We start from the raw sequence: 57,671 nt of genomic DNA, 5'->3' as shown, positions 1-57,671 counted from the left end.
CAGTCGCTACGTACGGCCCCGCGAGGTGCTGGCAGGAACACCGATTACTTGCTTTCCGACAAAACAATGGCGCTACGCCGGCTCGTCGATGGGACGACGCTCTGTAACCGTCGCAGGCTGGGGCAGCGTACTGCAGTTGCACTGCAACGGGGCTGGATGTCTCTAGACGCCAGTGGACATCACAGTACCCACGACCTGCACCGATGGACGTCGGTGGACGTTCGTGGACGGTGCGCGCCGAGCCCTCTCTGTCAGGCTTGAGTGAGACACCCTCCCGGGTGTGGGCTGGCTACGGAGGGCTTGATCGGAGATCCTGTTGTTCATGGAGTCTGAGTCGCAGGAGCGTCCGGACGGATCCCGACCGCCGTCGCGTGATCCGGCGCCGCGTCCGTCGCGGCGGGTGTTCAGCACGGCGTACAAGCTGCGGATCGTCACCGAATATGAGAACGCCCCGCACGGCGAGAAAGGCGCGGTCCTGCGGCGGGAGGGATTGTTCTCCTCGCATGTGGTGGAGTGGACCCGAGCTCGTGACGCGGGAGCCTTGGGAGGAGCAGGTGCCGCGGTCCGTGCTCCGGAGAGGAAGCCCGGGAAGTCCGCGGAGCAGGTCGAGTTGGAGAAGCTGCGCCGCGAGAACGAACGGTTGAAAGCACGGCTCGCGACGACCGAGACCGCGCTGGATATTATGGGAAAAGCGCGCGCTCTCTTGCAGCAAGTCTCCGAGAGAGCGGACTTCGACCAGCAGTAGACCGGGTGTTGAACGGGGCGTTTGATGAGCTTCGCGGGGCGGGTGTTCCGGTGAAGCGGGCGTGTGTTCATGTCGGCCGGTCCCGGGCGACGCATTATCGGCATGCCGCTCCGCGTGGGCCTGTGTATGGGCCGTGGCCGGCACGGACGCCTCCGCCGGCGACGTTGACCGACGCCGAGCGTGCGCAGGTCTTGGCGCTCCTGGCGAGCCCGGTCTACCAGGATCTTGCGATCCCGCAGGTCTGGGCCCGGGAACTGGACGCCGGCCGCTACTGGTGTTCCCTGTCGACGATGTACCGGATCGCCCGGGCGGCGGGGCAGACCCGGGAACGCCGTGCTCAGGCGACGCACCCGCCGCGGGTCCGCCCCGAGCTGTCCGCGACCGAACCGTCGCAGATCTGGTCGTGGGACATCACCGCGCTGAAAGGACCCGAGAAAGGAGTCTGGTACAAGCTTTACGTCATCCTCGATATCTACTCGAGGTATGTGACCGGCTGGCTCGTCGCCGCCGCCGAGGGCGCGGTGGTCGCGAAGGATTTCATCGCGGACGCGATCCGCCGGAACGGGTCTGTCCCCACCGCGATCCACGCGGACCGTGGCGGGGCGATGGTCTCGAAACCGGTGTCGGAACTCCTCGTCAACCTCGGTGTCCACCGGTCCCATTCACGGCCACGGACATCGAACGAGGTGAGTCAGCGGCGGGAATCTCACCCGCCGCTGCTCTCAGAACCCGGCGTGACAGTCTCCCGTCACCGGGCTCCCACCGTCGAACCAGCAGGCATCGCGCCGTGCTTCCAGTGAGCAAACATCGCCGGGGACACTGACGCTATCTCGGCCAGCTTCCGACGAGCCCGTCCTTTCGCTCGACGCAGTCGCTTGTACTTCCGCATTTCCCACTTCACCAGGAAGGGGTTTATACGCTGTCTCAGGAAGCTCATCAGCCTGGACTTGTAGAAACGCCCGTAGTAGCCGATCCAACCTGCCACAATGGGATTAACCATCGCGGCGAGGTCCCGAAGGCTCGCACTGGTCCACCGACCCAGCTTCCATTGCCGGATGACCCGCGCCATCGACTTCAGTGCCGACTTGCCGACCAGCGGGACGAACCCGCACATCAGCACACCGTCACGTCGCCGGATGGGCGCGCGGCGAAAATCGAAGCCCAGGAACGTGAAGCTCGTTACCGGGTATTCTTCGTCGCGCCCGTCCTGCTTACAATAGACGATCCGGGTCTTATCCGGGTTACAGCGTAACCCGAACTCCAGCAGCCGCTTCTCAACGACACTGCGAAGGTAACTCGCCTGCCGTTGACTGTAGCAGTGCAGGATGATGTCGTCGCAGTACCTCTCGAACCGCACCACCGGGAAGTTCCTGGCGAGCCAGGCGTCCACCGCGTAGTGCAGGAAGAGATTCGACAACAGCGGTGAGATCGCCGACCCCTGTGGAGTTCCCTTAGCCGGAGTGACACGGCTGCCGTCAGGGTGCTGAACCGGCGCTACAAGCCACCGTTTCACGTACAGGACAACCCAGGACAGGTTCGTGTGTTTCTCCACCGCGGCGACGATCTGTGCGTGCGGAACGTTGTCGAAGAATCCTTGGATGTCCAGATCGACAACCCAGGGACGTCGCCAGCACCGCTGCTTGCACACCTCCACCGCGTCCAGCGCGGACTTCCCCGGTCGATAACCGTAGGAATCGGGGTGGAACACTGGGTCCACTTCCGGTTCCAGGATCATGGCCACGGTTGTCTGCGCTATTCGGTCGGCGATGGTGGGCACTCCGAGGATCCGGGTGCCACCATCTGGCTTCGGGATGGAGACGGCTTTCACCGGCTCCGGGAAGTAGCTTCCCGACGACATTCTGTTCCAGAGTTTGAACAGGTTGTTCCGAAGATCCTGTTCGAAATCTGCCAGAGTTTGCCCGTCGATCCCGGCCGCACCTTTGTTGCCGCTGACCTTCAGGTATGCTTCCCATATCAGCGTCTTCGGGATGCCGAACGACTTGCCTGCTGGTTTTGTCTCGCCCATCAATTCCTCCCATTTCTGGTTGATCGCTGGACGACACTCGACGGCACGTCCCCTTCGCTCCGCACCCATTACAGGCACTTCGTCACTACTACGGGACGTTCCGCCCTCCTGGCTCGCACCCGGTACTCCGCGACTCGCGGATTGGCCGCTTGCCGCTCTCCCGGTCGGCCCTTGCTCCAATATGCGGGGCCGATGTCGTGCCGAGGAGTTCTCCTGTTCCGTTACGGAGCCCAAGCCAAGCTCGCGCCATCTTCATGCCGGACACCGCCAGAGCAGTAGACAGGTTTCTCTCTGACTTATCCCAGGATAGGATTAAGACCCCGGTTCTGATGTCACCTGGAATAACGACACGTCGTCGATGGTTCACTCTCGTTCGCCTTCTTGGCTCATACCTGCCGCCTCTGACGGCGGCTTTTCCACGGACGTTCACCACCATGGCTAGTGGAGTCCACGGACGTGGTGTACGGATTGTGATCGTCTGACGACTCGCCGGAGTGGCGATCCGTGACGTGAAGCGACCACCGCGTGATCCTCATTCGAGAACGACCAAGAACCCGATGAGGAGAAACGCGATGGCCGTGCGTCCGACTGTGACCGATGCTGAGGGGTTCGGCAAGGAGCTGGTGGGGGCGAGTCCGGATCTGTTGGGCTCGATGGTGAAGGCGTTCGCGGAGGCGTTGATGAGCGCCGAGGCGGACGGGGTCTGTGGCGCGGAGTACGGGGAGATATCACCGGATCGGACGAATCGTCGGAATGGCTACCGGATGCGGGAGTGGGACACCCGGGCGGGAACGATCGATCTGGCGATTCCGAAGCTGCGGTCCGGGTCGTATTTCCCGGAATGGTTGTTGACGCGGCGCCGGCGGGCGGAACAGGCGTTGATCTCGGTGGTGGCCACCTCGTATCTTCTTGGTGTTTCCACCCGGCGGGTCGACAAGCTCGTGGAGCAGCTCGGGGTCGCGCACATCTCGAAATCGCAGGTGTCGGAGTTGGCGAAGCATCTTGACGGCCAGGTCGAGGCGTTCCGCTCGAGGCCGCTGGACGCCGGCCCGTACCGGTTCGTGCAGGCCGATGCGCTGACGATGAAGGTCCGTGAGGACGGCCGGGTTGTCAACGTCCACTGCCTGCTCGCCGTGGGCGTGAACGGCGACGGTCACCGGGAGATCCTCGGCCTTGACGTCGTGTCGTCCGAGGACGGGGCCGGCTGGCTGGCGTTCTTCCGCGGCCTGGTCGCCCGTGGCCTGTCCGGGGTCCGCTTGGTGACCTCGGATGCCCACCGGGGCCTGGTGGCGGCGATCGGGTCGACGCTGCCGGGCGCGTCGTGGCAGCGGTGTCGAACCCATTATCTGCGGGATTTGTTGACGTTCACACCGAAGTCGTCGCAGCCGTGGGTGGCAACATTGGTGCGGACTATCTTCGAGCAGGCGGACGCGACGGAGGTGGCCGTGCAGTTCGACCGGGTCGTCGACGCCCTGGCCGAGAAACTGCCCCGCGCCGGGGAACACCTGTCCGACGCGAAAGCGGATCTGCTCGGGTTCACCGCGTATCCGCGGGAGGTCTGGCGGCAGATCTGGTCGTCGAACCCGCAGGAAAGGCTGAACAAGGAGATCCGCCGGCGGACTGACGTCGTGGGTATCTTCCCCGACCGCGGTGCCATCATACGTCTCGTCGGCGCAGTACTCGCCGAGCAACACGACGAGTGGATCGAAACCCACCGCTATTTCGGCCTGGAAATCCTCGCGAAAGTCGACGCGGCGAACCAGTCGTTCGACACACCCGAGATCGGCGTGACACCCGAAGCACTGACAGCATAATCTAACCCAGGATCACGCGGAGTCACCCTCCGTACACCACGCCGCTGGACGTGACCCACCGCCGCCGCCTGACCGGCAGTCGCCCTGGCCGCTGGCATGCCCAGCATCCCCGTAACGCAACAGCGCCCGGCAACATCATCTAAACCGGATAACACAATGCAATCTAATGACTACAGAGAGTGTCCGAGGGGGGGCTCGAACCATTACCCCACCACCGGTCACCCTGTCCGGTGAACTCATTCTCGCAGGCCACGCGGGAATTGACCAGTGAACGGCGCGTCTACCACTCCACCTGCGAGCCAGGAGGCGCGGCCGTTCGCGCTTGGCGCGGTCACCACGCTGATCGCCAGCGTCGTCGCGCTGAGCTTTCTGTTCGGGCTCGGCAATGTGTGGGCGCTGGGCATCCGGCTTGGCGTTCCCGCCTACATCGCCCCCTGGTCGCCCCCGCTGTTGATCTTTCCGTTGTCGCTCTGCTCATCGCCACCCGCCAGTTACAGTAGGAGGACGTGGCACTGCCAAGCCGTGTGCATGGGCGGTGCTGACCGCAGCGTTGGACGCGGCTCGGGTCACGCGCCAGAGCGCGGGGACGCAAGGTAACGAACCATAAGCTCATCGCGAAGAACAGGCTCCGCACACGTGAGACCTTGACCGCGGTTTCAAACTTGACGTAGATTCTGGGCCACGTTAGGCAATCTGTAAGCCACAAATCCCGGGGCGCCGAGCGCCTCGTCGCCTGGAGTTGACATGACGGATGAGGTCTTCGATTACGTGGTGGTGGGCGGTGGCTCGTCCGGCTCCGTGATCGCCAGTCGGCTGGCCGAGGCCAATGCCAAGGTTCTCCTCCTCGAAGCGGGTGGCAGCGACAGACGTCTCGAGATCCTCATCCCGGCCGGAGTCGCGGTGGCCTACAAGAAGGCCAACTGGAAGTACCCCGCCGAACCCGACCCCTCACGCCGCAACCGCCCCGAGGCCTGGATGGCGGGCAGGGTGATGGGCGGCGGGGGATCGATCAACTCCTGCGTCTACATTCGCGGCAACCGCGCCGACTACGACGGCTGGGCCCAGCTCGGGTGCAAGGGCTGGGATTACGATTCCGTCCTCCCCGCATTCAAGAAGATCGAGACCTGGGAGGGCGGCGAGAACACGTTCCGCGGGGGCAGCGGGCCCGTGTCCGTGTGCGTCCAGGAGAACCGGGGCGAGGCCAACCAGACCTACATCAAGGCGGCCAGGCAGGCCGGCTACACCGAGACCGCGGACTACAACGGCGAGCAGCAGGAGGGCATCGCGCTCGCCCAGGTCAACCATCGCCGGGGCACCCGCTCGCAGTCGTCGCGCGAGTACATCAAACGGGTCGCCTCGAAGAAGCTCCTCACCGTGCGGACCAACGCCTTCGCCCACAGGGTCCTGCTCGAAGGCACGGCAGCCGTCGGCGTGGAGTACCGCCACCGAGGAGAGTTGCGCCAGGCTCGGGCCCGCCAAGAGGTCATCCTGAGCGCCGGAACCCTGGCATCCCCCAAACTGCTCCTGCAGTCGGGCATCGGCCCTCGCGCGCATCTGGAGGACCACAACATTCCCGTGGTACTCGACCTACCCGGCGTCGGGGAGAACCTGCACGAGCACGCCTACCTGATGCAGCGATACCGCACGACGATGCACACCATCAACAAGCCGAGGCTCAGCGACGGCACGAAGGCGGTCACGGACTTCGCGCTGCACGGCGGCGGCATCCTGGCCATGACGATCGTTCAGGTCCAGGTCATGGCAAGGTCCGACGCGAGCCTCGCCTCGCCGGACATCCAGCTACAGTTCACGCCCTTCGCGATCACCCGCAACGTGGACGACCGCGGAATGTTCGACGTCCAGCCGGCCAGGGAGCTGGGCTTCACCGCGTCCTCAACCTTCACGCACACGCGCAACCGCGGGCGCATCAGCCTGCATGGTTCGGACCCGACCCTCGGGCCCCGAATCGAGATGCAGCTCCTCGGCCATCCCGACGACCTGCGCGACACTGTGCGCGGCGCCAAGATGGTGCACGAGATCATGGCCCAGCCGGCCATGGCCGAGATCACCAGGGGACAGTTCCAGCCGGAGGCCGACTGCGCGACCGAGGCCGACTGGATCAACTACGTCCGCGACTACGCGGTGCCGTCCTACCACCCCGTCGGAAGCTGCAAGATGGGCGTGGACGACGCCGCGGTCCTCGACCCGGAACTGCGTGTGCGTGGCATCGCCAACCTACGGGTCGTGGACGCGTCGATCATGCCGAACGTGACGACCGGAAACACCAACGCGCCCTCCATGATGATCGGCGAACGCGGCGCGGAACTGGTCCTGGGCCGGTCCTGACCGCGTCGAAGTTCTCGCGTTCATGCCGCCTGTTCCGCTGCCGCCACCGGTACTGCCAGGAGGATCGATGCGCTGATCGACGCGCTCAGTGCTTCGGCTCACGGCCGAGTCGCCGCCGCCAGTCCCGGGCGCCGGTCAGACGGAGCAGCCGCGACTGCAGCCGACTGCCCTTCGGCGTGTAGGGGTACCAGTGCAGCTCTGTCCTGAGCCTGATCCGCTCGGAAACGATGGACTGCTGCCGGCAGTACTTCAGTACTCCGTTCGCGCCCCCGGAACGGCTACCCAGGCCCGAGGTCTTCCAGCCGCTCATCGGGAGGGGGAGCTGAAAGGTGCTGATCATAACATTGTTGATGTTGACGGCACCGGCCTCGATGCGCCGTGCCACCCGGTCCGCCCGCTTCCGGTCCCGGGTCCACACACTCGCGGAGAGGCCGTAGGGCGAATCGTTCGTCAGTCGGATCGCTTCTTCCTCATCCGCCACCTTCATGATGGGAAGCGTCGGACCGAAGGTCTCCTCCCGCATGCACGTCATCGAGTGGTCGACGTCGAGCAGAACGGTCGGCTCGAAGAAAAGGCCCTCTTCGCGCCGCCTGCCGCCGGTAAGAACCCTGGCGCCCTGGCGGACCGCCTCGTCGACATGACGTTCGACCGTCTGGAGTTGGTTGGCGTTGGCCATCGCGCCGATGTCGGAGCTGTAACTGCCGTCGGGATCCATGCCCTGGCGCAGGCTGCCGGCTATGTCGACGACCTTCGCGACGAACTCGTCGTAGATGGGCGCCTCGACGTAGCATCGTTCGACGGAGATACAGATCTGGCCGGAGTTCCACATCGATCCCCACACCGCCGCGCGGGCCGAGCGCTCCAGATCCGCGTCGGACAGCACAACCATTGCGTCCTTGCCGCCGAGCTCGAGACTGCACGGCACGAGGCGCTCCGCCGCCCGCGCCGCGATCTTCCGACCGGTCCGGGTGGAACCGGTGAACATGATCATGTCCACTTCCTCGACGACCGCGGCGCCGGTCTCCGGCCCGCCCGTCATGGTGGCCAGGACAGGTGGCGCGCCGATGTCCTCAAGCCACCCGCGAGTTGCCTCGGCCCAGGTCATCGGCGTGAACTCGGACGGCTTGAACATGACCGCCGCGCCGGCCATGAGGGCGGGCACTCCGTCGAGCATGGGACCGCCGAGCGGGCCGTTCCACGGGGTGAGCATGCCGACGAGCTGGTAGGGCCGCGCTAACACGCGCAGACGCTTGGTGAGGCCCGAGGCGCCCCACGACCTCACCTTCCGGTCCGCGAGGAAGTCCTTCGTGTGCTTGCCGTAGTAGTTGATCAGATCCACGGCCATGCCGATCTCGAGGCCCGCATCGCCCCAGGACTTTCCGGTTTCCTCCTGCATGATCCCGACCAGACGTTTTTCATTGTCGAGGAGCCAGTCGAGAAAACGCAGCATGTGGCGTGACCTGCCGTCGGGGCCGAGATCTTCCCAGGCCGGCTGCGCGGCACGCAGCCGGGCCGCGGCCGCCGCGACCTGCGCCGGACCCATGTCGGGCACGCTGCCCACCAGACGGCCGTCCGCGGGGCAGCGGACCTCGCGCATTCTCGGCTCCACGACGTCGATGCCCGTCGCGCCGGGGTTGATGTCAATGGTCATGACGAGTTCTCCCTACCTGGTGGGCACGGCCGCGGCAGCCTCCCCGGCTGCCCGGCCCAGCACGAGCGCGGCCCGTGCCGCCGCGCAGACCAGCGCACCGCGCTGATTGAGACCTCGGTGCTCGAAGGTCACGACGCCCTGTCCTGGCCGAGACGCGGACTCCCGGGTGCCGATGACCTCGGTTTCCGCGTAGAGGGTGTCGCCGACGAAGACCGGAGCCGGAAAGCTGATGGAAGTGAAGCCCAGATTGGCCACCGTCGTGCCCTCGGTGAGATCCGCGACCGAGAGGCCGACGACGGTCGACATGGTGAACAGGCTGTTTACCAGGCGCTGTCCGAACTCCGTCGTCGAGGCAAATGCCGCGTCGAGGTGCAGGCTCTGGGTATTGCCGGTCAGGGTCGTGAACAGGACGTTGTCGGCCTCGGTGACGGTCCTGCCCGGGCGGTGGCGGTAGACGTCGCCGACCACGAGCTCCTCGAACCAACGCCCCCGCCGCTGGTGCACGGTCATGGCGCTATTCCTTCCCGCCGTTGTCAGCCAGCGCGTCGCGGTGGTCAGGGTGTGCTATCGCGATGAGGGCCTCGGCACGCTCGACGGTGCTGAGGCCGTCGAGTCGGGCGACACCGTGTTCGGTGACGACGACGTCGACGCACATCCGTGGCAGGGTCACCGCCTCGACCCGAGCGACGATCTTCGAGTGGCGCGCGCCGGAGGTGGCCGAGGGCAGCGCGATGATCCGCAGCCCGCCGTTGGACCGGCCCGCCGCTTCGACGAAGTCGAGACTGCCGCCGACGCCGGACACCTGCTGGCTCCGGAGCATCTCGCTGTTGACGTTGCCGAGCAGGTCGACTTCGAGCGCCGAGTTGACGCTCACGAAGCGGTCCATGGCGCCGAGGCGCGCCGGGTCGTGTGCGTACGTCGACGGGCGCAGGACGACACTCGGATTGCGATCGGCGAACCGCATGAGACGCTCAGAACCCATGAGTTCGGGTGAGAGGATCGCCGGCTCGGGCCCGATCCCGGGCCCGCTCGCCGCGCCGCGCGGCGCCGCGCGTTCCAAGAGATCGACCATCTGGTCGGTGCCCATGCCGGCGAAACGCAGCGGTCCGAAGTCAGCCTCGGCCAGGACGCCGACGAGCGATTCCGGGATGGCACCGATACCGATCTGCAGCACCGGACCGGGCGGCAGCAGGTCCAGCACCACCTCGGCGATGCGCCGGCTGGTCTCGTCGGGCGGCTGCGACCGGTGGTACGCGGCCGGGGTGTCCGCCTCCACCAGAGCGTCGAAGACGGACTCGTCCACCTCGGTCTCGCCGCAGGTCCGCGGGAGATCCGGGTCGACCTCGCCGATGCGCACCGCAGCCAGTTCCAGCGCGCTGAGACCGTAGCTCACCGACGGGCCCAACGACACCCGCCCCGATCCGTCCGGCGGGGTGACCCGGACCAGTGCGGCGCCGAGTGGACGGGCGACGAGCATCGCGTGCAGCCGCGAGGAGCGCATCGGAACATAGCCGACGGTGCCCTCCGCCACTGGGCCGCGGGCGGCGGCCGAGACGTGCCACGTCCGGTAGCACAGCTCGCCGAAACGCACCGCGTCGAGGAACGGAAGGTCCCCGAGGAGCAGGCCGCTGCCGAGTGTCCATCCCCGTCCCGTCGCGGCCGCGCCGAGTTCCGCGAGTAACGTCCGGGGCGCGCCACAGCCGGGCCCGGCGACAATCCATGAACCGTCCGGAATGAGCGACAGCGCGTCCTGCGCTTTACGATAAATAGTCACCGATGCGCCTCCACGGCACCCGCGGCGAACGTCGCGTCGAAGGCGGTCTGGTCGGTTCCGCACACAGTCATTCCCCCACCGGCTCGAGCATGCGGACGGTCGCCGTACCGGTCAGCACCACCACGCCGGACTGGTTCGTCGTCGTCAGCTGAAGATCGACGCATGATCCCGGCCGGGCCTCCCGCACCGCCGTCACGACAGCCACGGCCGTGAGTTCGTCACCGGGCCACACGGAGGCCAGAAACCGGGCGCCGAAGGCGGTGAGGCGGTCGTCGCCCCACCACTCGGTGAGAAGCGAGCCCGTCACCGCCATCGTGAGCATGCCGTGGGCCATGACTGACGGGTAACCGAGTTCCATGGCGGCCGGCTCGTCCACGTGCAGCGGGCTGAGGTCGCCCGTCGCGCCGGCGAACTGCACGATCTGCGTGCGGGTCACTTCGGGACAGACCACCGCCCGGCGCTGGTCCCCGATCCGGGGGAGGATCATGGCATCCCCTCCGCGGGTGGCGTCTCCACCAGGATCATCCGGGACCGCACGCTCAGCGCACCGTTCGGGAACCGGTAATCGGTGATGACTTCACGGAACCGCAGGCGGCCGCCGTGGCGACTTTTCTTCTCCCACCGACGGCCGTCGGTTCGCTCGACCTCGAGAACGTCGCCCACGCGGATCGGCGCGTGGTATTCGAAGTGCTGCTCCGCGTGCAGGAGGGAACCGCCGTCCGGTAATGCCGCGAGCGGCCCGGTCGGCCGAAGGTTACGCAGGTGCTCCGAATCGTGCAGCGCGGACGCCGCGACGAAGGTCGGGGGCACCGGCGCAGGAGGGTCGAGCGCGGCGAGGCCGGCGAGGCCGGGTGGCGGGGCCCCGATGGCACGACCGAAGGCGAGCAGGTGACCCTGCTCGACGACGAAGCGGGACGGTGCCATGTCAGGCCCCAGGGATGGCGGCGGCCTCGGTGACCGGGCGGAAACGGGGAAGCGCCACGCCCGCGCCGGTGTCGTGGAAGACGACCTCGACGCACTGCCCGATGAACACCTCGGCCGGGTCGCACTCCACGACGTTCGTGAGCATCTTGGGACCCTCGTCGAGTTCGACGAGCGCGAGTACGTAGCTCCCCGCGTCCTTGTAGTCGAGGATCCCGCGGCTGGTCACCGTCGTGCTGTGCACCGTGCCGCGCCCGGATGCCGCCGTCCACAGCAGGTCGGTGCTGTGACAGGCCGGGCAGAGAAACCGCGGGTACCACACGCACCGATCGCACTCGGCACAGCGCTGAATCAGCAGGCGTCCCGTTGCGGTCGCCTTCCAGAAGGTCTCGGTCTCCGGCGTGATGTCCGGAACCGGCGCGGGGAGCGTCACGCGTCCTCCCTCCCGAGGATGACCGTCGCGTTGCCCATGCGGGTCGTCAACCAGCCGCCGGTCCCGTGTGCGAGGGCGATCTCGCACCCGGGTACCTGCACCGCGGGATGCGCCTCGCCACGCACCTGGCGGACCGCCTCGATAATCTTGGTCATCCCGCCACGGTTGGCGGGATGGTTGTTGCACAGCGAGCCGCCGTCGGTGTTGAACGGCAGCACGCCGTGTGGCGCGTGCAGCGCGCCGTCCAGGACGAAGCGTCCGCCCTCGCCCTTCGCGCAGAAGCCGAGATCCTCGATGGCCAGCAGCGCGGTGATGGTGAAGGAGTCGTACAGACCGACGTAGTCGACGTCGGCGGGAGTGACGCGGGCCTCCTCGAAGGCGTCCCGTCCCGACCGCACGGCGCCGGTGACGGTGATGTCCTGCCAGCCGCCGTGGCTGTGCTCGATCGCCTCGCCGTGCCCGAGGACCTTCACGCACCGCCGGTCGAGGCCGCGGGCGATGTCCTCGTTGACCAGGACCAGCGCCCCGCCGCCGTCGGTGACGACGCAGCAGTCGAGTCGGTGCAGCGGGCTGCTGACCATGGGCGAGGAGACGACCTGCTCGACGGTGACGGGCTTACGGAGCAGGGCGTTTTCGTTGTGCTGGGCGTGCAGCGATGCCGCCACCTTGATCTCCGCGAGCTGCTCACTGGTCGTGCCGTACCGATACACGTGCCGGGCCGCCGCCAGTGCGTACACCGCGCTCACGTTCAGGCCGAAGACCGGCTCGAATCCGGCTTCCGGGGGCGCGCCCATGAGCTGGCCGGGCGCTCGCAGTGACGTCGTACGGGGACGCCCCCCGAGCGTGATGAGGGCGACGTTGCACTTGCCGGCGGCGATGGCCGCCGCCGCGTGGCCGACGTGGCTGAGGTAGACCGATCCGCCCATGTCGGAGCTGTCCATGTACCGGACGCGCAGGCCGAGATAGTCGGCCATGGCGAGCCCGCCCAGGCCCGGGGCGTCGGCGGCGCAGAAGTAGGCGTCGACGTCGGCGAGGGTCAGTCCGGCGTCGGCGAGTGCGCCCAGCGCGACCTCGGCGTGGATTCGCGGGATCGAATGGTCGGGGAGCTCGCGCCCGGGATGCTCGTAGGCCCCGGCGATGAAGGCCTTGCCTCGGATGCTCATACGAAGGGGTTCACCGGGGCCGCGTCGGTGATCGGCCGGAAGGTGGCCTCGAGTTCCTTGCCGAGGGTTCCCAGGTTCCATGCCTTTCCTGGCGCTCGGACGGTGGCGATGGGCTTCGGGTCGCTGTACAGGTTGATCTCCAGCCCGCGGGCGTGAAGAACATGACCGTTGCACCATCCGGACTGTTCGGAGGCGAGCCAGGCCGCGAGGGGCGCAATGTTGTCCGGCGACAGCTCGTCCTGGCCAAGTCCGTCCACGCCCGACTTGCGCGCGGTGTCCGTCATCCGGGTCGCTGCGGCCGGTGAGACCGCGTTGGTGGTGACGCCGTACCGCTTCAACGCGACGGCGCAGGAGTACGTGAGACCGACGATCCCCATCTTGGCCGCGGAGTAGTTCGGCTGCCCGGGGGCACCGTGCAGACCGGCGCGGGAGGTGTAGTTGATGACGCGGTGCTGGGCGTTCGGGTCCCCGAGCTGCCGCCAGTACGCCGACGCGGACTGAATGGTGTTGAAGTGGCCCTTGAGATGCACCCGGATGACCGCGTCCCATTCGGTCTCGGTCATGTTGAAGATCATCCGGTCTCGCAGAATGCCGGCAACGTTGACGAGGATGTCGAGCTTGCCGAAGGTGTCGACGGCGGACGCCACCATCTCCTGGACGGCTTCGTGATCGCTGACGTCGGCCCCGTTGGCCAGCGCCCTGCCTCCCGAGGCCTGAATCTCGCGCACGAGCTCCTCACCCGGGCTGCCGTCGGACTCCAGTCCGCTCAGCGACGCGCCGACGTCATTGACGACGACCGACGCGCCTTCCAGCGCGAAGAGCTTCGCGACCGATGCCCCGATGCCACGTCCCGCGCCGGTGACGATGGCCACGCGACCGTCCAGCGATCCCATGTGTTCTCCCTCAACGACCATTCGGGAACGGCTTGCCACCGCGTCGATGCAGCGGCAAGGCAAGCTTCCTCATTTTTCTACTCTGCATTTGATTAGATTTCAAGCGATACCGCTATTGGACCGACGCAGCCGCCTCGGGCGACTTCTCCGGCAGGGCCGGGTCGGGATCGGGTGGATCGGGCGGTGGTTCCTCGCTCGTCGTGACGGTTCGCGTGGCGTCGCGACCACGGGTGACCACCCTGCCCTGCCGCCAGACGGCGAAGGCGACGGCGGTGATCACGGCGGTGCCGTTGAAGATGTCCGCGAGCCACTGGACACCGGTGACGAGCTGAAGTCCCTTGATCCCGGTGGCCAGGGCGTACATCGCGATCAGCGTCCCCCAGACGTTGAAGCGTCCCGGGGTGAGCTGCGTGGACCCGAGGAAGACCGCGGCGAACGCGGGCAGCAGAAGCGCGCCGCCGAAGGTGAGCGACGGACCGCTGAGTGAGGCGTACAGGACACCCCCGACGCCACACAAGGTGCTGGAGGTGACCAGCATGAGGAACGTCCACAGCCGCGTGCGGACTCCCGACAGCCGCGCCGCCTCCACGTTGCCACCGACCGCGTGGACGTAGCGGCCCGCGGGCGTGTGGTTCAGCGCCCACCAGGCCAGCACGGCGATGACGAGAAGGTAGAGCACGATGATCTGGAACCCGGCCACCTCACGCTGGGTGAGTTGCGTCCACGCACGGGAGGCCGGCGGGAGAGGCTGGCTCTGGCCCGACACGATCGACTGCACGGCCAGGATGATGGACGCGGAGCCGAGGGTGGCGATGAACGAGTTCACCTTCAGCCTCGTGACGATGAAGCCGTTGACGACGCCCACCGCCAGGCTCGCCGCCACCGTGACACCGATGGCGGGCCACATTCCCCACCCCTGCTCCGTCTGGAGCACCGTGACCAGGATCGTGGCCAGGTTCACGGTCGCCCCGACCGAGAGGTCGTAGGCCCCGGCGGCCATGGGCATCAGGACCGCGAGGGCGACGATCGCGCCGACGGCCTGCTGGGAGGCCACCGAATGTAGGGTGCCGGTGGTGAGAAAGAGGTCCGGGGTCCAGATACCGAAGACCACGATGAACAGCGCCCAGAGGTAGAGGCCGCTGAACCGGTCGAAACCGAGGCGGAGACCGCGCCGCGTGCTCATGCCGCGCGCGCCTGCGTCGCGGCCCCCGAACCGAGAGACTCGCGGGTGATCGTGGCGACCGAGATCTCGTCACCCACGAGCTCCGCGACCACCCGCCCGGCCCGCAGGACGAGCACCCGGTGGGACAGCGCCACGACCTCGTCGATGTCGGCGGAGCTCACGACCGCACCCGCGCCGGCCGCCACCGCGGCGAGCAGCTGCCGATGGATCTCCGCCTTCGCACCGATGTCGACGCCCTGGGTCGGCTCGTCGAGCAGCAGCGCCGTCGGCGAGCACCGTAGCCATTTCGCGACGAGCACCTTCTGCTGGTTGCCTCCGCTGAGCGAGAACAGCGGCCGCTCCGCCGCGTCGGCCGGGCGGACGTCCAGGCGCGCAAACCAGTCGCGTGCCTGGGACGACTCCGCCCGACGGCGCAGCAGGGGGGCTCGCCAGAAATCGCCGAGCCGGGGAAGCGTGAGATTCTCCCGCGCGGTCAGGCTCATCACTCCCCCGTGGAGTTTGCGGTCCGCCGGCAGGTACACCAGGCCGGCCGCGATGGAGTCCCGCGGGCCGGCGACGGGCCGGGCACCAGCGCCGACCCGCACCGTTCCCCGGGACCGGGCGACGGCTCCGAAGATCGCGGGTAGCAATGTGTCCCGACCCGACCCGGTCAGTCCGGCGATGCCGACCACCTCCCCCGCCCGGACCCGCAGGTCTATGTCGCGCAGCGGGCCGGCCGCGAGATCGGCCACGGCGAGCACGACGTCCTCGCCGACCGGAAGCGCCGTGGAGGCCGCATGGGCCTCATCGAGCCCCCGGCCGATGAGATGGTGAACGAGGGTCGTGTGATCGATGTCGCGCACCGAGGTGGTGACCACCTTCTGACCGTCCCGCAGGACGCTCACCCGGTCGGCGAGCTCGAAGACCTCGTCCAGATGGTGGGTGACATAAACGACACCGATGCCGCGGGCGGAGATGGTCCGGACGATCTCCAGCAGATGCCGGACCTCCTCCACCGGCAGGGTGGCCGTGGGCTCGTCGAGGACGAGCAGGCCGGCCGCCCTCCCGTCGTCCTCCCGCAGGGCCCGCGCCACCGCGACACCGGTCTTCATCGCCGGCGACAACGCGGAGACGGGCTGGTGGGGATCGATGTCCAGGCCGACGATCTCCAGGGCCGCCGCGACGCGCCGCCGTAGCTCACGCCCGCGCACCGTCCCCCACCGCGTGGGGAAGCCTGTCGTGAGCGACAGATTGTCGGCGACGGAGAGGCTCTCCACCAGGCCGAGGTCCTGATGGACGAAGCGACAGCCGAGGTCGTAGGAGGAATCCGGAGCGCCGAAGGGTAACGGAGATCCGCCGACGAAGACCTCTCCCCCCGGGTCGGGTGTGTGGTAGCCGGAGAGGATCTTGATGAAGGTCGACTTGCCGGAGCCGTTCTCGCCCAGCAACGCGTGCACCTCACCGGGCGCGATCGTGAGGTCGAACGCCTGTAACGCCGGTGTCGCGACGAAGGTCTTCGTCAGTCCCCGGACCTCCAGGCGGTGCGTGGTCGCCTCGGCATCGCCGGCGGGCGGCCGAGGTAACCCGGCCGTCACGAGAGCTTCCACAGCTTGGTGAACTGCGCCTGATAGTCAGTCGGACGGTCGATGGAGTCCGCCGGCGTGCCGACGGTCGCCTTGGTCAGCAGCTGGAGCGGCAGCAGCACGGCGCTGTCCCGCACCGGTGTTCCCTCGGCGTGGCGCAGCGCGATGTCGACGCCCTTCCACGCCATGATCTTGAAGGGGAGAAGGCTGAACGCGGCGGAGTCTCCGGTCAGCAGCTCCTGCTGGTTGAACTTCGCCGGGTTGATCCCGATGAGCTGGACCTTGTCCAGGCCGGCCGCCCGCACCGCGGCCTGCAGACCCTGGGTCCATTCACCCTGAGGGGTCATCACGTAGGTGATGTCCGGCTTGCGCTGCAGCGCGGAGACGACCGCGGGAACCACGCCGTTGCTCGCGACCTGCGCCAGCGTCAGGTCGACCGTGTCGGTGACGCAGTCGGTGCATCCCTTCCGCACGGTTGTCGTGAAGGCATCGATGGCGATCTTGAGTGCGCCGACGTCAGGGACGTTGACGGCCAGGGCCTTGCCCTTGCCGTTCGAGTCGGCGATGAAGTAGTTCGCGACGGCGGCGGCCTGCGCTCGGGCGTCCACCGGACCGTCGAGCCCGGCGGGTACCGCCGGCCCGGTCTTGACCTCCCCCACCGCCACCGGGATGAGCGGCACACCGGCCTTCTCGAAGGCGGGCACCTGGCCGGCCCAGACGGCCTCCGGGATGCCGGCGAAGACCACCCCGACCGGCTTCGGGTTCATCTGGAGGGCCTGCTGCATCCCGGCGATCAGCGTCGCGGGGTTGGCCAACGTGATCGGCAGGCTCTTGTACTGCAGGCCGGCGGCGTGGGCCGCATCCTTCATCCCGCTGCCGAGCACCTGGCACAGCCCGGTCTCGCAGGACAGGAACACGATGGTCTGGCCGCCGCGCGGCTTTTCCCGCAGCGGCTGGTCGATGCCGATGGACGTCGGCGGTTTGAGGAGCTTGTCGACCTCGGCCTGGGCCGCGCTCACCTGAGCGGACCCTGACCCGGATGCCCCTGACCCGGACGACGGGGCTTGTGCCTCCTGGCCGCCGTCCGAGCTTCCACAGGCAGCCAGAGCGACGGCCGCCGCGAGTAACGCCGTCGGGATCAATGCGCGGCATCGGCGCCCTGCCGAGGCCCGCGGCAACCGGATCGTCGTGTGGGACACCGTGTCTCCTCCAGTCGGATGCCGGCCCGTCTCCACGCCGCCGACCCCTCGATAAATGTGTCCATCATCACAGAATATTTGTCAAAATCTACACTGATTTTGAATCTGGTCAAGAGCTTCGCGAGGTGCGGGTGCTGGTGGGGCCGCGACCGCGACGGCCCCACCAGCGGGTGGTGTCAGCGCGCGACAGTGACGGGCAGGCTGATCGGACCGCGAGCGAAACCAGGCCGGTACTTCGGCGTGAAGTCCGGGTCGATCTCGAAACGGCTCAGCGCGCAGATGGCTCTGATGCTCGCCTTGAGCTCACGCCGGGCGAGATGGTTGCCGAGGCAGCGGTGGATGCCGGCGCCGAAGGCCACGTGGGAAGGCGCGTTCTCGCGCGCGAAGTCGAGCGTGTCCGGCTCGGGGAACTGCGCCGGGTCCCGGTTGGCGGCGGCCCAGTTGAGCAGGACACGATCGCCCGCCCTCATCGGGCACCCGCTCATTCGGGTGGCCTCGGTCACGGTGCGGCCGGCGGTCGGCACCGGGGACTCGAAGCGCAGGAACTCCTCGACGACCCGGCCGAGCAACTGGTCGTCCGCGTCGCGGAGCTCCGCGCGCACCGCCTGGTGGGTGCCGAGGTAATAGCCGATGCTCCCCAGACCGCCCATGGTCGTCTCCATACCTGCCATGATCATGAGGTTGATGGTCTCGATGCGCTGCTTCTCGTCGAGGTGCAGCCCATCGTCGCCGGTCAGGCCCATGTGGGCGATGGTGCCCGCGAGATCGTCCCGGCGGCCCTCACCGCGGCGCTGTTCGAGGAGCGCCGCACCCCAGCCCAGCAGCCTGGGCGCAACCTCCATGGCCCGTTCCGGACGGGTGAGCAGGATCTCGAGGACCTCGAGCACCCAGCCGATCTCCGACTCCTTCTGCTCGAGGAAGCCCTCGAAGAAGACCAGGGGCGGCAGGAGGTTGACGAAGCTCACGACGAAGTCGACGGAGCCGCTCTCCGAGCAGCGGTCGAGGAGCCGGTCCACCAGCCCCTGGATGTCCTCCTCCTGGCTCTTGAGCGCCTCGGGCGCGAAGAACGGATTCAGCAGGCGGCGGATCCCACGATGCAGCGGAGGATCGGTCTCCAGCGGGATCATCCGCAGCACGTCGAGGTCGAACTGGACGGGTGAGGCGCCCTGTGCGTTGCTGAAGGCCTTCCAGCTGGTCGCGGCAGCCATCACGTCCGCATAGTCGTTGACCACCCAGAAGCCGGCGTTCCGCTCGCTCCAGGGCTGGTCGCTCCACGCCACCGGGCACGACTCGCGCAGCGCGTTCATCCTCGGCCAGAAGTCGTCCGCCAGGGTCGGATCAAGCGGGCTGAAGGAAATCGTCTCGTAGGAAGCGTCGGTCGTCTCGCCCGTCGCAGCAGCAGCCTCGTCCATCATTTCTCCCGCCAGGTGTCGGTCCCCCCTGCGCCGCCCTGGTCGATGAGCGTCGCGCAAGGCGCGTCCAGGCTCTATAATCTGCGTTAGATTCAAATTAGGTCAAGACCGGTGACAGCACGGACGGCTGGGTCCAGGGCGCGCGGGCGGGCTGGTCCGGCGCACACGCCGAGGAGGAGGCGAGTCATGCCCAAAGTGACGTTCATCCGGCCCAACGGTGAGACGACCGTGGTCGACGGCGCCGACGGCACGTCGATCATGCAGACCGCCGTGAGCGCCGGCATCACGGAGGTGGTGGCCGAATGCGGCGGCACACTCGCCTGCGCGACCTGCCACGTGTATGTCCACGACGGCCCGATCGACGCGCTGCCCGAAGCGTCCGGCGACGAGGAGGAGATGCTCGACTTCACGGCCTGCCCCCGCGAGCCGACCAGCCGCCTGTCCTGCCAGCTCCCGCTGAGTCCCCAGACCGACGGGCTGGTCGTGCGCGTGCCACCGGAGCAGTACTGATGTCGAATCGGACGGTCGTCGTCGCCGGGGCCGGGCAGGCCGGAAGCCAGGCTGCGGCATCGCTGCGGGACGAGGGCTTCCAGGGCCGGATCGTGCTCGTTGGTGCGGAGCGCCACGCGCCCTACCAACGTCCGCCCCTATCGAAGGGCTACCTCACCGGCAAGGTTCCGCCCGAGCGGCTCGCGCTGCGACCACCCTCGTTCTACGACGACATCAACGTCGAACTGCGGCTGGGAACCCCGGTGACCAGCATCGATGTGGACGCCCGCAGTGTGGGGCTCGGGAACGGAGAGCGGCTGGAGTACCACGACCTCGTCCTGGCCCTCGGCGCGCGCAACCGCGGCCTGCCCATCGACGGGGCCGACCTGGACGGAGTGCTCACACTCCGCAGTCTCGCGGATGCCGAGGAGGTGCGCCGACGACTGCCGGCAGCGAGCTCCGTCGTCGTCATCGGCGGCGGCTTCATCGGTCTCGAAATCGCCGCCACGGCGGTCGGGCTGGGCATCGCCACGACGGTGTTCGAGGTCGCCGAGCAGCTCATGGCCCGCGTTCTGTCGCCCGGCACCGCCTCCTTCCTCGTCGAGGCGCACCGGCGGCGCGGGATGCGGATCGATCTCGGCACCAGCGCCGCCACCATTACCGGAACCCACGGGCAGGTACGCGCCGTGTGGACGTCGGACGGCCGCTCGGTTCCGGCGGACCTTGTCCTCGTCGGAATCGGCGCGGTCCCCAACACCGAGGTCGCCGCGGAGGCCGGGCTGCTCGTCGACAACGGCATCGTCACCGACCCGCATCTGCGCACGTCCGATCCACACGTCTGGGCCATCGGCGACTGCGCGAGCTTTCCCTGCGCCTACGCGGACGGCCGTCAGATGCGCCTGGAATCCGTCCAGAACGCGGTGGCGCAGGCACGAGCCGTCGCCGCCGCACTCGCCGGCCGCGCGGAGTACTTCCGGGCTGTGCCCTGGTTCTGGAGCGACCAGGCGGATCTCAAGATTCAGATCGCCGGCCTGCCGACCGGCCGGGACACCGTCATCATGTACGGCGAAGCCGAGCAGGAACGCTTCTCCGCGTTCTGTTTCGCCGGCGATCGGCTGCTCGGGGTGGAGTCCGTCAATCGGCCCGCTGATCATCTCGCCGCGCGCAGGCTGCTGGAACTCGGCATCCCGCTACGGCCGGTGGACCTCACACGCCCGGGCTTCGACCTTCGGGCGCTCGCCTCGGGCCGCTCTGCCGCCGTCGCCCCCGCGTCCTGACGACGCGAATGCGCCGGGCGGCCTTCTGCCGGCCCAGCGCATCCGCGTCGCCAGGGTGAGAGCGCCTTCGTCAGGCGGCGCGCCTTCGTCAGGTGGCGCGCCGATCCGACCTGGCGACGACGAACCCCAGCGCCTGGAGGTCGACGGTCGTGTCCGTGATGCCGCGCTCGCGCAGCTTGAACTTCTGGACCCGTCCATTGACATTGACCGGAAGCGCGTCGAAGTACTCGACGTACCGAGGAATCGCGTAATACGGCAGGTTGTGGCGGAAAAACTCGAACAGCTCCGCCAGGTCGACCGTCACGCCGGATCTGAGCACGATACAGGCCTTGATGTCGTCCTCGGACAGCTCCGACGGCACCGCGTGCACAGCGACCGCCGCGAAGGCGGTATGGTTCATGATCGCGGTTTCGAGCTCCATGGACGACACGTTCTCTCCGCGTCGACGAAGAGAATCCTTCTTCCGGTCGACGAACCAGAAATAACCGCGCTCGTCCATGCGGCCGCTGTCTCCGGTGTGATGCCACAGGTCACGAAAGGCCTCCACCGTCGCGGCATCGTTGTTCCAGTACCCCGAGAAGAGTCGATGGGGCGCGTCCGGACGGATGACGATCTCGCCGACCTGACCGACCGGAACCTCCCGGCCCTCCTCATCCATGAGCTTGACCTGCAGACCGGGCGTCACCGTGCCCATGCTCCCGGGACACCGCGGGCCGCGCGGGTCGCCGAGCAGAGCCGGCCAGCACTCCGACTGGCCGAAGACCTCGGCGAAGGGTTCGATACCGAACCGTTCGGCGAACGCCCTGATGAGATCCGGCGACGACGGCATGAAGGTAATGTGCCGGAGACGGTGGTTCCGCTCGTCGGCGAGGGCCGGTGTCGCGAGGATGGCCAGTCCCATCGCGCCCATGCCCATGGCCGCCGTGGCACCGGTCTCCCGGATGCGGGCCATATAGGTTCTGGCGCTGAAGGCGGGTTCCACGATGACCGAGCCCCGCACGGCGAGCGCGGCCGCCACGAGCCAGGTCTGCCCACTGAAGTGAAAGAGCGGGTTGGCCCCAAAAACGACGTCGCCGGGCTCGTACCAGCCATAGTCGACGAAGACCGTGACCAGGTTGCAGTAGTAACCATGGGTGATGGTGCAGCCCTTGGAAGCGCCGGTCGTACCCGAGGTGAAGATGATCACACAGACATCATCCGACCCGATGTCCACGGGCCGGAGATCCGCGCCGCACCTCTCCAGATCGACGTAGGGCAACGCATCGGGCAGAGCGGCCCGATCGCCGTCGTCACCGGCACTGGCACTGGCACCGACGAGGACGAGGTCCCGGATACCACTGTCGGCCAGCATCGGCGCCAGCAGGCGGAGCGCCTGGGCGTCACCGATGTACACCCGGGGCGTCGTCTGGACGAGCTGGTGGCGCAGAAACTCCCCCCGCAGATAGGTGTTCAACGGCACCTGAATCGCCCCGGTCTTGGCGATCGCGCAGATGAGGACGACGTACTCGATGCGATTGGGCAGATTCACCGCGACCCGGTCACCCTTGCCGACGCCAAGCTGCTGGAGCCCCGCGGCGACCCGGTCGGAGAGTCGGTCCAACTCACCGAGCGTCATCCACGGACTCGCGCACTGCACGAAGTGGCGGTCGGGATCAAGCCCCGCCTCCTCGCGTAACCAGTCTCCGAAGACGCGTCCGACGTGCTTGCCCGCCTCGCCGATTCGCGTTTCACCACCGTTGTTCGGCGCCAGGTTGGCAACCGTGCTCACTGTTCCTCCTCGGATGTCGTGCACTGGTGACTCACGTGGCCGGGGCCGGGCCGGGGACGCTCGAGCCGGTCGTATCAGTAGCTCTTCGGAAGACCGAGGACGTGGTGGGAGAGGTAGGCGAGGATGAGCTCCTGCGGGATCGGGGCGATCTTCATGAGCCTCGCCTCCCGCCAGTAGCGGACGACGTGGTACTCCTCCGCGTAGCCGAAGCCACCGTGCGTCTGTAGGGCCGCGTCGGCAGCGGCGAAACCGGCCTCCGCGGCGAGGTACTTCGCCGTGTTGGCCTCGGCGCCCGCGGAAAGGCCCTGGTCGATCGCCCACGCAGCCTGGCGGGTGACCAGTTCCGCGGCCCGTAGCCGAGCATGGGCGTCCGCGAGCGGGAACGCCACCCCCTGATTGGTCCCGATCGGGCGGCCGTACACCACCCGATCGTTGGCGTAGGCGACCGCGCGACGCAGGGCGGCCACGCCGATGCCGATCGCCTCCGAGGCGATGAGCACGCGCTCCGCGTTCAGACCGTCGAGGAGGTAGCGGAAGCCGTGTCCCTCCTCCCCGACCCGGTCAGAGACGTGAACCATCAGGTCGTCGTAGACCGTTTCGCACGAGGAGACCGCGTTGCGGCCCGCCTTCGCGATCGGGGTGATGGTGACCGCGGGATCGGTGAGATCGGCCATGAGCAACGTCAGCCCGTCGGTACGCCGCACGCATTCCTCCGCCGGCGTGGTGCGCACCAGAAGCAGGACGCGGTCCGCGTCCAGCGCCTTCGAGGTCCATACTTTCGCCCCCCGCACGCGGTAGTGGTCCCCCTCGCGCACCGCGGACGTCCGAATGGCGAGGGTCTCGGTTCCCGCATCGGGTTCGGTGACGCCGAAGGCGACATGCAGGCTGCCGTCCGCCACCCGCGGGAGGTAGCGCCGCTTCAGCTCGGCCGACCCGTACTTCTCTACCGGGTGCATTCCGAAGATGGAAAGGTGAACAGCGCTGCAGCCGTTCATCGCCGCGCCGGACGCCGCTATCTCCTGCAGGATGACCGAAGCTTCGACGATGCCGCGCCCGCCACCGCCGTAGTCCTCTCCGATGGCGATACCGATCCAGCCACCCTCGGCGAGCGCGGCGTAGAAGTCCCACGGGAACTCGTGTTTCGCATCGCGCTCGGCCCAGTACTCGTCGTCAAACTTCCGGCAAATGCCCCGGGCCGCGTCCCGGATGAGCTCAATGTCCGCGTTCGGCGTGAAATCCACCGGATGATCTCCTCCTCAGTCGGACGGGCCGAGCTGCAGCGACTTGAGCTCGTAGAACTCGAGCAGGCCGTGAACACCCAGCTCCCGGCCGGTGCCGGACTGGCGGTAACCACCGAACGGAGCGAGCGGGTTGAACCACGAGCCGTTGATGTCGACCTGCCCGGTCCGCAGCCGGCGCGCGACCCGCTGCGCCCGCGCCGGATCGGCCGACCACACGGCACCGGCGAGACCGTAGATGCTCGCGTTCGCGATCTCGACCGCCTCGTCCTCGTCGCCGTAGGGGATGATCGCCAGCACCGGGCCGAAGACCTCCTCCCGCGCGATTCCCATATCCGGGCGGACGTCGGTGAAGACGGTCGGCGCGACGAAGTAGCCGTCGGCGGCTCCCGGCGGCGGCTGCGTGCCACCGGCCAGCAGGCGGGCACCCTCGGCGAGGGCCCGCTCGATGTGCTCGCGAACCCGGCTCTGCTGGGCCTCGGACCCGAGCGGTCCGAAGTTGGTCGAGGGCTCGAGGGGATCGCCGGCGCGGTATCCCTGAAGCCGGGCCATCACCAGATCCTCGACCTCGCCGAGGCGGTCACGCGGGACGAGCATGCGGGTCCAGGCCGTGCAGGTCTGGCCGGAGTTGGTGAAGCAGTTGGCGACGCCGACCTTCACGGCCTGCGCGAGGTCGGCGTCGTCGAGGATGATGTTGGCCGACTTGCCGCCCAGTTCCAGGGCGACACGTTTGACGGTCTGCGCCGCCGCTGCCCCGATCCGGCGTCCCGCCGCGGTCGAGCCGGTAAAGTGGATCATGTCGACGCCAGGGTGGGCGACCAGCGGCTCCCCGACCGAGGCCGCGGTGCCGGAGAGCAGGTTGAACACCCCTGGCGGGAAGCCCGCCTCCGCCATGAGATCGGCGAACACGAACGCCGACAGCGGTGCGACCTCGGACGGCTTGACCACGACGGTGCAGCCCGTGGCCAGGGCGGCACCCACCTTTCCGACCACCTGCTGCAGGGAGTAGTTCCACGCCGTGATGGCCGCGACCACGCCGATCGGCTCACGCACCACCAGCGAGTCACCGATCCGTTCCTCGATCGGCAGCGTCGGCAGCAGTTCACGGTAGGTCGCCAGCACCCGGATCGGCAGGCCCACCTGAACCAGACGGGAGACCTTGATCGGGGTTCCCACCTCGCTGGAGATGAGCCGGGCCAGGTCCTCGACCCTCTCCGCCATCAGCGTCTCCACCCGGGCCAGGAGACCGAGCCGCTCCTCAAGTGGCGCACCCGACCAGGTGGGGAAGGCCCGACGCGCGGCGGCGACCGCCAGGTCGACGTCCGCCGCGGTGCCGTCTGGCACCCGTCCCAGGACCTTGCCCGTCGCGGCACCGTGGACGTCCAGCATCCGTCCTGCGGCCGACGCCCGCCAACCGCCGTCGATGAAAAGACTGTCACGTTCGATCATGTCCGCTCCCGTCATCACCGTCATCGCGGTGTCTTCGCGTGCAGGCGACGCATCCTCGTGAGCCAGCCGTCGTAATCCGCGGCCTTCCCGCGGAAGTACTGCTCCACTTTCGGATGCGTGAGAATAAGGAACTGCTCCGTTCGGATACCCGCCACGACGGCCGCCGCTGCATCGTCGGGGTCTATGGCTCCCGCCACGGCGAACCATTCACCCTGCGCGCCGCGCAGCATGTCGGTGCGTACCCCTTCGGCGACGATGCACGACACCTTGATGCCCTGCGCGCCATGATGAATCGACAGCCACTCCGTGAGCCCCACCACGGCGTGTTTGCTCGCCGTGTAAGGAGCATTCCCGAGCGCGGTCAACAGTCCCGCCGCCGACGCGTTCTGGACGAGGTATCCCTCACCCCGCGCGAGCATGTGGGGCAGCACCGCCCGGGCCGCGTACACCTGGGCCATCACGTTGACGTCCCACATCTCCTGCCACGCGGCGTTCGAGGCCCAGACATTGCCCCGGTCCTGCAGCGGCGTCACGCCGTCGTGCGGCTCGCCCCACAGGACACCCGCGTTGGCGACGAAGACGTCGATCCGGCCCCGCACCTCGATGACATCCCGCACGAGCGCACGGATCTGGGCCTCGTCGCGCACATCTACCACCCGACCGAGACCGCCGACCTCTGTGGCCACGCGCCGCGTGCCGGCGGCATCGATGTCGCAGACCACCATCGAGGCCCCCTCGGCGGCGAACCGCCGGCACATCGCCTCTCCCATGCCGTTCGCACCACCGGTGACGACGACGACCTTGTCCCTCAGCTCCATGACGGCCGCACCTGGCCGGTCAGCCGAGGCCGGTCAGCGCGGCGGTGTTAAACCAGAGGATCTTGCGCTCGGCGACCGGGTCGTCGAGCTCGGCCACAGTCTTCTCGTAGTCCCGGGGCTCGGCGAGTCCCTCGGGGTGGGGGTAGTCGGACCCGAAGATCACGTGGTCCACGCCCAGATGCCCGACGACCTCGATCAGATCGTCCTCCCAGAAGGGGGACACCCAGACGTGCTCCTTGAACTGCGCCACGGGGTCCGAGGCGAAGAAACCGGGCCGCTGGAAACCCGCCCGGTTGAGGCCGGCCAGCAGGAGCGGAAGGAACTCGGCACCATTCTCTACCGACGCAATCCGCAGCGTCGGGAACCGCTCGAACAGCTTGTCGCAGACCAGCGCTCCGAGGTAGGTGCCGATCGCCCGGTCGTGGCCCACGGCGACCTCCAGCGGCGGGGCGACACCGCCGATGATGTTGCCGTGGTGCTCGACGTACTTGTCCAGACCCGCCCCGCCCACCTCGCCGACGTGCGGGACACAGGTCGCGCCGGCCTCCGCGATCCGGGCCCAGATCGGATCGAAACGCTCACTGCCGGGACTCACCCAACCGTCCGCGGTGTAGACCGCCTGCGGGCGGACCACGAACAGGCGGGCCCCGTGGGCCAGGCCGTGTTCGACCTCGGCCACGGCAGCGTCTACGTCACCGAAGGCGAGGTACGGCGCGGTGAAGATGCGGTCGGCGTGGTTGTATCCCCAGTCGTCCAGCAGGTAGCGGTTGAACGCCCTGAACGCGACGGCCGCGGCGGCGACGTCGTACTGGAGGCTCTCCTCGATGCCCATGCCGAGGGAGGGCAGCAACCAGATGGCCTGGAGCTCCTGGGAGTCCATCCGGGTGATCCGGGCCTCGCGGTCGCGGTAGTGGGCCGGGATCGGCTCGCGCTGGGCGAGGTACTCCGCGAGCGGCTTTCCGGCCTTGTTGCCCCGAAAGTAGTCGGACATGACGCCCGGCTGGACGATGGGGTCGAAGGTCGGGTTCGTGACGGTTTTATCCGTCTTTCCCCCGACGATCAGGCGTACCCTCTTGTCGATGGTCGCGACCTGCACCGTGCGTTCGGCCCAGCCCTTCGGGCAGTGCCGAGTGAACGCGTCCAGGGGCTCGTAATAGTGCTGGTCGCAGTCGAAGACCGGTAAGACTGCCTCTGACATCGGGAACCTCATTCGGGAAAGGCTCGCGTTACGCACGGAATCACGCGTGAACGTCGTTTTCTAATTCTAATCTCAATTTTTTACTGGTCAAGTCGACGGGACTCGCGATGAGCAACGCATCGACGACGACGCCGCCGCGCGCCGATACCAGCGCCGGGTTGATCTCGATCTCCGCCAGCCCGTGCGCCCGCAGCACCTCGCCCAGCCCGTTGAGGGTCGTGGCGAGCCAGGCGAAGGAGACCGGTTCGCCGCCCCGGAACCCCTCAAAAAGTTCCGCCGTCCGCAGTCGGGACGCCGCCCGGCGCAGCGTGGGCTCGTCGCACGGCAGCGGCACCGACTCCACGTCGCGGAGCACTTCGACCGCGGCGCCGCCGAGGCCGAAGCTCCCGAACACTCCCAGCGGACCGGCGTCACGGACGGTGAGAACCAGTTCCACACCGCCGGAGACCATCTTCTGCACGATCCAGGGGCGGGGGCCGTCCGCCGCCCACCGGCCCCGCATCTCGCTCAGCGCCGCCGCCACCGCCGGCGCGGAGCCGAGCCCGACGGCGACCAGGCCAAGCTCCGTCCGGTGCGCCACCGCCGCGTCACCCGACTTCAGGACGACGGGGTAACCGATCTCCTCTGCGGCCTTCAGTACCGAGAAAGTGGCGTCGGCGCACACCCGCATCGGGCAGACGTCGACTCCGGCGGACGCCAGCAGCATGAGGGCATCCGCCCCGCCGACCACCCCGCCGGCGGTCCCGGCCGTGGCCGTCCCCGACAGCACCGACGGCACCGCCGTCCCCGACAGCACCAACTGCGTCGGCTCCCGCGCCGGGCCGAGCAGGGCCCGGACGACCCGGCCGAGGTCGGACGGGGTCTGCGCGACCAGGACGCCCGCGGCGCGCAGGAGGGCGATGTGGGGTCCGAGCGCCGGGCCGCCGTACCAGAGCACGACGAACGGCTTGCGGGAGCTCTCGCGCACCGCGAGGACGTCATCGACGCTGGACTGGTTCCACCCACGCGCGCCCATCGGCAGCGGGACACACACCGCTTCGACCGCCGGGTCGTCGGCCACCGCGGCGAGGTAGTGCCGGAAGTCGTTCGGCATCGACCCGGGACCGACGTCGAGCGGGTTGAGGGCCGCCGCGAAGGATGGAGCCCGCTCCTTCACCCGGGCGAACGTCGCCCCCGACAGCGCAGGGAAGGTCACCCCGGCCGCGGCGAGCTGCTCCGTGGCGAGAACGGCCATACCGCCGGAGTACGCGACCATCCCCCACCGGCGCGGGAAACGCCCGCCGGGCTCACCGGTATCGGCACCGCCGAGTACCCACAGGTCGTCCGGATCGTCGACCACGGTCGCGCCCAGCGCTCGCAGCAGGGCCAGTTCGAGCTGGCCCCGCCCGACGATCTTGCCGGTGTGGCTGGCGGCCGCGCGCTCCCCGGCGGAGGTACGGCCCCCGAGATAGACGATGAACCGTTTGCCCGCCCGGGTGAGCTCGCGTACCGCCCGCGTGAGCAGTTCGCCGTCGCGGATGGACTCCAGGTACGCCGCGACCGTGTGGACGTCCGGGGCGCCGGCGAAGTACGCGAGGAAGTCGGGGACATCCATGTCGCGCTGGTTGCCGGTGCTCACGACATGCGAGACGCCGACCCCGGCCACCTTCGCCCGCTCGACCACGGTGCTCCCGATCGCCCCGCTCTGGGCGATGATCGCGAGGCCGCCGGCGGGGATCGGTTCCCCACCGGTCAGGACCGAGGTCATGCTCAACGCCAGTCCGGTGCGCACCGTGATCAGCCCGGTGCTGTTGGGGCCGACGACGTTGATTCCCTGCTCCCGCGCATACTCCAGCAGCGAGTGCTCCAGCCGCTCGCCCTCCTCCCCCATGTCGCCGAATCCGGCGGTGAGCATCAGGACCTGGCGAGCGCCCACCGCCGCGCACTGTTCGAGCACCCCCCGCACCCGATGGGCCGGCACCGCGACGACGACCACGTCCGGCACGTCCGGCAGGAGGGTCAGGGACCGCAGAGCCGGACGGCCGTCGACCTCGACGGCCGTCGGGTGAATGACGGTGACCCGCCCGGCGTAGCCGTAGGTCCCGAGGTGGTCGAGCACCGCCCGACCACCCGCTTTGTAGGCCTCGGTGACCTCGGTGGAGACCCCGACGATCGCGACGGAGTGGGGATCCAGGAAACGGGCGACGACGTCGGGCCGTAGCCCGGCGCGGCGATCGGCGCCTTCCTGCGCGGTCATGTCCGGCCTCCTTCACCGCTGTCCGGCCCATCGTCGACGGGTGTCGCCGGCATCAGTCGTCGCGCCAGGTGCGAAACGGTAGGTTCATCAGGCTCCGCGTCTGCCCGCCGTGCGTCTCGAGGACCGCGTCGGGCGGAAGGGAGAAGCGCGGTATGCGCCGGAAGATCTCCTCGAAGGCGATGGTCAGCTCCATGCGGGCCAGGTGCATCCCGACACAGCGGTGGCTGCCTCCACCGAAGACCAGTGTCGAGGCGATCTTCCGGTCGATGAGCAGCTCGTTCGCGTCCGGGAAGGCCTCCTCGTCGCGGTGCGCGGACGCGAGCGGCAGCACCACCCGGTCGCCGGGCTGCAGCTGCGTTCCGCCCAGCACCCGCGACTCCATGACGGTCCGGCTCGCATGGACGATCGGCTCGTAGCGCAGCAGTTCCTCGACGGCCCCGGGGATGAGTGACGGGTCGGCCGCGATCCGGTCCTGCAGGTCGGGCCGTCGGGCGAGGTGCAGGAAGCTGAAGCCGAGCACCGTCGTGACCGTGTCGAGCCCGGCGAGCACCAGGACATAGGCGAAATTGAGGATCTCGTGGTAATCCATCTTCCGCTGGCCCGGCAGTTCGGCGTCGATCAGCCGCGAGAGGATGTCCTCCCCGGGAGTTTCAAGCCGCTCGTCGAGCAGGCCCCGCAGAAAAGTGTTCAGTGCCCGGCCCGCTTTCAGCCGCGCGGCCGTCTGCGCCTCCACATCGCCGTGCGTGGCCCCCTCCGTCGTCGTGTGCAGGATTGTGCCCGCCCAGTCGCAGAGCTGGTCACGCTGCTCGACGCTGAAATCGAGGCCGACGAGTCGTAGGAAGACGGCGCCCGGAAACGGCCGGCCGAACTTCTCCATGAAGTCGAACTCACGCTCGGCCGCCATGCGCGCGGCCAGCTCCGCGGCCCGGGAACGGATCTCGTCAGCCATACCCCCGATCGCCCGGGGGCGGAAGATCGGATCGATGATCATGCGATAGCGACGGTGCTCCGGCGGGTCCACCTCGAGCGGGATCAGGGCCCGCGAGTGGCCCGGAGTCGGGGGCGTGTCGGCGGGCCAGGAGGAGAACGCCTTCGCGTCGTGCAGCACCTCGTTCAGATCGCGAAACCTGGAGACGACGAAGAAGCCGCCGTAGTTGCCGGTGTAGGCCACCGGACAGGCGGCCCGCAGTTTTGCGTAGTCGGCGTGGGGATCGAGAGCGAAGGCCGGATCGTAGTGGTCGTAGTCGTGACCGAGCGCCTCGGCCGCCCGGCACGCGGCGGGTCGGTCGTTCATCGGGTGGCCGCCTCGGCCGCACCGTGCGACGGGTGGCCACCGAGCTCCCGCAGCGCCAGGGAGTCCTGGTAGTAGACGTCAACCCGGACGACCAGACCATCCCGGAGGCGGTACAGATCGAGCACCTTCATCGGCATGCTGCGTCCCGTTCTTCGTGAGGTAAAGGTTCCGAACACCCGTACGAGAACCGCATCGCCCGCCGCATCCACCGTCGGGGGCTCCAGCCGCACGTCGTAGTCCCGGCCCACCGCCTTCAACAGCGCCACGAATCCGGACTTGCCCACCCACTCCCCGCCGAAGGGCAGGCTGGCGGCCTCGGCGAAGACGATGTCCTCCGCGAGAAGGCCGAGACAGGTGCTGACGTCGCCGGCCCCCAGGGCGGTCGTAAAGGCGCGGACCACAGCGACGGCGTCCGGTGCGATTGTCATGCCGCAGTTCCTCTCGTGGATTCACCCGGGCCGGACCCGGCGCCACGGCGTCGTCCAGCCTTGCCAGGGAGGCCCCCGCTCGTCTACGTTTTCTATACCGAGTTCGAATTAGAAGTCAAGGTTGGGTCCGCGGGCCTAGCGGCCATGCGGCTAGCGGCCATGCGCCCGCCCGCGGCCCGGCCTGTCCGGACGGCCACACGAGAGGGCACACGATGATCGCGGCAATGACGGCGGAGGGCCTGGAACTTCGGACGCTGGTCGGCGGCTTCCTCGCCGAGAACGCCCCCGTGTCCGCGGCCCGACATCAGGCGGATGTCGCGGGCGGCCATGACGTCGCGGTGTGGGACCGGCTGGGCAAGGAGCTGGGTCTGACGGCCCTGCACCTGCCCGAGGAGTACGGCGGGCTGGGACTGCCGTACGAGACGCTGACGGTCGTGCTCGAGGAGATGGGTCGCGTGTTGTACGGCGGCCCCTACTTCTCCACCGTCTGCCTCGGCGCCGACGCACTCCTGCTGGCGGGCTCGCCCGACGATCGGGCGACGTTCCTGCCCCGGATCGCGGCGGCCGAGGCGACGGCGACGATTGCTTTTGCCGAAGGTGACCGTTTCGACGTGTCCGAGGTCGGCACGATCGCGGCCGCCGGTCCCGGCGGCTTTCGCCTGACCGGAAGCAAGACGCGGGTCGTCGATGGCGGGACGGCGGAGCTCCTGATCGTGTCGGCCCGCGCGGTGGGCACGATCGGCGATGACGGGCTGTCCCTGTTCCTCGTCGACGGCGACGCGGACGGTGTCGTCCGCGAGCCGATCCCGGCCTTCGACCAGACCCGGAGACTCGCCCGGATCGCGTTGCACGGGGCCCCCGCGCGGCTCCTCGGCCGGGAGGGCGGGGGCGCCGGTGCGCTGCGCTTCGTCCTGCGGCGGGCGGCCGTCGCCCTCGCCGCCGAGCAGCTCGGCGGCGCCGAGGCCTGCCTCGACCTGACGGTCGGCCATGCCCGGCTGCGCGAACAGTTCGGGCGCCCGATCGGCGGCTTCCAGGCGGTCAAGCACCGCTGTGCCGACATGCTCGTCGCCGTCGAGACCGCCCGGTCCGCCCTCTATGCCGCGGCCACCGAGGCGGAGTCGCCGGGCCCGGAGCTCGCCGTGCGGTCGAGCATGGCCCGCGCGCACTGCTCCGAGGTCTTCTCCCAGGTCGCCACCGACGCCCTGCACGTCCACGGCGGCATCGGGTTCACCTGGGAGCACGACACCCAGCTGTTCCTCAAGCGGGCCAAGGCGTCGGAGGTCCTGCTCGGCAGCCCCCGCGAGCACCGCGAGCTCGTGGCCCTCGGTCTCGGCCTCTAATCGGGCCCACCCGCTCGTGGCCCCGGGCCGGACGAGTGCCGGGACCACGAGCGGGGGTCCCATCGGCGGTCAGATGGAGTATCCGCCGTCGACGCAGAGCGTCTGCCCGGTGACGTAGGACGAGCGCGCGGAGGCGAGGAACGCGACGACCTCGGCCACCTCGTCCGCGCGGCCGAACCGCCGCAACGGCGTCGCGCGCATCGCTGCGGCCAGTGCCCGCTCGTCGTAGTCGCCGGTCGCGAGAAGGTCCTCCCACAGGCCGGCCTGGATCACCCCGACACCGACGCAGTTGGCCCGCACGCCGTGCCTGCCCTCCTCCGCGGCGATGGCGCGGGCCACCTGCTCCACGGCCGCTTTGGGCGCCGCGGAGAGCAGGTCTCGGGTCGCATAACGTCGCAGCGCGGTCGTGACGAGGCAGACCGCGGCCCCCCGGGTCTCACGCAGCGGCGGGATGGCCGGCCGCAGCAGATTGAACGCCGCGACCGCGTCCCGGGACATCTGCCGGGCGAACAGATCCGGGTCGATCTCGCCGGTGTAGCGCATCGGGATCTGCGGACCAGCGGCATAGACGACGACATCGAGGCGCGGGAGCCGACCGACGAGGTCGGCGCTGGCGGCCGCGTCCGTCAGGTCGAGCTGGCACACCCGGGCCTCCCGACCCGCATCGCTCACCGCGGCAGCCGCCCGCTTCGCCGCATCGGCATCGCGGCGGTAGGTGAGGACCACGTCCAGCCCGTCCCGGGCCAGCGCGCCGCAGATGGCCGAGCCGATACCGCCGCTGCCGCCGGCCACGAGCGCCTGACGGCGAGTTCCACCGGTCATGAGGTCGTCCCGTTCACTCGCCGTCCCGTTCACTCGCCGCGCACCCGCGCATAGCCGCTGACGACCGTCTGGTCCTCCTGGTTGGTCGTGATCAACATCAGTTCGGCGGTGGGCCGACCGTCCTGTTCGCCGACGGCCGTGACCGTCACCGTGCCCGTCAGGGTGTCTCCCGGCCACACCTGCCGGGAGAACCGCACCCCGAACGCGGTGAGCACCGCGTCGTCGAGCCACGAGGTGACCAGCCGCGCGGTGAGACCCATTGTGAGCTGCCCGTGCGCGAGCACGGACGGGAACCCGGCGATCTTGGTGGCGTACACCTCGTCGGTATGCAGCGGGTTGTAGTCACCCGACGCCCCGGCGTACATGACGATCTGAGTTCTGGTCAGCTCCTCGACGAGAAGCTGGGTGTGGGTGCCGCCGATCCCCAGCTCACGGACCATGGTCATGTCGAGCCCTCCGCCGACCGTCCGGTGATCACTCTCACCCGGCGCGCCGTCACCACAAGTTCACCGGCGGGGTCGGTGAAACGGGTGATCTCCTCCTCGAACCGCAGCCGGCCACTGCGGGCGCTGTGCTTCTCCCAGGTCGCCCCGGCGGACCGCTCGACGGTGAGCACGTCGCCGGGCCGCACCTCACGGTGGTATTCGTAGTGCTGCTCCGCGTGCAGGCTCGTCGTGCCCGCCCCCGGGGGCGGCGTACCCGGGCCTCGCCCCGATCCACACCAGGGCTGACCAGGCTGGGGCCGGTAGGGCCAGTCGGGGTCGAACTGAGCCACCGCGGCGACGAACGTGGGAGAGGCGGACAGCCCTCCCCGGCGGATCGTGCGCTCGTGCTCCGCGTCGTAGCGCACCGGGTCGTCGTCGCCGACCGCCCGGGCGAAGCACAGGACGTGCCCGGCCTCGACGGGAAACTGGAAACGTGGCACCGCGTTCTCCTTGTCGCCTTCCGAGTCGCCTTCCGAGTCGGCATCCGATCGCGTCACGATCTGATCGCCGCCGCCGGCCGTGGCTCCCGGGGGAGGCCGAGGACGCCCTCACCGATGATGTTGCGGTGCACCTCGCTGGTTCCCGCGTACACCGTGCCGGAGTGCGCGACGAGGTAGGCATCCTGCCAGTCGTCGGTCGGGTACCCGACGCCCGCGGGCCGCGCCAGGGCACCGGGGCCGGCGATGCGCAGCGCGATCTCCCCCAGCCGCAGGTGGTACTCGCTCCACATGAGCTTCCACGCGGTCTGCTGGCGTCCGGGCTCGCGGCCGGCGGCGATCTCGGCCACCGTCCGCGACCAGGTTGTGCTCAACAGCAGGACCTGGGTGGCGGCCCAGGCGAGATCCTGGCGCACCAACGGATCCCCGGTGAGCCCCTTGCGCCGCGCCAGGTCGATGAGGTCCCGCAGTTCCCGCCGCCGGGCCTGGATCAGCATCGTGCTCGCACGCCCGGCGGCGGCCCGCTCGAAGGCCAGCGTCGACTGGACGACCTGCCATCCCCGGCCGAGCCCACCGATGACGTCGGCGAGGCGGGCCCGAGTGGCGTCGAAGAACACCTCCGCGAACTCCGCGGCCCCCGTCATCTGGCGGATGGGACGCACCTCGATGCCGTTCTCCCCCGGGGTGAAGGGAACGATGACGTAGGACAGGCCCCGGTGCTTGGATTCCTGGGGGTTGGTCCGACACAGCACGAAGATCATATTTGCGGTCGCGAACCGCGAGGTCCACACCTTCTGGCCGGTGATGATCACCTCGTCGCCGTCGACGACGCCACGGGTCCGGGCCGACGCGAGGTCGGAGCCGGCCGCCGGCTCCGAAAAGCCCTGGCAGTAGCGATGGTCACCAGACCGGATGGGCGGCAGAAACCGCACCCGTTGATCGTCGGTGCCATGCAGGATGATCGACGGACCCACCATGGACTCGCCCTGGACCCGGTCAACGCGCGGAACACCGGCCCGGTAGAACTCCTCGTCGAGCACGGTCATCTCAGGGGCGTGCCAGCCTCTTCCACCATGTTCCGTCGGCCAGGCCGGACAGACGAGCCGGGCATCCAGGCAGCGCTGTTCCCATTGGCGGTAGCGCGGATCCCTGATTGCACAGGCCCTCTCCTCCTCACTTACCCGGCTGGCGACGGACCCGGGCAGATCGACGCCCGACCGCCAGTCGAGCAGGTCGGCCAGCCCCGGCGGCGCATTATCCGTGATCCAGTTCCGCAGCTCGGACCTCAGGTCAGCGAGCGTCGGATCGCGATCGAGACCGAGCTCCACGCGCATTTCTCCGTTCGTCGACGCCGTCACGGACCGTGCGAACACCCGCAGTCAGGCCGCCGCGCGGGCCAGTGCCCGCACCACGGGTGACGGACTCGGCCGACCCAGCACCCGCGCCATCCAGACGCTGGTGGCCACGAGTTCCGCCAGGTCCACCCCGGTGTGCACGCCGAGTCCCTGGAGCTGCCAGACGAGGTCCTCCGTAGCCAGGTTGCCCGTGGCGCTCTCGGCGTAGGGGCAACCACCAAGGCCGCCCGCGGAGCTGTCCACCGTGCGGACCCCGGCCTGCAGCGCCGCCAGCACGTTGGCGAGCGCCTGCCCGTAGGTGTCGTGGAAGTGCACGGCGACCTGCTCGAGCGGCACGCCGGCCCCGGACACCGCCCGCACGAGGCGGGTCACCTGTCCCGGCGTTCCCACTCCGATCGTGTCGCCGAGGCTGATCTCGGTGCATCCGAGCTCGAACAGCCGGCGGGCGACTCCGACGACCTGATCGACTCCGACGACGCCCTCCCAGGGATCACCGCAGACCATGGAGACGTACCCGCGCACCCCCGCACCCGCCTCCCGGGCCGACGCCACGATCGGGGCGAACATCTCCAGCGCCTCGGTCACGCCGCGGTTCAGGTTGCGGCGGGAGAAGGTCTCCGTCGCGCTGGCGAAGACCGCGATGTCACGGACTCCGCGGTCGAGGGCACGCCGCAGGCCTCGGGCATTCGGGACGAGCACGGGGTAGCGGACACCGGGAAGGTCCTCGAGCAGGTCGAGCAGGTCCTCGGCGTCGGCCAGCTGCGGAACCCAGTCGGGGTGGACGAAGCTCGTCGCCTCGATCACGCGCAGTCCCGCCCCGAGCAGGCGACGGATGAACTCCGCCTTCACCTCGGTCGGGATGACGCCCTTCTCGTTCTGCAGACCGTCTCGGGGCCCGGCCTCGTAGACGGTGACGCTCGCGGGCAGCCCGTCCGCCGGGACGACCTCGGGCGCGTACATGGTCACGGCTGGCGTCCGGTCACCCCGCGGGCGCGCAGTCCCGCGATGTCGTCCGGGGTCAGGCCGCACTCGCCGAGGACCTCGTCGGTGTGCTCCCCGAGCGCCGGTGCGGGGCGCGCGACGTCGAAGGGCTGCCCGGAAACCGGAGCCGGCCACCCGGTGCTCGTGTAGGGCCCCGCCACGGGATGGTCGCTCTCGTGGATGATCTCCCGGGCGCGCAGGTGCTCGTCTGTGAGAGTCTCGGCCTTGCCGTTGGCCGGAGACAGCGGGATGTCCCACTTGAGCGCGATGTCCACCCACTCCGCCGCGGTCTTCGAGCGGAAGACCGGGATCAGCTCGTCCAGGAGGTCCGCCTTCCCACCGTCGGCGAAGTCGACGGCGAAGGTCGTGTTCTTGACGTCGACCAGATCCGGGCGATCGATGGCCCGGCAGAAATTGTCCCAGAACTTGTGCTCGATGGCCGCCAGCAGGACAGTCCTGTCGTCGGCGGTCTCGTAGTACGTGTATTTCGGATGCTTCCGAGGGTCGAGCCCGACGGTCGGCGGCGGGTTGCGCCGGTCTGTGATGCGGTCGGCATTCCAGGTCATGACCGCATCGAGGCACTGATTGGCCAGGACGGCGTCGGAGCCTGCGGCGTCGATGTAGGCACCGTTTCCGGTGAGATCCCTGCGGCGCAGGGCAGCGATCGTGGTGAGTGCGCCGTAGAGCGCTGTCGACAACGGGCCGTCGATCGAGCCGGAGAAATAGAGCCCGCCGGGGTTGACGTTCTCGCGCACAACTCCGTCCGGGTCCTTGGTCAGGGCGACCTGGCCGCCGACGGCACCCATCATGTAGCCGTGTACCGGGATCTGACTGTACGGTCCCCGCCTACCGAATCCACTGGCCTGGCAGTAGATGATGTCCGGTTTGACAGCCCGCTGCGCCTCGTAGCCGATGCCCAGAAGCTCACAGGCGTTACCGGCGAATCCGTCGACGAAGATATCGGCCGTGCGCAGCAGACGGAAGAACAGATCGCGGCCCTCGTCGAGCCGCAGATCGATCTCGATGCTGCGTTTGTTTCGGTTGCACAGCAGGTGGAAAACGCTGTTCTGCGGGGTGATGCGGTCACCGAGCTCACGCAGGTAGTCACCGACGCCGGGCCGCTCCACCTTGATGACGTCGGCGCCAAGATCGCCGAGCAGGCGGCTCGTCTGGTCGCCGGTCGGGAGCATCGCACACTCGAGCACGCGGACACCCTGCAAGAGTTCGATCACGGACCACCTCCGATGTAATGCAGGCCGGCGCGCACGCGCGCGGTCGGCGGCGGACGGGTGCGGCGCATCGCGCACCGCGCCGCGGAGCGCCAGGCACGATCATGGCTCGAGACGAGCCGGTCTCGTCCGACGTCCGACCCGACTGCAGTGTCTAACCTAACATAGATTTTAGAAACGTACCTGTCCTGACTCCGGACAACGATCGCCACACACCCTTGCCCGAGGTCGAAGCGGCGGCGGAGGCCGCCCGGGCACATCCCGAATGTCGCTTAGACTTCGCTCCAGGCCCAGGAAGGTCCACGTCCAGTAGGCGGAGTACGTTGCGCAGAGGATTCCCATGACGACAGCCCGCAGCCGGTCGGGCGGCAAGGCGCTCGCGACCCGCTCGCGCATCCTGGACGCCGCCGCGCACGAGTTCCGGCGCACCGGCTACACCGGAACCCGACTGTCCGACATCGCCGCGACCGCCAACACCCAGGCGGGCAGCCTCTACTACCACTTCTCCAGCCGGGAGGAGCTGGTCGAGGCAGTCCTGCGCGTGGGTCAGGAGCGGACCGAGACCTACGTGTTCGATCGCCTCGCCGCGATCCCCCCGGACGCCCCACGGATGCTCGTCCTGCGGGAGGCGATCGCCGCGCACCTGACGTCCGTACTCAAGACCGGGGACTACACCGCGGCCACCATCCGCATCCTCTCGCAGGTGCCAGAGGAGATCCGCGAACGGCAGATCGCGGCGCAACGGCGCTACGGCGAGTTCTGGCGCGACCTGTTCGCAGCCGCCCTTGCCAGCGGGGAACTGCGCGCGGATCTTGACCTCTCCGCCACGCGCATGCTCCTGGTCGGGGCCCTGAACAGCTCGGCTGACTGGTACCCGTCGCGGTCGCGGGCCCTCCCGCTCGATCGGCTCATCGCACACTTCTACTCCGTCTTTCTGGAGGGCATCGCGACCCCCGAGGGCCGCGGCCACCGCGTGCACCGCCGCGTCACGACGCCCACCCCGCCGGCGCCGCCGGTCGCGCCGAGCAGTGCGGCCTCGGCCCGTGGGGCCGCGACGACGGCACGGATACTGGACGCCGCCGCGACAGTCTTCCGTACCCGCGGGTATGCCGGGACACGGCTGGTGGACGTCGCCACCGAGGCGGACATGCAGACGGGAAGCCTTTACTACCACTTCGGCTCCCGTGAGGACCTCGTCGCCGCGCTCCTCGCGGTCGCCTGGCAGCGCACCGACGACATCGTCCGCCGTAGCGTCGCGGAACTTCCCGCCGACGCCTACCCGATCGACCGCCTCTCGACCGTCATCGCCGCCCACCTGCTGTCGGCGCTCGCGCTCGGCGACTACACCTCGGCGCTCATCCAGATCACGGACCAGGTGCCCGACGAGGTCCGCAGCCGCAGCGCCCCCCTTCAGCGCGCCTACGCCACGTTGTGGCGGAACCTTCTCGCGGACGGTGTCGCGGCCGGGGAGATCCGCGCCGACCTCGACGTCCGCATCGTCCATCGCATGATCATCGGGGCCCTCAACTGGACCATCGAGTGGTATCACCGCGACGGCCGCCTCACCCCGGAACGGCTCGCCGAGCAGACGGTCAGTGCAGTGTTCGAAGGCATCACCTGGAGGTGACGAGCCAGGCCACAACCGCGCACGGCCGGGAAGCGTCCCGGTGACGGACGGCTTGACTATCTAAAATAATTTAGATTAGGCTGGCCTCCGACACCGGGAGGCGGCGTATGCACGGCATCGTGGCCTGTGAGGCCTACATCCCCTACCACCGCCTGGAACGGGCCGCGATCAGCACCTCGCTCGGCGGCGGCGTTGTGAGCGGCGCGCGCAGCGTCGCGTCGTACGACGAGGACGCAACGTCGATGGCGGTCGAAGCGGCACGAAGCGTGCTGCGGACGGTGCCGACGGCGGCTCGTCCCCGGCGCCTGTACCTCGCCACGACGGTCCCCCCGTACCTCGACAAGACCAACGCGACGGTGGCGCACTCGGCGCTGGCACTCGACAGCGGCGCCCTCGCCGTCGACATGTGCGGCGGCGTGAGATCGGGGGCAGGCGCGTTCCTGGCCGCAGCCGAGGCGTCCGAGCCCGCGATGGCGCTGCTCTCCGACATTCGCACCGGCCTGCCCGGCAGCGCGGACGAGCGCGAGGGGGGCGACGCGGCTGCGGCTGTGCTCTTCGGGCCGGGCGACAGTGACACTCCGGTGCTCGCCGAGGTGGTCTCGGCCGCCGCCGAGACGGAGGAGTTCCTCGACCGGTGGCGCGCTCCCGGTGATCTCGCGTCACGGGTGTGGGAAGATCGCTTCGCCGAGCACGTCTACGTCCCGCTGGCGATGGACACCCTTTCCGCCGCGCTCAAGAAGGCGGACCTCACTCCGGGCGGTGTGGATCATCTCGTCGTCTGCGGCCTGCCCAGGCGGTCGGTGCGCCGGGTGGCGGCCGGGACCGGTATACCGGCCGACCGCGTCGTGCCCGACCTCGCCGAGGTCATCGGCAACCCCGGAACCGCGCAGCTCGGCGTCCTGCTCGCCGCCGCGCTGCGGCGGGCCGGGCCCGGCGACACGATCGCCCTCCTCCTGCTCGCCGACGGGGCCACGGCGTTCATCCTGCGTACCACCGCGCAGATCGGCCGGCGCCGCCCGGCCGCACCGCTCGCCGGCGGCGGCGGCGCTGCGCTGCGCTACCCGACCTTCCTGAACTGGCGGGGAATGCTCGCACGGGAGCCACCACGGCGACCAGATCCGGAACCGCCGGCCGCACCGCCGGCGTACCGGTCGCGCGCCTACAAGCATGCGTTCACCGCGACCCGCTGCACGCGTTGCGGCCGCGTGAGCCTGCCACCCGCGCAGGTCTGCTTCCATTGCGGTGCGATCGACACGATGGTAAGTCACCCGATGGCGCGGGCCCACGGAACCGTGGCGACGTTCACCGTCGATCGACTGGCGTTCACCCCGCACCCCCCGATGATCGCCGTCGTCGTCGACTTCGACGGCGGCGGACGCTTCCGCTGCGAGCTCACCGACGCGGATGCCTCGCAGGTCGCGATCGGCGACCCGGTCGAGATGACATTTCGGCGCCTACTCACCGCCGACGGCGTGCACAACTACTTCTGGAAGGCGCGGCCGGTCCGGCGCGCCGGGGGGGAGACCTGAGTGGCTTCGAACGGCATCCGGGACCGTGTCGCCATCGTGGGCATGAGCTGTACGGCCTTCGGTGAGCGCTGGGATCGTTCAGCGGACGACCTCCTCGTCGAGGCGGTGCACGGCGCGACGGAAAGCGCCTCGACCAACCTGGACGACATCGATGCCTTCTGGCTCGGGACGTACCTGTCCGGCGTTTCCGGCATGACCCTGAGCCGGCCGTTGCGGATCCGGGATAAGCCGGTGACACGCGTCGAGAACATGTGCGTGACCGGCTCGGAATCGCTGCGCGGCGCGTGCTATGCCGTGGCGAGCGGAGCCTACGACGTGGCCATGGCCGTCGGCGTCGAAAAACTCAAGGACTCCGGATACTCCGGACTCACCCGGGCCTCGATCCCCGGGGACGGGACCGGCGGCACGCTGGGCACCACCACTGCACCCGCCAACTTCAGCCTGCTCGGCCCGGCCTACGCGGCGAAGTACGGCGTCCACCCCCGCGAACTCAAGGAGGTCTTCACCCGGATCGCCTGGAAGAATCACGCCAACGGCGCGCGCAACCCACGTGCCCAGTTCCGCACGCCGGTAGCGGCCAGTACTATCGCCCGCTCGCCTCTGGTGGCCGGCCAGCTCGGTGTCTTCGACTGTTCCGGTGTCTCGGACGGCGCGGCCGCCGCCATTGTCGTCCGCGCCGAGGACGCCCACCGCTACACCGACCGACCACTTTATGTAAAGGCACTGTCCTGTGTGTCCGGTGACGCGACGGGCAACGTCGACCCGTCGTACGACTTCACGACCTTCCCGGAGGTCGAGGCCTCCGCACGGGAGGCGTACCGTCAGGCCGGGGTTCATGATCCTCGGGCCGAGATCGCTATGGCCGAGGTCCATGACTGCTTCACGGTCACCGAACTCGTCCTCATGGAAGATCTTGGCTTTGCCGAACGCGGCACGGCGTGGAAGCAGGTCCTGGCCGGCACCTTCGACCTCACCGGCGAACTCCCCGTCAACCCGGACGGCGGGCTCAAGGCCTTCGGCCACCCCGTCGGTGCCTCCGGCCTACGCATGCTGTTCGAATGCTGGCTTCAGCTTCGAGACGACGTTCCAGCAGACCGTCGCATCGCGCAGCACGGCAGAACGCTCGGACTGACCCACAACCTCGGCGGCGGCCCTGGTGAGTGCGTGTCATTCGTCTCTCTCGTTGGGACCGAGCCGAACGACTGACCCGCTTCAAGTCATCAACGCGACTGACGATCGATGCCACCTTCTGGCACCTCGGGACCTCGTCCATGGCGCCAAACGGGTGCTGGTTCTGATGGAACGCACCTCCAGGGACAGCAGCACGAAGATCCTTTCAGTCTGCACCCTCCCGCTCATCGGACGGGTCTGCGTACAGCGGATCATCACCGACCTTGCGATGGTCGACGTGACCAGGCAGGACTGATGCTCGACGCGGCGGCAAGTCCCGCCGCCGACTGACACCCGTCCGGCGGCGGGACGCACTCTCCCGTACTGGACGTCACACGAGGCCGGAATGGAACGAGTTCGTCTTCTAATCTAAATTAGACATTAATACTTACTTGGTCACCAGATGACAGATGTGGGACGGAGCAACCATGACGGCGACGAGGCCCCGCGCCGCCTCCTTCGATCACGACCGGCTGAAGTCGGCGATCGCGAAGGCGAACATCCCAACGCTGGTCCCCGTGCTGTACCAACTCACCGGCGACGAACAGTGGCTTCAGGCGCGCTACCGTCCCACTCGGACCCGGGGAATGGAGGAGCACAGCGATGGCGGCCTGCCGTCCCATGTGCGCGACGAGATCCGCGCCGCAACGGTGAAAGCGGTTCTCGCCTGGGCGGACGGACGGCCACCCGCCGTGCCAGCACCGAACAGCGATGTTCTGGTCGAACTCATGACGCTCAGCATGGGCGAGCCGGTACCAGGCGAATACGAGCCCATGGTCGCGGAGAACATGGACATCCGCCCTGCCCCCCGGCGTCACGTCGTCGAGACCGGATTGGCCCCTTTCGTTGTCGTGATCGGCGCCGGTGTCTCCGGACTCACTGCGAGTAAATACCTTAAAGATGCGGGCATTGACCATGTCGTCCTCGAACAGAGCACACGCATCGGCGGGACCTGGCGGGAGAACCGCTATCCGGGATGCGGGGTCGACACGCCCAGCTATCTTTACTCCTTCAACTGGTTTCGCCGCAACTGGACCCGCCACTTCGGACGGCGAGAAGAAGTCGAGCAGTACCTGGAGGACCTGGCCCGGCATTACAACCTGCTGCCGTCGATCCGACTCGGAGTCAAAGTGATCAAGGCCAGCTGGCATGAAGCCGCTCGGCGCTGGGTCGTCCGGGTTCGGGAAGCCGACGGGACCGAGCAGGAGATCGCAGCGAACTGTGTGATCACCGCGGTCGGCCAGCTCAACGTTCCCAAGGTCCCAGACATTCCCGGAATGGACGAGTTCGAGGGGCCTCTGTTCCACTCGGCGGAATGGCCGGACAGCCTTGATCTGCACGGTCGCTCGCTTGCCGTCATCGGCACCGGCGCGAGCGCCATGCAGATCGTCCCGGCTGTGGTCGACGAGGTCGCATCGTTGACCGTCTATCAGCGCTCACCACACTGGATTGCTTCGAACGCGAACTATTTTCAGTCCGTATCCTCCGACGTTCACTGGCTCATGGAACACCTTCCTTATTACTACGAATGGTACCGGTTCCGGCTTTCCTGGGTTTTCAACGACCGGATTCACGCATCATTGCAAAAAGATCCAACATGGCCGCATCCAGAGTACTCGCTGAACGCCGTGAATGATTCCCACCGCGCTTACTTCACTCGTTACCTGGTCGACCAGCTCGAGGGGCGGGAGGACCTCATCGCTCAAGCGCTACCTACTTATCCGCCCTTCGGCAAGCGGATGCTGCTCGACAACGGATGGTTCAAGGCCCTCCTGCGCCCACACGTCGAGCTGGTGACCAGGCCCGTGGCGAGGCTCACGCCCCACGGAGTGCGTGATGCCGACGGTTTCGTACGTCCCGCGGACGCCGTCGTAATGGCAACCGGATTCGATGCGCACCGGCCGATTCACGTGGAGATCATCGGCCGATCGAACAAGTCGCTCAAGGAAATCTGGGGTGACGATGAGGCCGAGGCCTACCTGGGCATAACAACCCCAGGTTTTCCGAACCTGTTCTTCATGTATGGGCCGAACACGAACCTCGGACATGGTGGAAGCTTCATCTTTCTCGCCGAGCGACAGATCCGTTATATAGTCGATGCACTATGCACTATGACCGAGCAGGGCATTGAGACGATCGAGTGCCGACCCGAGGTCAATGAGCGGTATAATCGAGCACTCGATGAAGCCCACAGCCGGATGGTGTGGACGCATCAGGGCATGGACACTTGGTATCGCAACTCGAAGGGCCGGGTCGTGACGAACATGCCCTGGCGCATCCTCGATTACTGGAAGATGACCCGTACCGTCAACCTAGCCGACTTCCACGTAGAGTCGGTCGTGAAAAGAATACCATCAACGGAATCCGTGGGACGCTGACCGCTCCGCCGCGTAAGTCTCAGGCGACCTCTCCGACCGCGACGGGGCCGTTTCGCCGGTCCGCATGGCCTGCAGCAGGCTGGGGGTGAGGCCGATCCGAGGCGCGGTGCTGGGCTCACGCCCAGCCCGTTTCCTCGGGTCGCCTCCCGCACCGGACGTACGCCTTTCAACGCATCCGGCTGTGGGGCTCCGGAATACCGATTTGGGCGGTGGCCTGGGCGTTTGCCCGCCGGATCGGGTCAGTGCCAGGCAGGCTGGATGGTCGTGGTGTGGTCGCTGCTCTACGCCCTGACGCGGAACGCTCTCGGGCTGATGCTGCTGCGCGTGCGCGAGGACACGGCGAAGGAGGTGGAGCTCCTCGTCCTTCGCCATCAGGTGGCGGTGCTGCGTCGGCAGGTGAATCGTCCGACGCTGGAACCGGCGGATCGGGTGGTCCTCGCAGCCCTGTCTCGGCTCCTTCCCCGGGCTCGCTGGGGTTCGTTCTTCGTCACCCCGGCCACCGTGCTGCGCTGGCACCGTGAGCTCCTCGCACGACAACGGACCTATCCGCGTAAGACCCCCGGACGGCCGCCGGTCCGCGGGGAGGTCCGCGAGCTGGTCCTGCGTCTCGCCCGGGAGAATCCGACCTGGGGGCACCGCCGGATCCACGGCGAGCTCGTCGGACTGGGCTACCCGGTGGGGGTCGCCACCGTCCGGCGGATCCTGCACCGTGCCGGCGTCGACCCTGCGCCCCGGCGGGCAGAGGGCTCCTGGCGGACGTTCCTGTCCGCGCCGGCCTCCGGCCTGCTGGCCTGCGACTTCTTCACCGTCGACACCGTGTTCCTGCAGCGGATCCACGTGTTCTTCGTCGTCGAACACACCACCCGCCACGTCCATGTCCTCGGGGTCACGAAGCATCCGACCGCAGCCTGGGTCACCCAGCAGGCCAGGAACCTGCTGATGGACCTCGAGGAACACGGCCACCGGTTCCGGTTCCTCATCCGAGACCGAGATGCGAAATTCACGGCCTCGTTCGACGCCGCCTTCACCGCAGCCAGCATCGACGTGGTGCGCACACCGCCGCAGTCACCGAAGGCGAACGCGATCGCGGAACGCTGGATCGGCACCGCCCGCCACGAATGCACCGACAGACTGTTGATCGTCTCCGAACGGCACCTGACGACGGTCCTCACCAGCTACGCCGCACATTTCAACACCCACCGGCCCCACCGCGCCCTCGGCCAGCACCCACCCGAACCGCCACCGGCGGTCACCCCGACCCCCGGGTCCACCATCCGTCGCACACGCATCCTCGGCGGGCTGATCAACGAATACCGCAACGCCGCCTGACCACCCCCACAGACGATCATGTCAGCCGTAAAAGGCCAGCTCACAAGCCAAAACCCGAATTTTGGAGCCCCACACCACACAGCGCGGACAGGGAAACTCATACCAAAGAAAAAACAGCTACCCTCGGTAGCTGTTTGATTACCTAGAGTGTCCGAAGGGGGACTCGAACCATTAACCCACCACCGGTCACCCTCTCCGATGACCTCGTTCTCGCAGGTCAGCAGGGGTACGACCGATGAACACGCCGACCAGCGAGCACTCTAAGGATCATAGCGAAAGTCGCGCTTCCATGGACGCGCTTCGACCAGCCGCAGAGCCGGGGGGAGCGGCTCGCGCGGTGACCGTGATCATGGGCGGCGTTGTCGGTCTGAGCTTCCTATTCGCCTTCGGCAACGTATGGCTGCTGGCGCTACGGCTCGGGGTACCCGTCTATGTGGCTCCGCTGGTCGCGCCGTCGGTGGACCTGTCGGTGGTCGGCCTGCTCCTCGGGATCCGGTACCTGTCCGCGCACGGCGCCCGTTCTGAACAGCTGCGTCCAGCTCGAAGGCTGCTGGTGTTCGCCAGCATGGTCACCCTCGCGTTGAACGTCTCCGAACCGATCATTGCCGGTGAGTACGGCAAGGCCGCGTTCAACAGCGTCGGATGCTGGCTCCTCATCGGCTGGGCCCACGTCGGACCAGGCCTCCTCCAGGTCATGCACGAACTCGGATGGGCTGAGCCGGGCACGATGCCAAAGCCGTTTGGTGCGGCGGCGGACACGATGCCACTCGAGGAAGCCGCCGGCCTGGCCAACGGGAAAATCCAGGAGCCGGCTATGGCGCCCGGACCGGCGAGAGCGCCCTCGAAGCCGGCAGTCGTAGAAGTGGAACAGCCACACTGGGACGGCGAAGGTGCCGCTGAGGAGCTGCCATCTGTGCCCGCACAGCGCAGGACCGACCGGAATCTGCGGGCGGTCACGGACGGGCACTTGCTGCAGCGGGCACGGCGGGAGGACACCCTCTACTGGGAGCAGCATCATCGGTCGATCTCCGCCGAGGCTCTACGGCAGCGCCTGAAAGTCGGCTCGAAACGGGCGCGGAGTCTCGTGGTACAGCTACGCGCCGACGCACACCGGACGCTGGAAGAACACGCAGCCGAGAGCGAAACTGCAACGAACGAAAACCTCCCGCATGACGTGGGAGGAGCGGGACTGGAGCATACCGAAGCGGTCGACCACATGCCGGGGACAAGATCGAGCAGACCGGGTCCGTTGGCGGTGGCCGGCTGACCCCCGCTGCCAACTTGCCGTGGGAAACAGCGAGTCGGCCGGGCCAGCCGGACAGGCAGACCCGCTCGCAGCGCCCCGCAGGGTCGCATCTGGCCCCTCTGCGTTCGGTCGGATAGTCGATCAAGGCCACCATCGTTGCACCCGTTGCGCCAACTCTGCTGCTAGGACGCCCACCTCGTCCGCAGCCACAAGGCTCTCGGCTAGTGCTGTGGCCCGATACGTTCACCGGCTTTTGTGATCATGCTGCGGTAGGCAGGCGACGGCCGCCCCAGCGGATGTGCTTCTCGCTGCGGACCCGGGCGCGTTCACGGCGTTGGGCGGCCAGCACATCGGGGTGGCGGGCGTGAGCGTTACGCCAGCGCTGGTACAGAGCTTGAACGTTCGGGGTCCGCTTGATCACATCTGGTCTGTCCGGGTATGACCTGACCGCGATCCGGCCTTACCGCAGGCATGAGGTATGAGGTGAGCCCCGCTTCTCGGACACCTGCGTAGCGGGATTTTATCTGGCTTATGCGGCGTCTGCAATGTTTGTGGTGGCTGTGTGGTAGAGGTTTTCGACGTGTTCGGGGGTCTGGTAGCCGAGGGTGGAGTGGAGTCGCTGCCGGTTGTAGAAGACCTCGATGTACTCGGTGATCGCGGTGCGGGCGGTTCGGCGGGTTGGATAGTTCTCGCGGTGAACGAGTTCGTTCTTGAGGGTCCCGAAGAATGATTCGGCGAGCGAGTTGTCCCAACAGACACCGGTTGCTCCGGCTGATGGGTGTACCTGGTGGTGTCGCAGGACTCGTTGGTAGGCGTCGGACAGGTATTGCGAGCCGCGGTCGGAGTGAAAGGTCGCGCCTTCCTGTATGCGGGTGCGGGTGGCGGCCATCGTGAACGCGTCGATGATCAGTTCGGTGCGCATGTGATCTGCCATTGACCAGCCGACGACTTTTCTCGAGTAGCAGTCGATGACAGTGGCCAGGTACAGCCAGCCTTCGTTGGTGCGAATATAGGTGATGTCTCCGACGAGTTTTGTTCCTGGTCGGGTGGCGGTGAAGTCGCGGCGGACGCGGTCTGTGGGCGCGGGGGCCTGGCCGGGGATGGTCGTGCGCCGGTAGGCCCTGGGCTGGCAGGCCCGCAGCCCGGCCTGGCGCATGACCCGGCGGACCAGGCGCACCGACGCCGGTGTCCCCGAGGCGCGTAGGGCGGCGGCGATCCGCCGGGCCCCGTAGGTCTGCCGTGAGGCGGCGAACAATGCCCGAACCCGGGTTTCCAACGTGGCGCGCCGGCGGCTGCTCGTCGGGGAGGGCCGGCGGGTCCAGTCGTAGAAACCGGATGCGGACACCGCAAGCCATCGGCACATGTTTCGTACCGGGTAGCAGTCCTTCTTCACGGAGATCAGCTCGTACTTGTCGGTCACTGATGGCGTTGCGCGAAGAAGGCGGCCGCTTTTGAGAGGAACTCACGCTCCATCCGGAGTTCCCGGTTCTCCTTCTCCAGCTCCCGCAGCCGGGCCCGTTCCGACATGGTCAGCGGCTCGTCCTCGCTGTTCTCGTGCGCGCGCCGCCAGGCCGCGACCCAGGTGCCGAGCGTGCCCTCGTTGATACCCAGATCCTTCGCGACCGCCGAGACCGGCCGACCCGAATCGAGGACGAGTTTCACCGCCTCGTCCTTGTACTCCGGCGTGAACCGCCTGCGTGACTGCGCCATCAATATCCTCCGTCCACGGATCAATTATCCCACAGGGATCACTGTCCGAAGAACGGGTACCACCTCAGTACGTCGTAACGGGCGACGAGACGGGGTCGGAACGAGCGGCGGGGGAATCGTCCTTCGTCAGGCGCTGATAGATCGGGTAGACGACCGGACCGAAGAATGCACGCTTGGGGTTGGTCAAGGTTGCGGCCGCGCCCACCACCGCTCCCGCGGCAGCCTTCGCCCCTGCCTTGACGACCGCGATCCCGAGGTCGCCGCGAGCAACACTGGCGGTGGCACTCAGCACGCTGCCGAATGAGAAGTAGCCGGTCGGGTCGTTGTAGGCGAGCGGGTTGGCGTTGGCGTAGAGGTAGCGGTTGGCCGAGGCGGCGCCGGTGAAGGGGACGTCGGCGGTGTCACGGGAGGCGAAGCTGCCCGTGCCAGGGCTGTACCAGCGGGCCTGCGCCGACACCCGGGCCGTCGTCGGGTCCGTCCACGACCCCTGGTAACCCACCCGCAGGTTCGCCGCGCCGGCGACGATCGGCGATCCGAACGGGTCGTAGGCCCGGTTGTCCGTCAGTGACGAGCCGTTGGTCGGGAACGCCGCGACGAGGTCGCCGTGGGTGTTGGTCAGCGTCGCCCAGTTCCCCCCGGACGTCCCTGCGGCGATGATGTCCCCGTCGGGATCGCGGGAGTAGGCCGACGTGCCGTCGACGACCGGCTCACGCTCCAGGCCGCCGTAGGTCAGGCGGGTGCCGTTGCGCACCGCCAGGCGGCCGAGGCCGTCGTAGCCGTAGGAGGTCAGCGCGGCGGTGCTGTCCGAGACGAGCTGGTCGAGGGCGTCGAACTCGGTGGTCGCCGTCGTCGCCCCGGCCACCCGGGTGGCCAGCGTGCCGCGCGGGGTGTAGGTGTACGTCGCCGTGCCGTCGGAGAGCAGCCGGTTGCGCTGGTCGTAGGTGGCGGCCACCCCGTTGACCGCGGTGCGGTTGCCGGCGGGGTCCCAGCCGTAGCTGGTCGTCGTCGACGCCGGGTCGGTCCAGGAGGTCAGCCGGTCGGCGCGGTCGTAGGTGTAGGTGGAGGTGCCGGCGCCGGCGACGGTGGTGGGGCTGACCGTCGTGGTCAGCTCGTTGTCCTCGGCGTCGTAGGTGTAGCTCTGCCCGCGCAGGGTGCCGCCGGGGCCGGCGAGGGTGTCCGAGGTGGTGCGGCCCAGGTCGTCGTAGCCGAAGGTGCGGGTCGCGCCGCCGGAGCCGTAGTTGATCGAGGTGAGCTGGCGGGCGGCGTCGTAGATGAGGCTGCGGGAGCCGCCGGTGGCGGTGCCGGTGACGAGGTTGAGGTCGCCGCGGCTGTTGTAGCCGAAGGCGGAGTACGAGCCGGGGTCGCCGCGGGAGATCATCCGGCCGTTGGCGTCGTAGGTGAACGTGGTGGTGTTGCCGCTACCGGACCCGCCGGTGACGAGGCCCCGGTCGTTGTAGGTGAAGTTCTGGCTGCCCTGCGGATGGGAGATGGTGGTGATCTGCCCGGCCAGGTCGTAGCCGAAGGTGTGGGTGGCGGAGGTGACGCCGGTGCCGGAGCCGGATTCGGCGGTCATTCGGCCGAGCTCGTCGAAGGTGCGGGTGCGGGTCACCCCGCCGGGGACGGATTCGCTGACGGGCAGGCCGCCGGCGTCGTAGGAGACCATCCATCCCCGGTCGGGGGTGTTCGGGTGCGCCGTCGTCGACGGCTCGATCACCGACTCGCGCAGGTTGAGGCTGTTGTAGGTGTAGACGACGCGGTTGCCGCGGCCGTCGGTCGCCCGGGTGAGCACGCCGCCCTTGGCGTAGCCGAACGTGGTCGTGATCGAGTACGAGGCGTCGACCGGTTCGACCGTGCTGCGGGTCTGGCCCAGCGCGTCGTAGGTCGCCGTCGTCGTCCAGCCGAGCGCGTTCGTCGTCGACGTCGGGTTGCCGGCCGTGTCGTAGCCGATCGTGGCCGCGCGCAGCTCGGTGCCCGCCGGGGAGAACTGCGCGACGCGCACCGCCCGTCCGGCCCGGTCGTAGGTGGTGCGGGTGGCGCGGCCGAGCGGGTCGGTGACCGCGGTGAGCCGGCCGGCGAGGTCGTGGCCGTAGGTGGTGAGGTTGTTGCCCTCGTCGCGGCTTTCGACGAGGTCGCCGGCGTCGTTGTAGACGGCGGTCTGCGACGCACCGGAGGCGGTGTTGACGGGGGTGACGACCCGGGTGACGTCGCCGGCGTCGTTGTGGTCGGTGTAGGTGGTGAAGGTCGCCGACGGGGAGCGTTCGGTCGCCGTCGTCGCCCAGACGCGGTCGAGGTCGTCGTAGGCGGCGAACGACCAGGCGCCGAGCTGGTCGACGGTGGACAGCACGTTGCCGACGTCGTCGTAGTTGATCCGGCTGACGCCGGCGGTGGCCGTGCCGATCTGCGGGTCGGTGACGGCGACGGGGCGGTTGAGCTTGTCGTAGACCGTGGTGGTGATCTTGCCGCGGCGGTCGGTGTGGGTCAGCGGGTTGCCGGCGGCGTCGTAGGTCCACGACTCGGTCGGGGTGAGCGCGGAGCCGCCGGGCGGGGTGTAGGGCTGCCCGGAGCGCTGCGTCACCCGGCCGCGCACGTCGTGGACGGACGTGGTGACCATGCCGCGGGCGTCGCGGTCCTGGGTGACCTCGCCGAAGGTGTTGTAGCCGGTGTCGACGGTCTGCTGGACGTCGCTGGGGCTGCCGCCCCACTCCTCGACGGCGACGGGCGGGGACTTCACCTGGGCGATCAGGCCGGCGGCGTTGACGGTGACCGTGTTGGTGTAGGCGGCGTTCGGCGGGCCGCCGGCGACGTAGCCGCGCGGGTCGGTCCCGGCGGTGCGGAAGCCGCGCTGGTCGTGCTGGAAGCTGGTGACGAACGTGGCGGTGCCGTCGCCGAAGACGGTCTCGGAGGTGGGCCGGGAGGCGTCGTCGTAGGCGGCGTCGACGCGTTCGGTGGCGCTGGTGCCGGCGGCGCCGAACACCGTCGAGGTGACGTTGTCGTTCGCGTCGTAGGTGTAGCTGGCGGTGCGGGCGACGGTGCCGGGGGCCAGCGTGCTGGTGGTGACCCGGCCGGCGGCGTCGAAGGCGGTCTCGGCCTTGCGCAGCCCGCCGCCGCCGGTGACGGCGACCGGCTGCCCGGCGGCGTCGTAGGCCCGGTTGACGAGGACGATGTCGCGCGCCGTCGAGCTCGACAGCGTCCCGGTGGCCAGGTCCGGCGGCCGATAGCCCTGCAGGATCTCCTGGCGGGGCAGGTCGTCGAGCCAGTAGGTGTGGATGACGGTGCGGCCCTCGGCGTCGGTGACGGAGGCCAGCCGGCCGGCCGGGTCGTAGGCGCGGGAGTCCAGGACGACGTCGCGGGGGGTGGAGGCGGCGACCGGGTCGTCGACGAAGTCCTTCAGCGTCGTCGTCGCCGGCAGGTTCTTGGCGGTGTACGTGTAGGCGGTGACCGTGCCGTTCGGATCCGTCGAGGTGGCGACGTTGCCGTTGTCGTCGTAGGTCAGCGTCGTCGTCGCCGCGAGCGGGCTGCCCGCGCCGACGGTCATCGCCGTCTGGTGGTCGGCGTCGTCGTAGGCGTAGGTGGTGCTGCGGGTGGCGTCGCCGCCGGTCGAGTCGGCGACGGTGGTCTGGGTGAGGTTGCCGTCGAGGTCGTAGGTGTTCGTGGTCACCGCGGTGTGGGTGACGTTCGTGATCGGGTTGAGCACGCCCGGTTCGGTGGTGGTGGCGAGCCGGGAGAGCTTGTCGTAGGTGTTGGTGGTGGTCAGCCCGGACGGGAAGCTGTCGGAGATCTCCTTGGCCGTCAGCCGCCGGCCGAGCTCGTCGTAGTCGTACTGGTGGACGAGCCCGACGGGGTCCTGGTCGCGGCGCAGGTCGCCCTTGCTGTCGTAACCGAAGGTGACGATCTTGCCGCGCGGGTCGGTCATCGAGGCCAGCAGCCCGCGCGGCACGGTGCCGCCGCCGACGACGGCCGTCTCGGTGCCGGTGGTGAACGTCCAGCTCTGCGTCCGCCCGGAGGGGAAGTCGGCGGTGGCGGGGGTGCGCTGCGTGACGAGGTTGCCGAAGGCGTCGTAGGTGTAGGCGGTGCGGTAGGTGTCGTCGGTGGGTGAGGCGGAGCGGGCGTCGCGGTAGGCGGTGATGAGGTCGTTGCGCGGGTCGCCGGGGGCGCCGAGGAAGTAGGCGTAGTACTCGGTGAACAGCACCGGCGCGGTGCCGTTCATGGCGCGGGTGGTGGTCCGGCCGATGACGTTGCCGCGGGTGTCGGTCTGCAGGCGCAGCAGGTTGCCGTTCTCGTCGCGGATCTGGCTGAGGAAGCCGCGGTCGTTGTAGCTGAACGTCCGTTCGTCGCTGCCGTCGCGGTGGGCGACGAGCTGGCCGTTGTGGTAGTCCCAGTCGGTGGGGTGGCCCTTCGGATCGGTGATCCGGATGGTGGTCGTCGTGCCGCTGGTGAGGACGGCGTAGGTGGTGCGTTTGCCGCGGCCGTCCTCCCGCCAGGCGACGGTGCCGTCGGTGTTGTAGCCGATCTTGGTGTCGATGGTGCCGCGGGGCAGGGTGACCTGGCTGAGCCGGCCGCCCGCGGTGTAGGCGTAGGTCGTCGGGGTGCTGGTGTGCGGGGCGGTGACCGAGGTGAGCTTGTCGCCGCTGTAGGCGTAGGTCCAGGTAAGCGGGCCGCCATAGGCGGCGACCGACGCCGTCGACGCGGAGCTGATGTGCCCGCCGGACCAGGCGAAGGTGATCGCCCGGCCGGAGGTCTGGTTCGTCGCCGAGGTCAGCCGCGCGTCGCCGTCGTAGGTGAGCACGACCTGCCGACCCGACACGTCGGTGATCTTCGCCAGGCGGCCGTCGGAGCGGAACGCGTAGGAGTTGCCGGCCTTCTCCGTCAGGGTCGTCGCCGCGGTGAAGATCATGTTGTCGATGCGGCCGGCGCCGGTGGTCTCGGCGAACGGGCCGACGCGGGTGCCATAGAGCACGGCCGGGTCGTTGGCGGACAGGATCTGGGTGCCGTTGCGCAGCACGCTGATCTGCGGACCGTTCGTCTCGACCCGCAGCACGTCCGCGGCGGTGCAGCACATCCCGGCCGCGGTGGCCACGGTCGTCTCCACGCCGTCGTCCCGCTTGATCAGCTGCCAGGAGTTCGACCCGGGTTGGGCGACGAGGCGCCAGAAGTTGTTGGCGTCGGCGGAGCGGAAGACGAGCCCCACCCCGGCCTGCGCGACGGGCATCGTGAAGGAGAAGGCGCCATCCGCGGCTCCGACGACGGTGGCGGCGTTACGGGTGCCGGCGGCGGTGGCCAGGTAGGCGGCGTTGCCGTCGACCCCCCAGGTGCCGCTGGTGGACTGCCACGCCTCGCCGGTCTCGGTGGCGCCGAGCGAGGTCGCCGAGTTGGCCCGGGTGACCTGGTCGCGGTGCTGGTCGTCGGTCATCACCAGCGAGCCGATGCGCCCCGAGCCGGCGCTGGCCACGTACAGGCCCGCGCGGGTCGCGGTGCTGAAGGCGGTGTCGCTGGCCGAGCCGACGACCCGGTTGTTGCGCAGCACGGACAGCAGGCCGCCGGACATCGTGACCGCGTAGGTGTCACTCGCGGTGCAGCAGGCGTTCGCGATCGTCGCGACCTGCGTCTCCGACCCGCCGACCCGTTTCGCCAGCACGAGCGAGTTCGTGGACGGCTTGACGTACAGCATCCACATGTTGTCGATGTCCTGGACCCGGAACGCGACGCCGACGCCGTCCTGGGCGACGGGGACGGTGAACCGCAGCGTGCCGTCGGCCGCCGCCGGCATCACCGCGGCGTTGCGCTGCCAGATCGATCCGGATATCAGGTAGGCGTTGTTGTCGGAGATTCCCCAGGTGCCGTCGAGAAGCTGCCAGCTCTCACCGGTGTCGGCGCTGCCGAGTGAGGTCGTCGAGTTCGCGGCGGTGAACGAGGCGACCTTCGCGGCGGGCGCCTGCAGCAGCGCGTACTGGCCGTGGGGTGGTTCGAAGCTGCCGTCGCCGTTGCGGCCGAACCGGGTGATCCGGCCGTCGGGATAGCTCACCAGCAGGTTTCCGGCGCCGGCCGGGTCCGGCTCGGAGGCCATGTCGAAACTCGACGTCCACCCGGTGCCGAACAGGCCGTTGGCGTCATTGCGACTGTTGTAGGTGCGGTCCAGTGCCAGGCCCGGTCCGACGGCGGCGAGCGAGGCGTCGGTGACGGTCGCGACGTAGTTCTGGGCGAGAGGATGGACCTGGGCGACCGGGGGGACGTACGGGTCGTTGCCGAGCTGGGACTGCACCGGCGGCTGGTCCAGTTCGGGGTACAGGCCGATCGGGTCGGTCCACGCGCTCTGGTTGGCGCCGTCGGAGACCCGCCCGCGCCAGTGGTAGGCGGTCCCCCAGGTCAGCGCCCCGGGCGGCGGTTGCCATGTCGAGCCGGCCTGGAAACCCGATGTCCAGCAGGTTCCGGAGGCGGCGTCCGCGCCGGTGCAGAGCTGGAAGGAGTAGGTCAGCGGGTTCGGCGCGTTGTCCGGGTCGGTACCGACCAGCGTCAGGGCCGGGCGCAGCGTGGAGACCGCGGCGTTGTTCGCGGGGTAGATGCCGGTCACGATCGGGGCGGTGGTGGAGACCGTCAGCGGCATCGACAGGTAGTCGATGCCCTGGCTGGAGAACCAGGAGACGCCCGCCTCCTTCATGTCCCAGCGGATGTCGTAACTGCCCGCCGGCAGGGGGTCGACGTTGGCGGGCAGATCGATGCTCGCGCCCGGATTCACCGTGGTGGGCAGGTTCGTCTCAGCGCCATCCTGGTCGTACAGGGTGCCGTTCTGGTACACGTGGTAGGCGAGCTTGTAGTTGCTGTTCGCCGGCCAGGCGTTCTGGCCGGTGTTCTTGACCCGGACGGTCATGGTTCCCGGGGTGGTCTGCGTCAGTGGGGTCGACCACTGCGGCACGCCGTTCGGGTAGCTGTACTCGGCGCCGTAGGACGACCATTCGATTTCGAGTTTCGGCCGCAGGTCGGACGGCGGATCCGCCGGATTGCACCAGCAATTGTTGGAGTAGTACGCCTTGAGCGCCGCGCCATCCGTCTCCGAGGCGGTGAGGGCCAGACCGAAGTTGGCGTTCGCGTCGTGCGTCCAGGTGTTGACCAGGTCGCGCAGGCGGGTGTCACTGTCGCCCATGGTCACCCAGGCCGCCGGGCAGCCCGCGAGGTCGCCGTCGCGGGCGAAGGTGGCCTCGGCGACGACCGGGCCGAGGGTGGCGCCCGGCCAGGTCATGTTGCCGCCGTACCAGGGGATCGTGACCTTGCGCAGGTACGCCGGGTACGGTGTGCAGCCACCGGCCGAGTCCCAGTTCACGATCTTCACGTGGGCGTTGACGACGTGGGCGCCGGTCAGGCCCGGCTGGCCGGGGAAGCTCAGGTAGCCGCGCACGACGTCCGAGCCGAAGACACCGGCGCGGATCGTCACGTCGTCGGCGTAGTTCGTCTGCGGGTGCGCCGAGGAGACGTAGGTGTCGTCGGCGCCGGTCAGCAGGGTCGTCACCGTCGGGTCGACGTTGACCGGGTAGACCCGTTCGGGGTCGGCGAGCCACGCCCGGTCGAGGTCGACCTGCAGTGCCTGGCCGCCGTCCTTCGTGGTGACCAGCCGGTAGGTGACCCCGCGGGAGGTGGCGTGCAGGCCGCCGGTGGCGCGGGAGTCCTCCATCCAGCCCGGCGGGATCGCCGCGCGGACCGTGCCGGCGCCGTCGGCGAGCAGCACCCGGTCGCCGTCGACGCGGGCGGTCAGCCCGGTCAGCGCCAGCGGGAACGTCCAGGTGCTCGGCGCGTCGGCCGACCGCAGGACGATGACCTCCTTCAGCCCGTCCGCCGTCGGACCCAGCTGGAGGTCGGCCGAGTCGCGCACCGAGGCGAACGTCGCCTTCGAGCCCTCCACCTGGGCCCGTGCCGACGAGGCCGCGTCGTCGACTCCGAAGCCGAACGACATGCCCGCACCGAGCTGGATCCGCCCGACCTGCGGATCGGAGGCCGCCGCGGCGACCTCGACCGGGTGCTCGGTCGCGCGCGAACGCAGCCGCCCCCCGGTGGCCTCGGTCAGCGCCGTGTCGACGCCGACCCACGCGCCCTTGGCATCGCGGAACCGCTCGGTTCCCAGGCTCTGCTCGGTGGTGAACGTCCCGTCGGGGTTGTGGAACACCTGCGCGGCGGCGGTGCGGCGTTCGGGCAGCTCCACCCGGCCGACCTGAGCCGTCCCGTCGCGGCGGATCCCGCTGCGGTCCGGCGCGACGAGTTTCGAGGCCCCGAAGGTCGCGGCGAAGCCGGCCGGCGAAGCCGAGGGCGCCGGCGATGCGGAACGCGCCGGTGCGGTGACGGCGGGGGTCGGGCCGCCACGTCCCCCTGGCGGCGGGACCGGTGTTCCGCCGGGCTCGGCCCGCCGGAACACCGTCGTGGCGGTGGTCGTCCCCACGGCACCGGGCAGGTCCGGCGCCAACCGGTCGACCGCGGCGGCGTCCACGGCCTTGACCGCCTGGGTCTTTTCGGTCGCCACCGCGTGGGCGAGGCCGTCGGCCGTGCCGGAGCTGGTCTGCGGCAGGTGCGCGTCGACGAACGGGTTACGTAGCGCGACCGGGGTCGTGTCCGGATTCGCGACGGCGTCGATGACGACCATCGCGACGATGGCGATGACGGGCACGAGCAGCAGGGCGATGATCCGCTGCTGCAGCAGCCGGCGGTGGCGTCGCCGGCGGGCGCCGGGTGGCGG

The 57,671-nt window shown here is 68.7% G+C and carries 42 protein-coding genes and 1 pseudogene; 14 read left to right on the top strand and 29 right to left on the bottom strand.

Features of this window, described 5'->3' with window-relative positions; genetic code table 11:
- Positions 1 to 400 precede the first annotated feature (400 nt).
- Both NBZ83_RS02265 and NBZ83_RS02260 read left to right on the top strand, forming a co-directional pair.
- Positions 401 to 745: a hypothetical protein gene (locus NBZ83_RS02265; RefSeq protein WP_261574227.1), complete on the top strand. Its 345-nt coding sequence runs from the start codon at positions 401 to 403 to the stop codon at positions 743 to 745.
- Between the two features lie 191 nt (positions 746 to 936).
- On the top strand, positions 937 to 1,545 hold the full coding sequence (locus tag NBZ83_RS02260) for a DDE-type integrase/transposase/recombinase (protein WP_261574226.1): 609 nt from the start codon (positions 937 to 939) through the stop codon (positions 1,543 to 1,545).
- Here NBZ83_RS02260 and ltrA read toward each other — a convergent pair.
- The gene (gene ltrA / locus NBZ83_RS02255; RefSeq protein WP_261574225.1) at positions 1,494 to 2,771 is read right to left on the bottom strand and encodes a group II intron reverse transcriptase/maturase; all 1,278 of its coding nucleotides are present in this window, start codon (positions 2,769 to 2,771) and stop codon (positions 1,494 to 1,496) included. The genes NBZ83_RS02260 and ltrA overlap by 52 nt on opposite strands.
- A 572-nt stretch (positions 2,772 to 3,343) precedes the next feature.
- Between ltrA and NBZ83_RS02250 the strand changes: the two genes are divergently transcribed.
- The 3 genes and pseudogenes from NBZ83_RS02250 to NBZ83_RS02240 all read left to right on the top strand — a co-directional run bounded on the left by NBZ83_RS02250 (position 3,344) and on the right by NBZ83_RS02240 (position 6,931).
- A complete protein-coding gene (locus NBZ83_RS02250; protein WP_261574224.1) occupies positions 3,344 to 4,585 on the top strand; it encodes an IS256 family transposase in 1,242 nt (413 codons plus the stop codon).
- Positions 4,586 to 4,852: 267 nt separating this feature from the next.
- A pseudogene (locus NBZ83_RS34210) lies at positions 4,853 to 5,079 on the top strand (hypothetical protein); the annotation flags it as partial.
- Between the two features lie 250 nt (positions 5,080 to 5,329).
- Positions 5,330 to 6,931 carry a GMC family oxidoreductase gene (locus tag NBZ83_RS02240; RefSeq protein ID WP_261567233.1) on the top strand — a complete coding sequence of 534 codons (1,602 nt, stop codon included), beginning with the start codon at positions 5,330 to 5,332 and terminating at the stop codon, positions 6,929 to 6,931.
- 85 nt (positions 6,932 to 7,016) lie between these two features.
- On the opposite strand, the gene NBZ83_RS02235 is transcribed toward NBZ83_RS02240, so the two are convergent.
- The 12 genes from NBZ83_RS02235 to NBZ83_RS02180 form a co-directional block, all read right to left on the bottom strand.
- The gene (locus tag NBZ83_RS02235; RefSeq protein WP_261567232.1) at positions 7,017 to 8,582 is read right to left on the bottom strand and encodes an aldehyde dehydrogenase family protein; all 1,566 of its coding nucleotides are present in this window, start codon (positions 8,580 to 8,582) and stop codon (positions 7,017 to 7,019) included.
- A gap of 12 nt (positions 8,583 to 8,594) precedes the next feature.
- Entirely contained in the window at positions 8,595 to 9,092 is a 498-nt protein-coding gene (locus tag NBZ83_RS02230; protein ID WP_261567231.1) for a MaoC family dehydratase, read from the bottom strand.
- A 4-nt stretch (positions 9,093 to 9,096) separates the two neighbouring features.
- The gene (locus NBZ83_RS33210) at positions 9,097 to 10,356 is read right to left on the bottom strand and encodes an acetyl-CoA hydrolase/transferase family protein (RefSeq protein WP_261567230.1); all 1,260 of its coding nucleotides are present in this window, start codon (positions 10,354 to 10,356) and stop codon (positions 9,097 to 9,099) included.
- A 67-nt stretch (positions 10,357 to 10,423) separates the two neighbouring features.
- Positions 10,424 to 10,843, bottom strand: coding sequence for a MaoC family dehydratase (locus tag NBZ83_RS02220; RefSeq protein ID WP_261567229.1), 420 nt, complete (start codon positions 10,841 to 10,843; stop codon positions 10,424 to 10,426).
- Positions 10,840 to 11,280 (bottom strand): FAS1-like dehydratase domain-containing protein, encoded by a 441-nt coding sequence (locus NBZ83_RS02215; RefSeq protein ID WP_261567228.1) that lies wholly within the window; start codon positions 11,278 to 11,280, stop codon positions 10,840 to 10,842. The genes NBZ83_RS02220 and NBZ83_RS02215 overlap by 4 nt, the downstream gene beginning before the upstream one ends.
- 1 nt (position 11,281) lies before the next feature.
- Positions 11,282 to 11,710 carry a Zn-ribbon domain-containing OB-fold protein gene (locus NBZ83_RS02210; RefSeq protein WP_261567227.1) on the bottom strand — a complete coding sequence of 143 codons (429 nt, stop codon included), beginning with the start codon at positions 11,708 to 11,710 and terminating at the stop codon, positions 11,282 to 11,284.
- Positions 11,707 to 12,873: a thiolase domain-containing protein gene (locus tag NBZ83_RS02205; RefSeq protein WP_261567226.1), complete on the bottom strand. Its 1,167-nt coding sequence runs from the start codon at positions 12,871 to 12,873 to the stop codon at positions 11,707 to 11,709. Before NBZ83_RS02205 ends, NBZ83_RS02210 begins: the two co-directional genes overlap by 4 nt.
- The gene (locus NBZ83_RS02200; protein WP_261567225.1) at positions 12,870 to 13,766 is read right to left on the bottom strand and encodes an SDR family NAD(P)-dependent oxidoreductase; all 897 of its coding nucleotides are present in this window, start codon (positions 13,764 to 13,766) and stop codon (positions 12,870 to 12,872) included. Before NBZ83_RS02200 ends, NBZ83_RS02205 begins: the two co-directional genes overlap by 4 nt.
- Before the next feature lie 112 nt (positions 13,767 to 13,878).
- Complete coding sequence (locus NBZ83_RS02195) at positions 13,879 to 14,949, bottom strand: ABC transporter permease (RefSeq protein ID WP_261574223.1); 1,071 nt, start codon at positions 14,947 to 14,949, stop codon at positions 13,879 to 13,881.
- Positions 14,946 to 16,523, bottom strand: a complete 1,578-nt coding sequence (locus tag NBZ83_RS02190) for a sugar ABC transporter ATP-binding protein (protein ID WP_261574222.1) — start codon at positions 16,521 to 16,523, stop codon at positions 14,946 to 14,948. Before NBZ83_RS02190 ends, NBZ83_RS02195 begins: the two co-directional genes overlap by 4 nt.
- On the bottom strand, positions 16,520 to 17,530 hold the full coding sequence (locus NBZ83_RS02185; RefSeq protein ID WP_261567222.1) for a sugar ABC transporter substrate-binding protein: 1,011 nt from the start codon (positions 17,528 to 17,530) through the stop codon (positions 16,520 to 16,522). The genes NBZ83_RS02190 and NBZ83_RS02185 overlap by 4 nt, the downstream gene beginning before the upstream one ends.
- A 356-nt stretch (positions 17,531 to 17,886) precedes the next feature.
- Positions 17,887 to 19,122 carry a cytochrome P450 gene (locus NBZ83_RS02180; protein WP_261574221.1) on the bottom strand — a complete coding sequence of 412 codons (1,236 nt, stop codon included), beginning with the start codon at positions 19,120 to 19,122 and terminating at the stop codon, positions 17,887 to 17,889.
- A gap of 186 nt (positions 19,123 to 19,308) precedes the next feature.
- Here NBZ83_RS02180 and NBZ83_RS02175 point away from each other — a divergent pair, with 186 nt between their 5' ends.
- Positions 19,309 to 19,632, top strand: coding sequence for a 2Fe-2S iron-sulfur cluster-binding protein (locus tag NBZ83_RS02175; protein WP_009399400.1), 324 nt, complete (start codon positions 19,309 to 19,311; stop codon positions 19,630 to 19,632).
- A complete protein-coding gene (locus NBZ83_RS02170) occupies positions 19,632 to 20,888 on the top strand; it encodes an NAD(P)/FAD-dependent oxidoreductase (RefSeq protein ID WP_261574220.1) in 1,257 nt (418 codons plus the stop codon). The genes NBZ83_RS02175 and NBZ83_RS02170 overlap by 1 nt, the downstream gene beginning before the upstream one ends.
- Positions 20,889 to 20,976: 88 nt before the next feature.
- Here the strand turns inward: NBZ83_RS02170 and NBZ83_RS02165 are convergent, their stop codons facing one another.
- From NBZ83_RS02165 to NBZ83_RS02130, 8 genes are all read right to left on the bottom strand, one after another.
- Complete coding sequence (locus tag NBZ83_RS02165; protein WP_261567219.1) at positions 20,977 to 22,656, bottom strand: AMP-binding protein; 1,680 nt, start codon at positions 22,654 to 22,656, stop codon at positions 20,977 to 20,979.
- A gap of 74 nt (positions 22,657 to 22,730) precedes the next feature.
- A complete protein-coding gene (locus NBZ83_RS33205) occupies positions 22,731 to 23,897 on the bottom strand; it encodes an acyl-CoA dehydrogenase family protein (protein WP_261567218.1) in 1,167 nt (388 codons plus the stop codon).
- 15 nt (positions 23,898 to 23,912) lie between these two features.
- Positions 23,913 to 25,367, bottom strand: coding sequence for an aldehyde dehydrogenase family protein (locus NBZ83_RS02155; RefSeq protein ID WP_261574219.1), 1,455 nt, complete (start codon positions 25,365 to 25,367; stop codon positions 23,913 to 23,915).
- Complete coding sequence (locus NBZ83_RS02150) at positions 25,364 to 26,161, bottom strand: SDR family oxidoreductase (RefSeq protein ID WP_009399388.1); 798 nt, start codon at positions 26,159 to 26,161, stop codon at positions 25,364 to 25,366. Before NBZ83_RS02150 ends, NBZ83_RS02155 begins: the two co-directional genes overlap by 4 nt.
- A 19-nt stretch (positions 26,162 to 26,180) precedes the next feature.
- A complete protein-coding gene (locus NBZ83_RS02145; protein ID WP_261567216.1) occupies positions 26,181 to 27,359 on the bottom strand; it encodes an amidohydrolase family protein in 1,179 nt (392 codons plus the stop codon).
- Between the two features lie 40 nt (positions 27,360 to 27,399).
- Positions 27,400 to 29,595 carry an acetate--CoA ligase family protein gene (locus NBZ83_RS02140; protein WP_261574218.1) on the bottom strand — a complete coding sequence of 732 codons (2,196 nt, stop codon included), beginning with the start codon at positions 29,593 to 29,595 and terminating at the stop codon, positions 27,400 to 27,402.
- Between the two features lie 52 nt (positions 29,596 to 29,647).
- Positions 29,648 to 30,889, bottom strand: coding sequence for a cytochrome P450 (locus tag NBZ83_RS02135; protein ID WP_261574217.1), 1,242 nt, complete (start codon positions 30,887 to 30,889; stop codon positions 29,648 to 29,650).
- On the bottom strand, positions 30,886 to 31,317 hold the full coding sequence (locus NBZ83_RS02130) for a nuclear transport factor 2 family protein (protein WP_261567213.1): 432 nt from the start codon (positions 31,315 to 31,317) through the stop codon (positions 30,886 to 30,888). Before NBZ83_RS02130 ends, NBZ83_RS02135 begins: the two co-directional genes overlap by 4 nt.
- Before the next feature lie 224 nt (positions 31,318 to 31,541).
- On the opposite strand from NBZ83_RS02130, the gene NBZ83_RS02125 reads away from it, so the two are divergent.
- A complete protein-coding gene (locus tag NBZ83_RS02125; RefSeq protein WP_261567212.1) occupies positions 31,542 to 32,657 on the top strand; it encodes an acyl-CoA dehydrogenase family protein in 1,116 nt (371 codons plus the stop codon).
- A gap of 69 nt (positions 32,658 to 32,726) precedes the next feature.
- On the opposite strand, the gene NBZ83_RS02120 is transcribed toward NBZ83_RS02125, so the two are convergent.
- From NBZ83_RS02120 to NBZ83_RS02095, 6 genes are read right to left on the bottom strand one after another with little or no spacing between them, the layout of a single operon-like run.
- Positions 32,727 to 33,479: an SDR family NAD(P)-dependent oxidoreductase gene (locus NBZ83_RS02120; RefSeq protein WP_261567211.1), complete on the bottom strand. Its 753-nt coding sequence runs from the start codon at positions 33,477 to 33,479 to the stop codon at positions 32,727 to 32,729.
- A gap of 29 nt (positions 33,480 to 33,508) precedes the next feature.
- Positions 33,509 to 33,925, bottom strand: coding sequence for a MaoC/PaaZ C-terminal domain-containing protein (locus NBZ83_RS02115; RefSeq protein ID WP_261567210.1), 417 nt, complete (start codon positions 33,923 to 33,925; stop codon positions 33,509 to 33,511).
- Positions 33,922 to 34,461: an FAS1-like dehydratase domain-containing protein gene (locus tag NBZ83_RS02110; RefSeq protein ID WP_261574216.1), complete on the bottom strand. Its 540-nt coding sequence runs from the start codon at positions 34,459 to 34,461 to the stop codon at positions 33,922 to 33,924. The genes NBZ83_RS02115 and NBZ83_RS02110 overlap by 4 nt, the downstream gene beginning before the upstream one ends.
- On the bottom strand, positions 34,458 to 35,735 hold the full coding sequence (locus NBZ83_RS02105; RefSeq protein WP_261567208.1) for an acyl-CoA dehydrogenase family protein: 1,278 nt from the start codon (positions 35,733 to 35,735) through the stop codon (positions 34,458 to 34,460). Before NBZ83_RS02105 ends, NBZ83_RS02110 begins: the two co-directional genes overlap by 4 nt.
- A 45-nt stretch (positions 35,736 to 35,780) precedes the next feature.
- Positions 35,781 to 36,716 carry a hydroxymethylglutaryl-CoA lyase gene (locus tag NBZ83_RS02100; protein ID WP_261567236.1) on the bottom strand — a complete coding sequence of 312 codons (936 nt, stop codon included), beginning with the start codon at positions 36,714 to 36,716 and terminating at the stop codon, positions 35,781 to 35,783.
- 2 nt (positions 36,717 to 36,718) lie between these two features.
- A complete protein-coding gene (locus tag NBZ83_RS02095; protein WP_261567207.1) occupies positions 36,719 to 37,969 on the bottom strand; it encodes a CaiB/BaiF CoA transferase family protein in 1,251 nt (416 codons plus the stop codon).
- A 337-nt stretch (positions 37,970 to 38,306) separates the two neighbouring features.
- Here NBZ83_RS02095 and NBZ83_RS02090 point away from each other — a divergent pair, with 337 nt between their 5' ends.
- From NBZ83_RS02090 to NBZ83_RS02060, 6 genes are all read left to right on the top strand, one after another.
- Positions 38,307 to 39,593, top strand: a complete 1,287-nt coding sequence (locus tag NBZ83_RS02090) for a TetR-type transcription factor C-terminal domain-containing protein (RefSeq protein ID WP_261567206.1) — start codon at positions 38,307 to 38,309, stop codon at positions 39,591 to 39,593.
- A 107-nt stretch (positions 39,594 to 39,700) separates the two neighbouring features.
- On the top strand, positions 39,701 to 41,122 hold the full coding sequence (locus NBZ83_RS02085; protein ID WP_261567205.1) for an OB-fold domain-containing protein: 1,422 nt from the start codon (positions 39,701 to 39,703) through the stop codon (positions 41,120 to 41,122).
- The gene (locus tag NBZ83_RS02080) at positions 41,123 to 42,328 is read left to right on the top strand and encodes an acetyl-CoA acetyltransferase (RefSeq protein ID WP_261567204.1); all 1,206 of its coding nucleotides are present in this window, start codon (positions 41,123 to 41,125) and stop codon (positions 42,326 to 42,328) included.
- 392 nt (positions 42,329 to 42,720) lie between these two features.
- Entirely contained in the window at positions 42,721 to 44,670 is a 1,950-nt protein-coding gene (locus tag NBZ83_RS02070; protein WP_261567203.1) for a flavin-containing monooxygenase, read from the top strand.
- Positions 44,671 to 44,928: 258 nt separating this feature from the next.
- Positions 44,929 to 45,999, top strand: a complete 1,071-nt coding sequence (locus tag NBZ83_RS02065; RefSeq protein WP_261567202.1) for an integrase core domain-containing protein — start codon at positions 44,929 to 44,931, stop codon at positions 45,997 to 45,999.
- Positions 46,000 to 46,336: 337 nt separating this feature from the next.
- Entirely contained in the window at positions 46,337 to 47,266 is a 930-nt protein-coding gene (locus tag NBZ83_RS02060; protein ID WP_261567201.1) for a hypothetical protein, read from the top strand.
- Between the two features lie 508 nt (positions 47,267 to 47,774).
- On the opposite strand, the gene NBZ83_RS02055 is transcribed toward NBZ83_RS02060, so the two are convergent.
- Both NBZ83_RS02055 and NBZ83_RS02050 read right to left on the bottom strand, forming a co-directional pair.
- A protein-coding gene (locus NBZ83_RS02055; RefSeq protein ID WP_261567200.1) for an IS3 family transposase occupies positions 47,775 to 48,955 on the bottom strand; the annotation gives its coding sequence in 2 pieces (ribosomal slippage) (positions 47,775 to 48,691 and positions 48,691 to 48,955; 1,182 coding nt in all).
- 64 nt (positions 48,956 to 49,019) lie between these two features.
- Positions 49,020 to 57,602 carry a DNRLRE domain-containing protein gene (locus NBZ83_RS02050; RefSeq protein ID WP_261574215.1) on the bottom strand — a complete coding sequence of 2,861 codons (8,583 nt, stop codon included), beginning with the start codon at positions 57,600 to 57,602 and terminating at the stop codon, positions 49,020 to 49,022.
- Positions 57,603 to 57,671 lie beyond the last annotated feature (69 nt).

It is taken from the genome of Frankia gtarii, from assembly GCF_025403375.1.
Classification (GTDB): domain Bacteria; phylum Actinomycetota; class Actinomycetes; order Frankiales; family Frankiaceae; genus Frankia; species Frankia gtarii.
Note: the sequence above shows the minus strand (reverse complement) of the source record. Positions and strands in the feature narration are given on the sequence as shown.

What these genes read in the sequence shown, in the direction of transcription:
- NBZ83_RS02175 (WP_009399400.1), top strand. Translation starts at nt 19,309, where the DNA reads ATGCCCAAAGTGACGTTCATCCGGCCCAACGGTGAGACGACCGTGGTC.
- NBZ83_RS02200 (WP_261567225.1), bottom strand. Translation starts at nt 13,766, where the DNA reads ATGGGATCGCTGGACGGTCGCGTGGCCATCGTCACCGGCGCGGGACGT.
- NBZ83_RS02145 (WP_261567216.1), bottom strand. Translation starts at nt 27,359, where the DNA reads ATGTCAGAGGCAGTCTTACCGGTCTTCGACTGCGACCAGCACTATTAC.
- NBZ83_RS02065 (WP_261567202.1), top strand. Translation starts at nt 44,929, where the DNA reads ATGGTCGTGGTGTGGTCGCTGCTCTACGCCCTGACGCGGAACGCTCTC.
- NBZ83_RS02250 (WP_261574224.1), top strand. Translation starts at nt 3,344, where the DNA reads ATGGCCGTGCGTCCGACTGTGACCGATGCTGAGGGGTTCGGCAAGGAG.
- NBZ83_RS02090 (WP_261567206.1), top strand. Translation starts at nt 38,307, where the DNA reads ATGACGACAGCCCGCAGCCGGTCGGGCGGCAAGGCGCTCGCGACCCGC.
- NBZ83_RS02100 (WP_261567236.1), bottom strand. Translation starts at nt 36,716, where the DNA reads ATGTACGCGCCCGAGGTCGTCCCGGCGGACGGGCTGCCCGCGAGCGTC.
- NBZ83_RS02240 (WP_261567233.1), top strand. Translation starts at nt 5,330, where the DNA reads ATGACGGATGAGGTCTTCGATTACGTGGTGGTGGGCGGTGGCTCGTCC.
- NBZ83_RS02180 (WP_261574221.1), bottom strand. Translation starts at nt 19,122, where the DNA reads ATGGACGAGGCTGCTGCTGCGACGGGCGAGACGACCGACGCTTCCTAC.
- NBZ83_RS02070 (WP_261567203.1), top strand. Translation starts at nt 42,721, where the DNA reads ATGACGGCGACGAGGCCCCGCGCCGCCTCCTTCGATCACGACCGGCTG.
- NBZ83_RS02230 (WP_261567231.1), bottom strand. Translation starts at nt 9,092, where the DNA reads ATGACCGTGCACCAGCGGCGGGGGCGTTGGTTCGAGGAGCTCGTGGTC.
- NBZ83_RS02115 (WP_261567210.1), bottom strand. Translation starts at nt 33,925, where the DNA reads ATGACCATGGTCCGTGAGCTGGGGATCGGCGGCACCCACACCCAGCTT.
- NBZ83_RS02120 (WP_261567211.1), bottom strand. Translation starts at nt 33,479, where the DNA reads ATGACCGGTGGAACTCGCCGTCAGGCGCTCGTGGCCGGCGGCAGCGGC.
- ltrA (WP_261574225.1), bottom strand. Translation starts at nt 2,771, where the DNA reads ATGGGCGAGACAAAACCAGCAGGCAAGTCGTTCGGCATCCCGAAGACG.
- NBZ83_RS02105 (WP_261567208.1), bottom strand. Translation starts at nt 35,735, where the DNA reads ATGCGCGTGGAGCTCGGTCTCGATCGCGATCCGACGCTCGCTGACCTG.
- NBZ83_RS02155 (WP_261574219.1), bottom strand. Translation starts at nt 25,367, where the DNA reads ATGACGGTGATGACGGGAGCGGACATGATCGAACGTGACAGTCTTTTC.
- NBZ83_RS02130 (WP_261567213.1), bottom strand. Translation starts at nt 31,317, where the DNA reads ATGACAATCGCACCGGACGCCGTCGCTGTGGTCCGCGCCTTTACGACC.
- NBZ83_RS02150 (WP_009399388.1), bottom strand. Translation starts at nt 26,161, where the DNA reads ATGGAGCTGAGGGACAAGGTCGTCGTCGTCACCGGTGGTGCGAACGGC.
- NBZ83_RS02215 (WP_261567228.1), bottom strand. Translation starts at nt 11,280, where the DNA reads ATGGCACCGTCCCGCTTCGTCGTCGAGCAGGGTCACCTGCTCGCCTTC.
- NBZ83_RS02140 (WP_261574218.1), bottom strand. Translation starts at nt 29,595, where the DNA reads ATGACCGCGCAGGAAGGCGCCGATCGCCGCGCCGGGCTACGGCCCGAC.
- NBZ83_RS02220 (WP_261567229.1), bottom strand. Translation starts at nt 10,843, where the DNA reads ATGATCCTCCCCCGGATCGGGGACCAGCGCCGGGCGGTGGTCTGTCCC.
- NBZ83_RS02195 (WP_261574223.1), bottom strand. Translation starts at nt 14,949, where the DNA reads ATGAGCACGCGGCGCGGTCTCCGCCTCGGTTTCGACCGGTTCAGCGGC.
- NBZ83_RS02135 (WP_261574217.1), bottom strand. Translation starts at nt 30,889, where the DNA reads ATGAACGACCGACCCGCCGCGTGCCGGGCGGCCGAGGCGCTCGGTCAC.
- NBZ83_RS02125 (WP_261567212.1), top strand. Translation starts at nt 31,542, where the DNA reads ATGACGGCGGAGGGCCTGGAACTTCGGACGCTGGTCGGCGGCTTCCTC.
- NBZ83_RS02205 (WP_261567226.1), bottom strand. Translation starts at nt 12,873, where the DNA reads ATGAGCATCCGAGGCAAGGCCTTCATCGCCGGGGCCTACGAGCATCCC.
- NBZ83_RS02085 (WP_261567205.1), top strand. Translation starts at nt 39,701, where the DNA reads ATGCACGGCATCGTGGCCTGTGAGGCCTACATCCCCTACCACCGCCTG.
- NBZ83_RS02170 (WP_261574220.1), top strand. Translation starts at nt 19,632, where the DNA reads ATGTCGAATCGGACGGTCGTCGTCGCCGGGGCCGGGCAGGCCGGAAGC.
- NBZ83_RS02235 (WP_261567232.1), bottom strand. Translation starts at nt 8,582, where the DNA reads ATGACCATTGACATCAACCCCGGCGCGACGGGCATCGACGTCGTGGAG.